This is a genomic window from Trujillonella humicola, from assembly GCF_046233715.1.
Lineage (GTDB): Bacteria > Actinomycetota > Actinomycetes > Mycobacteriales > Geodermatophilaceae > Trujillonella > Trujillonella humicola.
Genome location: NZ_JBJNRJ010000001.1, coordinates 177,087 through 226,342, shown reverse-complemented (window position 1 = coordinate 226,342; position 49,256 = coordinate 177,087). Strand labels below are relative to the sequence as shown.

Sequence of the window (49,256 nt, the reverse complement as noted above, 5' to 3'; positions counted from 1 at the left end):
CCCCCCCCCCCCCCCCCCCCCCCCCCCCCCCCGCCCCCCCCCCCCCCCCCCCCCCCCCCCCCCCCCCCCCCCCCCCCCCCCCCCCCACCGCCCGTCCAGGGCACGCAACCCCGACCGACCCCCACGGAGCAGCGGTGACCGCCACGAAGGCCCCGACCGAACCCCCGAAGCGGCAGGACGCCGTGCGGCGTCCGGGTGACCGCATCTTCTCCGGCAGCGCCAAGGGCTCCGGGATCCTCATCCTCCTCGTCCTCGCGGGGGTGGCCGCCTTCCTCATCAGCGAGGCGCTGCCCGCCCTGACGGCCCCCTCGGACCAGATCCCCGGCGGGGAGGGCCTGGCCAGCTACGTCTGGCCGCTCATCGTCGGGACGCTGCTCGGCGCGGTCATCGCGCTGCTGGTGGCCACCCCGCTGGCCGTCGGGATCGCGCTCTACGTCACCTACTTCGCCCCCCGCCGCATCGCGTCCGCGCTGGGCTACGTGATCGACCTGCTGGCGGCCATCCCCAGCGTCGTCTACGGCTTCTGGGGCCTGGCCGTCCTGGCCCCGCAGCTGGTGCCCTTCCACGACTGGCTCGCCGACAACGCCGGCTGGATCCCGCTGTTCGCCGGCCCCGCCTCGGCGAGCGGCCGCACGATGCTCACCGTCGGCCTGGTGCTCGCCGTCATGATCCTGCCGATCATCTCGGCCATCGCCCGCGAGGTGTTCAGCCAGGCGCCGGCCCTCCACCGGGAGGCCGCGCTGGCACTCGGCGCGACCCGGTGGGAGATGATCAAGATGGCCGTCCTGCCCTACGGCAAGTCCGGGGTCATCGCCGGGGCGATGCTCGGCCTCGGCCGGGCGCTCGGCGAGACCATGGCCGTCGCGATCATCCTGTCCGGCGGCAGCGCCGCCACGCTGAACCTGATCAGCAGCTCCAACCCCTCGACCATCGCGTCCAACATCGCGCTGCGGTTCCCCGAGGCCACCGGCATCGGCGTCAACACGCTGATCGCCAGCGGGCTCGTGCTCTTCGTCATCACCCTCGCGGTGAACATGCTCGCCCGCTGGATCGTCGACCGGCGCGCCGACTTCTCCGGAGCCAACTGATGAGCACCGACATCCGGCCCGCTCCCGTCCCCACCGAGGACCCCGGACCCGTCCGGGTCGACCGGCGGCTGCCGCGCTTCGCCCCCTCCGGGCTCTACGCCGCCGGCATCGCGCTCGGGGCGCTGCTGTCCGCGCTCACCGGCTTCAGCGTCACCTCCACCGTCATCTACGGCGTCATCATCGGGACGCTGGTCGTGTGGCTGACCTCACGCACGGTGGAGGGGCCCCGCAAGGGCACCGACCGGCTGGTCACCTGCCTGGTGACGACCGCCTTCGGCATCGCGATGGTTCCGCTGCTCTCCCTCGTGTACACCGTGCTCGACAACGGCCTCGCCCGCCTCGACGCGGACTTCTTCACCAACTCGATGTTCCGGGTCGTCGGCGAGGGCGGCGGCGCCTACCACGCCATCCTCGGCACGCTGATCATCACGCTCGTCGCGACGCTGATCTCCGTGCCCATCGGGCTCATGACGGCCATCTACCTCGTCGAGTACGGCAGCGGCCGGCTCAAGCGGGCCATCACCTTCTTCGTCGACGTCATGACCGGCATCCCGTCGATCGTCGCCGGCCTGTTCGCCTTCGCCCTGTTCACGCTGCTCTTCGGCAACAGCTTCCGCGCGGGCATCATGGGCTCGGTCGCCCTGTCGGTGCTGATGATCCCCGTGGTGGTCCGCTCCTGCGAAGAGGTCCTCAAGCTCGTGCCGAACGAGCTGCGAGAGGCCAGCTACGCCCTGGGCGTGCCCAAGTGGCGCACCGTGGTCAAGGTCGTGCTCCCCACCGCCGTCGCGGGCCTGGGCACCGGCATCACGCTGGCCGTCGCCCGGGTCGTCGGCGAGACCGCGCCCCTGCTGATCACCGTGGGCCTGATCACCGGAACCAACCTGAACCCGTTCGACGGACGGATGGCGACCCTGCCGGTGTTCGCCTTCTACCAGCTCACCCAGCCGGGCACCGCGACGCAGGCGTTCATCGACCGCGCCTGGACGGCAGCGCTCCTGCTCATCATCCTGGTCATGGCGCTCAACATCGTCGCCCGCCTGATCAGCCGCTTCTTCGCCCCCAAGACCGGTCGCTGACCGACCGACCGACACGGAGGACACGCACGTGGCCAAGCGCATCGAGGTCTCCGACCTCAACATCTACTACGGCAACTTCCTCGCCGTGGAGGGCGTCAACGTCGCCATCGAACCGCGCAGCATCACCGCGTTGATCGGCCCGTCGGGCTGCGGCAAGTCGACCTTCCTGCGCTCGCTCAACCGGATGCACGAGGTGCTCCCCGGCGCCCGCGTCGAGGGCAAGGTCGTCATGGACGGCCAGGACCTCTACGGCAGCGACGTCGACCCGGTGAACGTCCGCCGCCAGATCGGCATGGTCTTCCAGCGGCCCAACCCGTTCCCGACGATGTCGATCTACGACAACGTGATCGCCGGCAACCGGCTGAACAACCGGCGGATGAAGAAGTCCGAGACCGACGACCTGGTCGAGAAGTCGCTGCGCGGCGCCAACCTCTGGACCGAGGTCAAGGACCGCCTCGACCGCCCCGGCTCGGGCCTGTCCGGCGGTCAGCAGCAGCGCCTGTGCATCGCCCGTGCGATCGCCGTCGAGCCCGACGTGCTGCTCATGGACGAGCCCTGCTCGGCGCTGGACCCCATCTCCACGCTCGCCATCGAGGACCTGATGGCGGAGCTCAAGGAGCGCTTCACGATCGTGATCGTCACGCACAACATGCAGCAGGCGGCCCGTGTGAGCGAGCAGACCGGGTTCTTCAACCTCAACGGGGTGGGGCAGCCCGGCCGGCTGATCGAGTTCAACCCGACCGAGAAGATCTTCAGCAACCCCGACCAGAAGGCGACCGAGGACTACATCTCGGGCCGCTTCGGGTGAGCTGACCCGCACGGCCTGGACGGCCCGCTCCCCTCCGGGAGCGGGCCGTTCGGCGTCAGGAGGTGTGTTCCCGGCTGCGACCGGGTCATCCGCAGCTGGTCGACGCCGAGGCGGGGGCGGCCTCGGCGGCCAGCGTGCCGGTGACCGGCTCGGGACCGGGCGCTGCCGTCTCCGCTGCGGTCTCGGCGGCCGGGGCCGGCGGCGGGACCGGCGCGACGACCTCGCCGAAGTTCGGCCCGACGACGAGCTGCACCGTGTCGCCGATGGCGTCGCTGGGCTCCAGGACGGCGCCGGGCACCGCGGCGGCGACCGTCTGCGCCTGCGCGAGGACGCCGGGGCCGTGGCGGACCACGGTGGCCTCGACCCCGCCGCGCTGGTTGCTCACCTGCCCGACGACGAAGCCCTGGCCGCGCAGCGCGTCGGCCACCGTGGCGGCCAGGCCGGCCGTCGACGTCCCGTTGAGGACGTCGAGCGTGATCTCCGCCGGCGGGACGAGGACGGGGGCCGGCGCGGGGGCGGGCGGCTCCGGGACGGCCGGGGGCGGAGCGGCGGCGTCGTCCGCCGGCCCGTCGACGACCTCGGCGGGCAGCCGCCCGTCCTCCAGCAGGCTCTCGAACAGCGCCCGCGCAGCGGCGCGGTCGAGCAGCACGTAGGACTCGTCGGTCCCGGCCGGCACGTAGCCGACCTGCGCGACCGGCAGCGCGGCCCGCTGGACGGCGTCGCCGGAGAGGTCGCCCAGGGCGCCGGCGAGGCTGCTCAGGTCGCCCAGGTTCGTGCCGTCGTCGACGGTGAGCGCATCGGCGGCGCTGGTCAGGAACGACGTGAGCCGCACCGGGTTGCCCAGCACGCCCGGCGACATCGCCTGCCGCAGCGTGGCGGTGAGCAGCACCTGGGCCCGCTCGGCGACCGCCGTCCCCGCCATGTCGGCGGCCGGGTCGCCGGGCCGCATCCACCCCGCGGCGCGGTCGCCGTCGAGTTCGGAGGCCCCGGCCGGGAGCGGCTCGGCCGCCGCCGCCCAGGCCCCGGTGACCGCGGGCAGGCAGACGGGGATGCCGTCGAGGGCGTCGACCATGTCGGGCAGGCGGGCGAGGTCGACGCCGAGGTAGTGGTCGACGCGCAGCCCGGACAGCTGCTGCACCGACCGCACCAGGCAGGCCGGCCCGCCTTCGAGCAGGGAGTCGGCGAGGGCCTCGGTGACCGGGTCGCGCAGCTCGCCGTCGGCCGCCGGGCAGGCCGGGGTGTCGACGAGCGCGCGCGGCGGCAGGCTGATGAGGACCGCCGACTCCTCGTCCGGTGCCACGCGGGCCAGCAGCGCGGCGACGCCGTCGGCGCCCTCGGCGCCCGGCATGCCGGTGCCGACGACCAGGTAGGTGGCCGCGCCCTCCTGCAGACCCGGCGCGATCACCTCGGGTCCGTCGGCGGCGAGCGCCTCCACGCGCTCGATGCTGGTGTCGACGTAGACGTAGAGCCCCAGGTAGTAGGCGGCCACCAGGACCACCAGGGCCACGACCCCCTGCGCCAGCCGCAGCAGGCGGCGGCGACCGGGGCTGCGGGCGGCCCGGCGCGCGGCTCGGGTCTCCTTGCGCGGCGGCCGCGGCGCCGCCGTGGCACCCGACCGTCCGGGGGCGTCGAGGCCGGGGATCGGCGGGAGCGGCCGGCCGGGCCGCTGCGGCGTGCGGGGGCCGCCGCCGGGCAGCGGCGGGACCGGCTGGCTGTACCGGACGCCGGAGGCGCCAGGTGCCTGCCGGGGCGGCGCAGGTGCCGGCGTTCCGGCCGCCGGCGGCGCAGCAGCGGCGGCCCGCAGCGGCGGGGAGGGCACCGGCGGGAGACCCCGGCCGCCCGCGGACGCCTCCGGTCCCGTCGGCGCAGGCCGGGGGGTGGACGGCGAGGGCGGCCGGGCGGACGGGGCGGCGTCCTGCGCCGGCGGGCGCGGGACCGCGGGGTCGCTGCGGCGGGGGCCGGCGGGCGGCGGGACGGCGGGGCGCGGACCCCGGTGGGCCGGCAGCGACTCGCCGGGCAGCAGCGGGATGGGCACGTCGCCGGTGCGCCGCGCCGCGCGGCGGCCGCTGGGCCCGCTGCCCTGGCGGGCGATGAGCTGCTCGAGGGTCAGCGGCTCGCCGTTCCGACCGACGTCGCCGTCCCCGGCGCCGCCCCCCGCTCGCGAGTCCCCCACCGCGTCGACATCCCATCGTCGTGGTCCGTGCCGTTCCGTACCCGTGCGCAGGCGGGCACTCCGCACACGCTTCGTGGGCGGCCCCTCACGATACGTCCCAGAGACCGTCCGGACGGGTGACGCGCGGAGATCGTCCGGCGACGGATCGCTCCCGGACGTAGCGTCGGCTCGTGCGCCTGCCCTCCCTCCCCGGTCCCTCCGACGTCCTGGCCGCGGTCGACGGCCTCCGGGAGGGCCTGTCCGAGGCGGTCGCGCTCGTACCTCGCGTCGTCAGCGCGGTCGGCCGGGTCGAGGGCCTGCTGGACCGGTTCACCGCCGCGGTCTCCTCGGCCGAGGGCCTGCTCGACCGGGTCGACCGAGCCGTCACCGACCTGGAGGCCACCCGGCGCCGGGCCGACGAGACGATCACCCGGGCCGGCGGAACGCTCGAGGAGGCGGACCAGGCCATCGAGGCGGTCGGCGAGACGCAGAAGAAGGCCGACGAGGCCATCGACGCGGTCGGTCAGACGCAGAAGAAGGCCGACGAGGCCATCGACGCCGTCGGCCAGACCCAGCAGAAAGCCGACCAGGCCATCGACGCCGTCGGCCAGACCCAGCAGAAAGCCGACCAGGCCATCGACGCCGTCGGCCGGACCATCGAGCGCGCCGAGGGGGCGGTCGGGCGGGCCGAGGGCGCCGTCGGGCGGGCCGAGGACCTCGTCTCGCGGGTCGACCCGCTGCTCGCCGGCTACGAGGGACCGCTGCGCGACCTGACCCCGGTGGTCAAGCGGCTGGCGGAGACGATGGACCCGCAGGAGGTGGAGGCGCTGGTCACGATCATCGACCGGCTGCCGACGCTCCTCGAGCACCTCGACGACGACATCCTGCCCGTGCTCAAGACGCTCGAGGGCGTGGGCCCGGACGTGCACGACCTGCTCGACACGATGCAGGACCTGCGGCAGGTGGTGAAGGGCTTCCCCGGCTCGCGGCTGTTCCGCCGGCGTGGCGCCGAGGAGATCGCCGAGGAGGAGCAGAACGAGGAGGAGGGGGAGCGGACCGGGTCCTGATCCCGGCCGCTCCCCCTCCTGCCGTCCGCCCCGCCGGGGGCGTCAGGTCTCGGTCGGGTAGCCCAGCGCGCGCACGACGTCCCCGATCCGCTCGAACGCCTCTCCCGCGGGCAGCCGGCCCAGCTCGTCGACCACGGCGTCCGGCGCCCGGTGGTCCAGAGCGGCCTCGACCAGCTCGGGGCCGGTGGCGGGGAAGTCCGCGCGGTCCAGCCACCGGGCCAGCTCTGCCCTGGCCACGACGGCGTCCTCGGTCATGCCGACGGGCACGCCACCGGTCAGGGTCCCCTGGGGGTCGGCGTCGATGTCCGGATCGCCCTCGGCGACCGGCTCGACCTCGCGCCACTCGTGCGCGCGGGTGGCCCGCTCGGCCTTGAGCATCCCCTGGACCTCGTGCTCGAGCTCCTCGTCCAGGCGCGGGTTGTGCTTGGTGCTGCGTGATGACACGCCGGCGAACTGGTCGTCGGTCTCGCTCACGGGTGCCTCCTGTGTGCTGGTCGTGCGGTGGTTCCGGCGCTCACTTCTTCTCCAGTGCCGACGGCTTGTGCACCGCGGTGCCGCCGCTCTTCTCGCTCTCGACCTCGTACTGCGGGTCGTCGGAGCTGGCCCTGACCTTCCGGCCGGCGACCTCCGTGTCCTCGGTGATCTTCCTCTTGACGGTGCCCTCGGCCTCGCCACCGTGGCTCTTCCACGTGACGTGGTCGCCCTTCCCGAAGTCGTCCGCCATGCCGTCCTCCCCGTCGGTGGGTGCCGCCGCGCGGCCCGTCCTCCGCTGCCTGCCCCCGCGGAGGACGGGGCACACATCACCCGGCCGGGCAACGAGTTCACCCCTGCGGGCGCTGCAGAGCCGCCGACGCTCACGTAGCGTTGCCACCGACGGACAGGGATCCGGGGACAGCGCAGGTCAGACCGGCCGACGCAACTACCCAGGGTGACCCGGACGTCCTCGATCGCCGGCCCGGTCGACTCCATTCCCCCGGGGTCGGCCGGGTCGGCCCGCGTGGCGGCTGCCTACGCTCCAGCGCGTGACAGCTCCCGACGGCCTGCGCGACGTCGACGTCCTCACCGCCGTCTCCGTCACCGACGTGACGCCCACCGTCCGCCGGGTCGTCCTCGCCGGGACGCCGGCGGCGGCCGCCGCGGCGGGCCCGACGGTGAACCTGCTCGTCCCCCGCGTCGGTGACCCGGCGCCCCGCTGGCCGGCGGTCGCCCGGGACGGCCGGATCGTGTGGCCGGTCGGTGCCCACGGGGTCGCGCTGCGCAGCTACACCGCCCGTCGGCAGGACGCCGCCCGCGGCGAGGTGGAGATCGACTTCGTCCTGCACGGCGACGGCCCGGCGGCGTCCTGGGCCGCCGCCGCGGCGCCCGGGGCGCTGCTGGGCGTCGCCGGCAGCGGCGACCTGGGCATCCGGGCGGCCGGCCGGCTGCTGCTCGCCGGCGACGAGACGGCACTGCCGGCGATCAGCCGCATCCTCGCCGAGGCCGCGCCGTCGACGACCGGGCTGGCGCTGGTCGAGGTCGCCGGCCCCGAGGAGGAGCAGCCGCTCGCGGTTCCGGCAGGGGTGACCGTCCGCTGGCTGCACCGCGGCGGCACACCGCCGGGGGAGAGCACCCTCCTGGCCGCTGCCGTGGCCGGACTCGACCCGCCGGCCGACGGGGACGACGTCTTCGCCTGGGTGGGCGCGGAGTCCGCCGCCGTCCGCACGATCCGGGCCGACCTGCGCGCGCGCTGGGGCCTGGGCCGGGCCCGGCACCACGCCATCGGCTACTGGCGGCGGGGTCGCGCGATGTCCCCCGCCGGCTGAGCCCGACGAGATCTGCACACTCGTCGGCATCAGCCGCTGATGGCGACGAGTGTGCAGATCTCGCCATCGCGGGGCGGGGACCGTCCAGGGGATTCACAGGTAGCGTCCAGACCGGGCGCAGCCGCGACGCCCAGCCTGGTGCCATGACGACGGGATCGGTGCGTTCTCCGGGAGGGCCGGTGCAGGGGACCCGCAGCACGGGCGGAGCGGCCGGGCGGGGGCCCGAGGCGCGCCTGCTGGTGGTGGACGACGAGCCCAACATCCGCGAGCTGCTGTCGGCGAGCCTGCGCTACGCCGGCTTCGAGGTGGCCACGGCGGCCGACGGCCAGCAGGCCCTGGCGATGGCCTCGTCGTTCCGGCCGGACCTGCTCGTGCTCGACGTGATGATGCCGGGCCTGGACGGCTTCGGCGTGGTCCGCCGGCTGCGGGAGACCGGCCGGCACACGCCGGTGCTCTTCCTGACCGCCAAGGACGCCCCCGAGGACAAGGTCTCGGGCCTGACCCTCGGTGGGGACGACTACGTGACCAAGCCGTTCAGCCTCGACGAGGTGGTCGCCCGCATCCGTGCGGTGCTGCGGCGCACGAGCGCGCCCACCCAGCGGACGGACGAGGCGCCGCGACTCACCTTCGCCGACATCGAGCTCGACGAGGAGTCCCACGAGGTGCTCAAGGCCGGCACCCTCGTCGGCCTGTCCCCCACCGAGTTCAAGCTGCTGCGCTACCTGATGGCCAACGCCGGCCGGGTGCTGTCGAAGGCCCAGATCCTCGACCACGTGTGGAACTACGACTTCAACGGCGAGGCCAACGTCGTGGAGTCCTACATCTCCTACCTGCGCCGCAAGGTCGACACGACCGAGCCCCGCCTGCTGCACACGATCCGCGGGGTGGGCTACACCCTGCGGCTGCCACGGGGCACATGACGCCTCCCGCCCCGCCGGTCCTGCGGGGACCCCGCGTCCCGCTGCGCGTCACCGTCGTCGTCCTGCTGGTGGTGCTGCTGGGCCTCGCCCTGCTGGCCACCGGCTTCGCCACCGCGTCCCTGCTGCGCAACTACCTGCAGCAGGAGCGCGACGGCGAGCTGCGCGCAGCCGTCGCCAGCGCCAGCGCACAGAGCCCCCGCTACCTCGAGGCCTGCCTGCGCGCCGGCTACCCCGGGGTCAGCTCCTACTACGTCGCCTGCCTCCCTCCGGACAGCGACGAGCCGGTCGTCATCGGCGAGCCGCGCGACCCCGACGGGGACTCGCTGCCCGAGCTGGACGCGGACGAGGTCGAGCGGCTGCGCACCGACGGCCGCCCCATCAGCGTGTGGGCCGACGGCGGGCACTGGCGGGTGGCCTCCGGAGAGCTGCGCGGTGGTTACACGCTCGTCGTCGGGGTGGACCTCGAGGGCGATCAGAAGGCGATCGCCCGCCTGGTGCGCATCGAGCTGCTGGTCGGGCTGGTCGTGCTGACCGTGCTCGGCGTCGCCGGGTACCTGCTGGTCCGCAACAGCCTGCGCCCGCTCGCGGAGGTCGAGCGCACCGCGCAGGCCATCGCGGCCGGCGACCTCTCCCAGCGCGTGCCCGCCGGGGACCAGCGCACCGAGGTCGGCCGGCTGTCCGCGGCCCTCAACGTCATGCTGGCGCGGATCGAGAGCGCCTTCCGCGCCCAGCGCGCGTCGGAGGAGCAGGCACGGGCCTCCGAGGGCCGGATGCGGCAGTTCGTCGCCGATGCCAGCCACGAGCTGCGCACCCCGCTCACCTCGATCCGCGGGTTCGCCGAGCTGTACCGGCAGGGCGCGGTCCGCGAGGAGGAGGACGTCGCCCGGCTCATGCAGCGCATCGAGTCCGAGGGGTCGCGGATGGGGCTGCTGGTCGAGGACCTGCTCCAGCTCGCCCGCCTGGACCAGCAGCGCCCGCTCACCGTCACGCCGGTCGACCTCGCCGAGGTCGCCGGCGACGCCGTCCAGGACGCCCGGACGCTGCAGCCGGACCGGCCGCTGGAGCTGGTGCTGGACCCCGCGATGACCGAGATGCCCGTCGTGCTCGGCGACGAGGCGCGGCTGCGGCAGGTGGTCGGCAACCTCGTCACCAACGCGCTGGTGCACACCCCCGCCGACGCGCGGGTGACCGTGTCCCTGAGCGAGGACCCGCCGCCGACCGGCGCGGAGGACGACGGCGGCTGGGTGCTGGTCGGCGTGGCCGACGAGGGCCCGGGCATGGAACCCGCCGACGCCGCGCGGGTGTTCGAGCGGTTCTACCGCGCGGACAAGAGCAGGGCCCGGGCGGCCGGGGGAACCGGGCTGGGGCTGGCGATCGTCTCCTCGCTGGTCGCCGCGCACGGCGGCACGGTCCACCTGGACACCGCACCGGGCCGGGGCGCCGCCTTCACCGTGCGGCTGCCCCGCAGCGGTCCCCCGGAACCGGCCCCCGGCCCGCCCGCGGCGCCGGGGGCACCCGGCTGACCGCTGCCGGGCCCTGGCTACGGTCGGGACCGTGCCCACCGACCCCGTGCCCACCGACCCCCCGCCCGGCGACGGCGAGGCCTACGACCGCGAGCTGATGGCCGCGGTCACCGATCTCGGCGACGCGCTGCGCGGCCTGGTCGACGCGTCGGTCACCACCGCGGTGGACGCGGGCGAGCTGCGCGCCGCGGCCGAGGAGGCCCGCCGGCTGACCGGGCGGCTCGCCGCCCGGCGGCGGGCGCGGGGCCAGCTGTCGCCGCTGGACCACCTCGGCTCGATGCGCCAGGTCTACAACATGGTGAGCGGGGTCGGCAGCGCCCTCGCGCTGCCGCTGGACGTGCGGGTGGTCGAGGGCGGCGTGGTGGCCGAGACCTCCTTCGGAGCGGCCTACGAGGGCCCGCCCGGCTTCCTGCACGGCGGCATGAGCGGCCTGGTCATGGACCAGGTGCTGGGCGCGGCGACGATCCGCGCCGGGCTGTGGGGCATGACGGTCCGGCTGGAGCTGGACTACCGCGGGCCGGTCCCGCTGCACACGCCCGTCGTCCTCACCGGCCGGGTGACCGAGGCGGCCGGACGCCGTTCGGTGGTCACCGGCGGCATCGCCCTGGCCGAGCAGCCCGGCCGGCCGCTGGTGGAGGCCCGCGGGGTGTTCGTGGCGCCCCGCCCCGAGGTCACGGCGCGCTACTTCGCCGGGGTGACCGACGCGAGCGGCCGACCCTCACCGCCGGGCCGGCCGACCGGCGCCACCGCCCCGGGCCGCCCGCGGTGAACGACGTCGCGGTGGCCGCGGCCGCGGCGCGGGCGGCGGCCGAGGTGCTGCTCGCCCTCCGTGACGGCGGGCCGACCGGTCGCGAGCTGGGCGCCGCGGGCGACGCCGCCGCCCAGCGCGCGATCGCCGCCGTCCTGACCGAGCACCGCCCCGGCGACGTCGTGTTCAGCGAGGAGGCCGCCGACGACCGCCGCCGGCTGGGCGCCGAGCGGGTGTGGATCGTCGACCCGCTCGACGGCACCCGCGAGTACGGCGACCCGGGGCGCCCCGACTGGGCGGTGCACGTGGCGTTGTGGTCGGCCGGCGCGCTCCCGGCGGCCGCCGTGGCGCTGCCCGCGCTGGGCGAGGTGTTCCTCACCGACCCGGCGCCCACCCCGCCCCCGGCCACCGGGCGCCGGCCCCGCATCGCGGTGAGCCGCACCCGCCCTCCGGCGGTCGCGACCGCCGCCGCGGCCGCTCTGGACGGCGAGCTGGTGCCGCTGGGATCGGCCGGGTACAAGGTGACCGCGGTGGTCCGCGGCGAGGTCGACGCCTACGTGCACGCCGGCGGGCAGTACCAGTGGGACTCCGCCGCCCCCGTCGCGATCGCGCTGGCCGCCGGGCTGCACGCGACCCGGCTGGACGGCTCGCCCCTGCGCTACAACGACCCCGACTCGTGGCTGCCCGACCTGCTGGTGTGCCGGCCGGAGCTCGCCCCGGGCCTCCTGGCCGCTGCCGGCTGAGGCCCATGCCGGACACTGGTCGGGGAATCCCTCCCGAGCCGGTGCGGTTGCCGCTGGTCCGAGGGGTGTCCCGGCACGCCCGCACACCGCCCGTCCCCGAGTTCCGGAGCCTGCGCACGTGACCAGCCCTGACTACCGGCTCACCCAGCTGGAGACGCTGGAGGCCGAGTCCATCCACGTCATCCGCGAGGTCGCCGCCGAGCTGGAGCGGCCGGTGCTGCTGTTCTCCGGCGGCAAGGACTCCATTGTGATGCTGGAGCTCGCCCGCAAGGCCTTCGCCCCGGCGCGGATCCCCTTCCCGGTCATGCACGTCGACACCGGGCTGAACTTCCCCGAGGTCCTCGAGTTCCGGGACAAGCGGGTGGCGGAGCTGGGGGTGCAGCTCGTCGTCGCGTCCGTGCCGGACGCCATCGCCGCGGGCACCGTCCGGGAGGAGCCCAACGGCTCCCGGAACCGGATCCAGACGCCCGTGCTGCTCGACGCGGTCGAGGAGCACGGCTTCACCGCGCTCTTCGGTGGCGCCCGCCGCGACGAGGACAAGGCACGGGCCAAGGAGCGGGTGTTCTCCTTCCGCGACGAGTTCGGCCAGTGGGACCCGAAGAACCAGCGCCCGGAGCTGTGGGACCTCTACAACGGCCGCATCCACCTGGGCGAGTCGCTCCGGGTCTTCCCGCTGTCGAACTGGACCGAGCTCGACATCTGGCAGTACATCGCCCGCGAGCAGATCGCCATCCCGCCGCTGTACCTCGCGCAGGAGCGGGAGGTCGTCGAGCGGCAGGGGATGCTGTACGCGGTCAACGAGTTCATCCGCCCCCGCGACGGCGAGCAGACGTTCCGCGAGACGGTCCGCTACCGCACCGTCGGCGACGCGAACCTGACCGCCGCGGTCCGCTCGCAGGCGACCACGGTCCAGGAGGTCATCGCCGAGATCGCGGTGACCCGGATGACCGAGCGCGGCGCCACGCGCGGTGACGACAAGGTCAGCGACGCGGCGATGGAGGACCGGAAGAAGGAAGGCTACTTCTGACGGCCCGTTCCCGGACCGCCTCCACGGCCGTCCCCTGGGCGCGGAACCGCCTCGCGCACGAGTGCAGCAGCCGGCACGCCCTCGCCACCCGGTCGGGGTCCCCGTGCTCGCCGTCGTCGGCGTCGACGACGGTCACCAGGTGCACCCGTGCCGACAGCGGGGCCACCAGCTCGGCCGCGTCCCGGACCGCCCGGGCCGACGCCGCCGACCCGTCGACCCCGACGAGCACCTCCAGCCCGCGACGACCGGGACCGTCCGGTGGACCGGTCCCCGGGTCGGCTCCCGGCTCGACCCGGTGCGACAGCACGGTGCTCCCGGTGCGGGCGCGTTCGGCCGCGATGGGGGCGAAGAGCGGGCCGAGCACCGAGCCGAGGACGAACCAGCTCCCCTCCCGGTAGCCACGCCGGTAGAGCAGCAGGAAGACGAACAGCACACCCGCGCCGACCCAGAGCACGACGATCGACAGCGCGTGGAACCACGTCACCCGGTGCACCCCCAGCGATCCGCCGCCCCGGCGCACCGGGCACGGGCCCTCGCCGGTGCCTTTCACCCGGCAGGCACCGGACTCCCGGTCGGCTCCCGGAAGACGTCCCAGACGGGCGGCTGCCGGGCTCCAGCAGAGTGCCGGTCACGGCCCCGGTCGAGGAGCGGGGAGGCCTCCCTGCTCGTAGGCTCGGACGGCGACCGGAGACGTCGGACGCTCACCGCCCCGGCACCGTGACCGTGCCCGCGACCACCACGCGTGCGGCGTCCGGAGCCGTCCCGGGGCGCACTGGCCGTCGACTCGGCGGCACGACCAGCGAACGGAGGGAGGCGGATCGGCATGCTCGCAGCGGCACCCGCACGGCTCCGCCCGGACCTCGACCACGGGTGCGCCGGACCCGTGCGCCCCCGCGTCGCATGATCCTCACCCTGTCCCTCGCCGCCCTGGCGGTCACCGCGGTGCTCACCCCGCCGGTGGCCCGCCGCCTGGGGCGCGCCACGGGGTACCCGCTCGCCCTCGTCTTCGCGGGGATCGGCGTCCTGCTCCTCACCCAGGCGCCCACCGTGCTGGACGGCGGGACCGTCACCGTCGCCCGCCGATGGGTGCCCTCGCTGGGCGTGGAGTTCCACCTGCGCCTGGACGGGCTGTCGTTGCTGTTCGTGGTGCTGATCCTCGGCGTCGGCGCGCTGATCATGGCGTACTGCGCGCGCTACCTGGACGAGACGCAGGCGCACGTGCGGCTGTACGGGCTGCTCACCGTCTTCGCGCTGTCCATGCTCGGTCTGGTCCTCGCCGCCGACCTGGTGCTCTTCTTCGTGTTCTGGGAGATGACGACGCTGACGTCGTTCTTCCTCATCGGCGGGCCGGGGCTGGCCGGCGCGAAGTCCGCCACCCGCGCCCTGATCGTCACCGGCGGCGGCGGACTGGCCCTGTTCGCCGGCCTGGTCATGATCGCCGTGACGACCGGCACGACGGACATGACGGCGATCCTGGCCGACCCGGGGCTCATCACGGAGTCGCCGCTGGCCTTCGCCATCGCCGCGTGCCTGATCCTCGCCGCGTTCACCAAGTCCGCGCAGCTGCCGTTCCACTTCTGGCTGCCCGACGCGATGGTGGCGATCACGCCGGTGAGCGCCTACCTGCACGCGGCCACGATGGTCAAGGCGGGCATCTACCTGCTGATGCGGTTCTCCCCGCCCTTCGCCGACGACCCCTTCTGGACCGCCACCCTCGTCTCGGTCGGCCTGCTGACCGCCGTCGTCGGCGCCGTCCTCGCGCTCAAGCAGCACGACCTCAAGGCCCTGCTCGCCTACTCCACGGTCAGCCAGCTCGGTTTCCTCGTCGCCCTCGTCGGGATCGGCACCCCGCAGGCGCTGGCCGCCGCCGCGCTGCACACCTTCGCGCACGCCCTGTTCAAGGCGACGCTGTTCATGCTCGTGGGCATCATCGACCACGAGGCCGGCAGCCGGGACATCCGCGAGCTGTCCGGGCTGCGGCGCGTCATGCCCGTCACCGCCGTGCTCACCGGGGTGGCCGCGCTGTCGATGGCCGGCCTGCCGCCCTTCATGGGCTTCGTCAGCAAGGAGGAGGCCTTCTACGGCTTCCTCGGCGCGGACGGGCCCGCCTGGGTCGGCTGGCTGGCCGCGGGCACCGCGGTGGGCGCGGCGGCCCTGACGTTCGCGTACGGGTTCCGGATCCTGGCCGGCGCCTTCGGCGGCCCGGTCCGCCAGCCCAACCTCTACGAGCCGCGCTGGTCGTTCCTGGCCCCGGCGGCGGTGCCCGCGGTGCTGAGCCTGGTCTTCGGCATCTGGGCCGCGGCGCTCAACCCCCTCATCAACCGCACCGTCCAGGACACCCGGCTCCAGGAGGGCGGCGCCGACCTGGCGCTGTGGCACGGCTTCACCGCGGCGCTGGGCCTCTCGGCGGTCACCATCACCGTGGGGACGACGCTGTTCCTCCTGCGGGACCGCGTGGACGCCGTCCTGCTCGGGTCGCGGCTGCCCCGCACCGGCGCCCAGCTGTACGACGCCACGTACGACGGCGCCCTGCGGTTCGGGGCGCTGGTCGGCCGGCCCGCCCTGAGCCCGCGGCTGGCCGCGCACCTGGTCTGGCCGCTGCTCGCGCTCGCCGTGCTCGCGGGGGTCGGCATGTCCACCCTCGGTCCCCTGACCGCGTCGCCCGAGCCGGCGACCCGCGCGGCGGACTGGGTGCTCGTCGCCCTCCTGGGCGTCGGGACGGCGGCGCTGACCGTCGCGCGCTCCCGCCTCGGCGCACTCGCCCTGCTCGGGGTCGTCGGCTTCGTGGTGGCGGCCTGGTTCCTCGTCATCGGGGGCCCCGACCTGGCGCTCACCCAGCTGCTCGTCGAGATCCTGACGGTCGTCGTGGCCGTCCTGGTCCTGCGCCGGCTGCCCGCCCGGTTCGCCCCCGGCAGCCGCCTGCGCACGGCCGGTGCCGCGGTGGCCGCGGCCGCCGTCGGCGTGGCCGCGTTCGCCGCGACGTTCGCGCTGACCGGCCGGCGGGACCGGTCGGCGGCCGGCGACTTCCTGCTCACCGAGTCCGAGCCGCTCACCGGCGGCACCAACGTGGTCAACACCGTGCTCGTCGACTTCCGCGGCCTGGACACGCTCGGCGAGATCACCGTCCTGGCGGTGGCAGCCATCGGCCTGCTGGCGCTGCTCCGGTACGACGCGCCGACCCCGAGGGCCGGCGCGGGGGTGGCCGACCCCGTCGCCGACCCCGTCGGCAACGCGGTCATCCTGCGGGTGACCCGCACGCTGCTGCTGCCCGTGGCCCTGCTCTTCTCCCTGTACCTGCTGCTCCGCGGGCACAACGCGCCCGGCGGCGGCTTCATCTCGGCGCTGGTGGGCGGGGCGGCCATCGCGCTGGCCCAGCTGCCCTACGACGTCCCGCGGCGGCCCCGGGTGCTCTCCCCCGCGCTGCTCGTCGGCAGCGGCGTCGCCCTGGCCGTGGCCGTCGGCCTGCTCGGGTACGTCGACGGCGCCTTCCTGCGGCCGCTCCCGTTCGAACCGGAGGTGTTCGGGGTGTCGGTCAAGCTGACCAGCTCGCTCCTGTTCGACGTCGGCGTCTACCTCGTCGTCCTGGGCCTCGTCGTGGCCGCGGTCGACCGGCTGGGGCGCGGTCGCAGCCGGCCCGAGGCGGCCCGACGGCCCGCGTCCCGCGGCGACGACGCCGACCCCGCACCCGCGCCCGCCGCGGCCGGCGCCCCCGCCCCGGCCCGGACGGCCGACGAGCACGAGGGGGTCGCCCCGTGACCGCGGCCCTGGCCGTGGCCGTCCTCGCCGCCGGCGGCACCTACCTGCTGTTCCAGCGCGGCCTGGTCCGCGTGGTCCTGGGCCTCGTGCTGCTGGGCCACGCCGCCAACCTGCTGCTCGTCGCGGCCGGCGGGATGGGGCTCCGGGAGGCGCCGCTGGTCGGGGAGGTCGACCCGGCGGCCGCGGCCGATCCGCTGCCGCAGGCGTTCGCGCTGACCGCCATCGTGATCACCTTCGGCATCACGGTGTACCTGCTGGGCATGGCCGGCGCCGGCGCCGACGCCGAGCCCGACCGGCAGGACGAGCCCGGAGCGGACGACGTCGACGCGGCCGAGGAGGCCGAGCCTGGTGCCGCGCCGGGGACACCGCCCGTGCCCGCGGCGGACGGCGCCGGCGAGCGCGGCCCGGCGAGCGGAGGTCCGGCGTGAACGCCCTGGTACCGCTCGTCGTCGCCGGGCCCCTGCTCGCCGCGGCCGGCACGGCCCTGATGGGCGGCCGCCCGGGCGCACGGCGGGCCGTCGGGCTGGCCGTCAGCGGCGCGGTCCTGCTCGGGGCGGTGCTGCTGGTCGTCGCCACCCGCGACGGCGACGTCCTCGTCGCCCAGGTCGCCGGCTGGCCCGCCGGCATCGCGATCCCCTTCGCCGCCGACCTGCTCAGCGCCCTCATGATCACCGTGACGGCGCTGCTCACCACGACGTGCCTCGCGTTCGCCGCCGCTGCGGGGGACGACCGGGACAGGTGGTTCGTCCCCCTGGCGCTGGTCCTGTCCGGAGGCGTCTACGGCGCGTTCGTCACCGCCGACCTCTTCAACCTCTTCGTCCTCATCGAGGTCGCGCTCATCCCGTCCTACGTGCTGCTCACGCGCAGCGGCGGGCGGGACGCGCTCACGGCGGGCCGGGTGTACGTCACCGTCAGCCTTCTGGCCTCCACCGTGTTCCTGGCCGGCGTGGCCCTGGTGTACGGGGTCGCCGGGACGGTGAACCTGGGCGAGCTGGCGGGGGCCGCCCAGGAGTCGCCCGCGGTGGCGCTCGCGGCCGGTGCGGTGCTGGTGTCGCTGGGCGTGAAGGCCGCCCTCGTGCCGGCGCACGGCTGGCTGCCCCGCAGCTACCCCTACGCGTCCCCCGCGGTGACCGCGCTGTTCTCCGGCCTGCTCACCAAGGTCGGCGTCTACGCCTTCTTCCGCGTCTACGCGGTGGTCTTCGACGGCGATCCGTCGCTGTCGACCCTGCTGCTGGTGATCATGCTGGCGACGATGGTCGTCGGCGTGCTCGGCGCCCTCGGGCAGAACACGATGCGGTCGATCCTCGTGTTCCACATGATCAGCCAGGTCGGCTACATCATGCTCGGGCTGGCCTTCTTCGGACCGCTGGGCATGGCGGCGGCGATCTTCTACCTGCTGCACCACACGGTGGTGAAGGCGTCGCTGTTCCTGTCCACCGGGGCGATCGAGGTGGCGCACGGCACCGGCCGGCTGAGCCGGCTGGGCGGCGAGCTGCGGCGCCACCCGGTGCTCGGGCTGGCGTTCCTGGTGGGCGCCCTGTCCCTGGCCGGGATCCCTCCCTTCTCCGGCTTCTTCGCCAAGTTCATCCTGGTCAGCGCGGCGATCAGCGAGCAGGCGTACCTGGCCGCGGCGCTCGCCGTCGTCGTCAGCCTCTTCACGCTGCTGTCGATGATGAAGATCTGGAACGCCGTGTTCTGGGGCCGGGCACCGGGAGAGGCCGCCCCCACCCCGCCGCCCGCCGCCCCGTCGGCCACCGCCTCCCCGGTGGGCCCGGACGGCCGGAAGGAGGCCTCGACGGCCCTGGTCGAGCACGCACCGGTGGAGGACTCGGACACCGCGCGCCGGCGCACGCCCATCGAGCTCTCCCGCATCCCGCTCCGGCTGGTCCTCCCGGGCCTGTTCCTCGCGCTGGTCTCCGTCGCCGTCGGGCTGGGCGCCGAGGGGCTGCTGTCCCTCGCGCAGACGGCGGCGGAGGGGCTGGTCGACCCGGCCGCCTACGTCCAGGCGGTGCTGGGATGACCGCGCTGACGCGGCTGGCCCGCTTCGTCGTGTTCGCCGGCTACTTCGCCCGCGAGCTGGTCCTGGCCAACCTCCAGGTGGTGTGGGACGTCCTGACCCCCCGCAGCCGGCTCTCCCCCGGCATCGTGGCGCTGCCGCTGCGGAGCCGGACCGCCGGGGAGATCACGCTGCTGGCCAACCTGGTCTCGCTCACCCCCGGCACGCTGTCGCTCGCCGTCGGCCGCGATCCCGACACCCTCTACGTCCACGGCATGTACGCCGGCACCCGCGAGGAGTTCGTGCGCCAGCTGGAGGAGATGGAGGACCGGATGCTGCACGCCTGGCGCGGCCGCGCGGCCGACGACGACGTGGACCGGCACCGGCCCGCCGTCGCGGACGGGCGGGGAGGCGCCCGATGACCGTCTTCCTGGACGTGTCGCTGGTCGTGCTGGCCGTGGCCCTCCTGGCCACGATCGTGCGCGCGGTCATCGGCCCCTCCGACGCCGACCGGGCGGTCGCGGCCGACCTGGCGTTCTTCGTGTTCGTCGCGGCCGTCGCGCTGCTCGGCGTCCGGCTCGAGGCGCCCTACCTCTTCGACGTCGCCGTCGTCGCCACGCTCGTGGGCTTCCTCGCCAGCGTCACGTTCGCCCGGCTGCTGCACCGGAAGGACACGTGATGGGGCTCGTCCTCGACGTGCTCGGGGCGCTGCTGGTCGCCGGCGGGGTCTTCCTCATCGCCGTGGCCGCGATCGGCCTGCTGCGGCTGCCGGACGCCTACGCGCGGATGAACGCGGTGACCAAGGCCGCCAGTCTCGGCGTCGTGCTGGCGATGGCCGGGGCCCTGCTCATCACGCCGTCCTGGTTCGCCGTGGTGAAGCTCCTGCTGGCCATCGCCCTGCAGCTGGTCACCGCGCCGGTGGGGGGCTTCGCGCTGGGGCGGGCCGCCTACCGGGCCGGGACGCCGCTGGCCTCCGAGACCCGCTTCGACGAGCTGGGCGACGCCATCGAGCGGGCGGGCAACCCCCGTCCGGTGCAGGAGCCGAGTCCGCCCGGATGAGCCGCTGCGGCGGTCGTGGATGATGGACCCCGGCCCGGCCGATCGCGGGCACCCGGCCTCCGGTCCGCTCGGGCCGGCCCGCCACGACACGGGAGACCGCCCCACGATGACGCTCGAGCCCGCCGGCAGCCCCGCCCCGGTCGACGTGCACTCCGCCGTCGCCGAGCACGCCGCCGAGATCGCCACCGCCCGCAAGGACATCCTGCGGATCGCCACGGCCGGCTCGGTGGACGACGGCAAGAGCACCCTGATCGGGCGGCTGCTGTACGACAGCAAGGCGGTGTTCGAGGACCAGTACGAGGCCGTGGCGCGCGCCAGCAAGGGCGACTACGTCGACCTGGCGCTGCTGACCGACGGCCTGCGCGCCGAGCGCGAGCAGGGCATCACCATCGACGTGGCCTACCGGTACTTCAGCACCCCGCGGCGCACGTTCATCCTCGCCGACACCCCCGGGCACGTGCAGTACACCCGCAACATGGTCACCGGCGCCTCCACCGCCGACCTGGCGATCGTGCTGGTCGACGCGCGCAAGGGGTTGCTGGAGCAGAGCCGCCGGCACGCCTTCCTGGCCTCGCTGCTGCGGGTGCCGCACCTGGTCGTCGCCATCAACAAGATGGACCTGGTGGACTGGTCGGAGCAGGTCTTCGAGGCCATCAGCGACGAGTTCAGCGCGTTCGCCGCCAAGCTCAGCGTGCCCGACCTGACCGTCGTCCCGATCTCGGCGCTGCACGGCGACAACGTCGTCACGCACTCGCCGAACACCCCCTGGTACGAGGGCCCGACGCTGCTGCACCACCTCGAGCACGTGCACGTGGCCGGCGACCGCAACCTCACCGACGCGCGCTTCCCCGTGCAGTACGTCATCCGGCCCCAGTCCGACGCCTTCCACGACTACCGCGGCTACGCGGGAACCGTCGCCAGCGGCGTGCTGCGCACCGGCGACGAGGTGCAGGTGCTGCCCAGCGGGCTGACGACGACGATCGCCGGCATCGACGGCCCGCGCGGCCCGCTCGACGAGGCCTTCGCCCCGATGTCGGTGACCGTGCGGCTGGCCGACGACCTCGACGTCTCCCGCGGCGACCTGATCTGCCGGCCGGCCAACGCCCCGCAGGTGACGCAGGACCTCGACGCGCTGGTCTGCTGGATGGCCGAGGAACCGCTGCGGCCCCGGCAGCGGCTGGCGGTCAAGCACACCACCCGCTCGGTGCGCGGCGTGGTCAAGGAGCTGGCCTACCGGCTCGACGTCAACACGCTGCACCGCGAGCAGGGGGCCACCGAGCTCGGGCTCAACGACATCGGCCGGGTGAAGCTGCGCACGACGCAGCCGCTGTTCGTCGACGACTACCTGCGCAACCGGGTCACGGGTCGGTTCATCCTGGTCGACGAGGCCACGAACGCCACCGTCGGTGCCGCGATGCTGACACCCGCGGGATGACCGGTCCCCTCCTCCCCACCGCCGGCGTCCCCGGGGCGGCGGCCGGGAGGGGGCCGGCGCCGACCTCCCGCACCCGCCTCGCCACGTGGCTGCTGGTCGCCGCGATCGTCGCGGTCGCGCTCAACCAGCGCCCGGCGGTGGTGGCGGTCGCGCCGCTGCTGGGCGACCTGCGTGCCGACACCGGCCTCTCCTCGGCGATGGCCGGCCTGCTCACCACGGTGCCGGTGCTCTGCTTCGGCGCCTTCGCCCCGGTGGCTCCCCGGCTGGCCCGGCGGGTCGGGCTGGAGACCGCGGTCGGCGCCTCCCTGCTGCTGCTGGCGCTGGGCATCGCGCTGCGGCTGCTGTCCCCCGTCGCCCTGCTCTACGCCGGGAGCCTGCTGGCCGGGGCCGCCATCGCCCTGGCCAACGTGCTGCTGCCGGCGTACGTGAAGCGCGAGTTCGTGCGGCCGGGCGCCGTCATGGGCATCTACTCGGCCTCCCTCAACGTCGGTGCCGCCGCGGGCGCGGCCCTGACCCTGCCGGTGGCCGGCGCGCTCGGCCTCGGCTGGCGGGGCGGGCTGGGCCTGTGGCTCTTCCTCGCCCTCGGCGCGCTCGTGCTGTGGCTGCCGGTCGCCGGCACCGGCCGGGCCCGCCGGGTCCGGGGCGACGCGCCGCCCGGCGGCTCCTGGGAGCTGCTGCGGCTGCCGCTGGCGCGCCGGGTCTGCGCCTTCCTGGCGATGCAGAGCCTGCAGTTCTACGCGATCGCCGCCTGGCTGCCGACGCTGCTCGCCGACGCCGGGGTGCCCCGGTCGGCGGGCGGACTGCTGCTCGGGCTGTCCAACGTCGTGGGGGCGGCCGGCGCGCTCGTCGCGCCCGCCCAGGCCGGCCGGATGCGCGGGCAGCGGCCCCTGGTGGTCGCCGTGGTCGGCGCCTACGCCGTCGGCCTCTCCGGCCTGCTGCTGCTCCCGGACACCGCCACGGTCGTGTGGGTGTGCGCCTGGGGCGTCGCGCAGGGATCGGGTTTCGCGCTGGCGCTGACCCTCATCGTGCTGCGCAGCCCCACCCCGTTCGTGGCCGCCCGGCTCGGCGGCGTGGCCCAGTGCCTGGGTTACCTGCTCGCCGCCTCCGGCCCGCTGGTGCTCGGTGCGCTGCACGACGCCACCCGCGGCTGGTCCTGGCCGCTGGTCGTGCTGCTCGTCGCCGTCGTCCCGATGGCGTGGGCCGGCTGGGGCGCCGCACGCGACGCCGTCCTCCCCGTGCCGGCCCGGCCGGAACCGGTCAGCCGAGGCTGACCGGCAGCACCTCGAAGCCGCGCAGCGTCCGCAGGTCGCGGCGCACCGGCCGCCCGGCGACGCGCATCCGCGGGAAGCGCTCGCTCAGCGCCTGCAGCGCCACCTCCGCCTCGAGCCGTGCCAGACCGGCTCCCAGGCAGTAGTGGACGCCGCCGGAGAAGGCCAGGTGCTCGCGCGCGTTGGCCCGGCCGACGTCGAATCGGGCGGGGTCGGCGAAGACGCCGGGGTCGCGGTTGGCCGCCCCGAGCAGCAGCGTGACGCGGCCGCCGGCCGGCACGAGCCGGCCGGCGACCTCCACGTCGGCGCGCGCGGTGCGGCCGGTGAGCTGCACCGGGCTGTCGTACCGCAGCGCCTCCTCCACCGCGCCGGCCCAGCCGGCCGGCTCCGCGCGCAGCGCCTCCCACTGGTCGGGGTGGGCGTCGAGGGCGACGACGGCGTTGCCCAGCAGGTTCACCGTCGTCTCGAACCCGGCGCCCAGCAGCAGCAGCACCGTGGCGTGCAGCTCCCGCTCGGTCAGGGCCTCCTCCCCGGGCAGCCCGACCAGCCGGCTGACCAGGTCGTCAACCGGATCACGGCGCAGCCGGTCGAAGTGCTGCCGCAGGAACCCGTGCATCGCCCGCAGCCCCCGCTCGGCCCGCACGTACCGGCGCACCGGCAGCCCGGGGTCGAGCGTCGCGGCCGCTGCGGCGCCCCAGCACAGGAAGTCCTCCCGGCGGTCGGTCGGCACGCCAAGCAGCTCGGCGATGACCAGCACCGGCAACTGGGCGGCGTAGCGGTCGACGAGGTCGACGGTCCCGGCACCGGCCAGGCCGTCGAGGAGCTGCTCGGCGGTCCGCCGGATCACGGGCTCGAACGCCGCGGTGGCCCGGGGGGTGAACGCGCGGCTGACCAGCCGCCGGTAGCGGGTGTGGTCGGGGGCGTCGACCACCAGCATCGACGGCGGCTCGGCCACGCCGGCGGCGTCGAGCTCGTCGCCGAAACGCAGCGCCCAGCCGATCGCCCCCGAGGCGCGGGACCGGTCCCAGCCCACGCCGAAGCGGTCCGACCGCAGCACCTCCTGCGCGACGGCGTGGGAGGTCGTGACCAACCCGAGAGCACTGGGCACCAGCGGACCGCGGGCGCGCAGCTGCTCGTGGACGTCGTACGGGTGCTCGCGCACCGCCGGGTCGCGCAGCAGCCGGCCGACGAGGTCGCCGCGGCGGGCGGCCCGGGCGAGGTACACGGCGGGCAGCCCGTGCCGGACGGCGTAGCGTGCGAGCGTCCGTGCCGGCCGCAGCAGGGGCGAGCGGGTGGGCTCGGGGGCCGGCGGGGACTGCCGCGGTGCGGTCAGCGCGGTCATGGGCGCCTCTCTGCGGGGGACGTCGTCGTCCGCCGCAGTCTGTCAGCGCCGGGCGCCCGGCCGAGCGCCCGGCCCGGCACCGCCCGGGTGTGCACCGCCCGGCCCGGCGCCGCCCGGGCCTCCCGGGCGGCGCGGGGGCTCAGCCCTGGTCGGTCGGAGCCGGGGCGTCGAGGTCCTTGCCGGACCAGTCCTTGCCGGCGTTGTCGGCGTGCTCGGAGGCGCTGTCGGTCTGGCCGGCGACGGTCTCCACCATCTCCTCGTCGGACAGGCCCTCACCGGCGCTGTGGGTCCCGGGCTCGGTCATCGCGCATCTCCTTCGACTGCGGGGACGGATCGTCCCTGCGGCCCTCCCCGGCGACCGGCGGGGTCAAACCCCGGGCGCACGGAGTCACAGGCCCGGTGGGCGCAGCTCGAACCAGACCCGCTTGCCGCCGCGGTGGTCCTCGGCTCCCCACTGGTCGGCGATCGCGGCCACCAGCCGCATGCCGCGTCCCCGCGGGTGGCCCGTGTCCAGCTCCCGGATGACGGGGCGGACACCGGATCCGTCGACGACACCGATCCGCAGCCAGTCGTCGGCGAGAGTCACCTCCAGCGTGAACACGCTGTCGCCACCGACGTGGTCCACGACGTTCGCGACCAGCTCGGTCACCAGCAGGGCCGCGTCGTCGTGGTCGTGCGGCGCGCGCCAGGCCCGCAGCAGGTCCACGACCACGTGACGGGCCACCGGCACGCTGCGCGCGACGGGGAGCAGATCGACGCTCGCGCGCAGGGTGGACACGGCCGGCCTCCGGGGTGGTGCTGACGAGGTCGGGACGGCGCGCCACGTCGGGCACAGGCGCAGCATCCCGTTGTGCGCTACCGAAGCACGCCGGAACGAGTGACGCAACCCCCCTTGCACGTCACTGGCATTGCACGTCACACCCGTTGCATGCAAGGGGGGTTCAGATGCATAGTGGGCCATCGATCCGTCGGGATGCGGCGGGCGGGCGAGCGGAGGACAGGTGGCGTCGGACACCCGTGGCGGGGACGAGCCGGCCCTGGCGGCGCTGCGCGCCCTCGTGGCCGCGCTGGACACGTGCTCCGACGAGCTGGGATCCGCGCGCGAACGGGCGCAGCGCCTGGTCGAGCAGCGGGAGACCGGCCGCCCCTGGCTCGACATCGTGACCGCGGAGCCCCGCCCGCTGGTGGTCGAGCGGATCAGCACGGTCCTCGCGACGCTGGCGACGGCCGGCAGCGCCTGGCGCCGGGAGCAGGCCCGGGCGCTGCACGGGGAATCGGTGAGCATCAACCGGATCGCCTCGCTGTTCGGCGTCACCCGTCAGCGGATCTCCGCGCTGCTGCGCGACCGCCCCGACGACGACGCCGCTCCGGCGATCGACTGACCGTCGCCGGCCCGGCGATCGCAGCGGCGGGTGCCGGCCACCAGGAGCGCCAGGCAGAGCGCCAGGAGCAGCAGCTCAACGGAGAAGGCGGCGGTCAGGCCGGCCCGGTCGGCGAGCCCGCCGAGCACGACGGGGGCGACGAGCACGAGCAGCCCGCCGACGAGCTGGGTGCGCGCGTTGACCCGGTCCTCGTCCCCCGGGGCCGCACCCAGGGCCAGCGCGAGGGCCAGCGGGTAGAGGTTGGCGACCCCCACCCCGGCCAGCGCGAGCCCGGCCACCGCTCCGGCCGGCGAGGCGCTCAGCCAGAACAGCAGGAAGCCACCGGTGGTGAGCACGAGGGAGCCGTGCAGCAGGGGGACGGTCCGGCCGGGACGCCGGGTCGCCGCCGCACCGGCGATCCGGCCGGCCAGCAGTCCGAGGTAGTGGCCGCTCATCGCGGTGGCCGCGGCCGGCGCCGACAGCCCGAGCGTCCGGAGCTGCTCGGCGCCGAAGTAGACCAGGCAGAACTCGACCGCCATGCTGCCCGCGACCAGTCCGGCGAGCAGCGAGCCGGCCGCCGGCAGCCGCCGGCCGGCGCCCGCCCGTCCCGCCGGCCGCACGGGGGCCGGCAGCGGCGTGCGCCGGGCGCGCAGCGCCAGCCCCGCCAGCCCCAGGACCGGCAGCAGGTAGGCGGCGCGCCAGCCGAGGGGCCCGGCGGCGAGCGCTCCGAGCCCCAGCGGCGCGATCACCGCACACGCGGCCGCGCCGATGTTGGCCTCGGTCAGCGCCCGCTCCCGCCGCGGACCGTGCCGGTCGGACAGGACGGCCTGGACGACGGCGACCAGCGCCGTGCCGCCCAGGCCGAGGGCGCCGGCCCCGCCGAGGGTGGCCCCCGGCCCGCCGCTGGCCACCACGAGCACGGCCCCGGCCGAGGCCAGCGCGGCCGAGGACCAGAGCAGCGCGCCGCGCGACAGCCGCCGGGCGGCCGCCGGGAACAGCAGGCCGACGACGATCGTGCCGGCCGACCACGCCGCGGTGTGCAGTCCCAGGACCGTGTAGGAGAACCCGCGCTCGGCGCGCAGGAGGGACAGGACCGGGCCGAAGGCGTACAGCCAGAAGGTGAAGCACGCGAGCGCCGCGTAGGACACCACGGTCGGGCCGTCCCGGCGGAACGCCGCCGTGGGCGCCGCGGATGTGTATCGATACACAGCTACAGTGTAGGAGTGCCACCGCCAGGGCCCCGGTCCGCACCTGAGCCGGGGGCGGCGCCGGCGGCGCGACCGACCATGCGCCAGGTGGCGCGCGCGGCCGGGGTGTCGCCGATGACGGTCTCCTACGTGTACTCGCGCCCCGCCCGGGTGGCGGCCGGGACGGTCGAGCGGGTGCGGGCGGCGGCCCGCGACCTGGGCTACCCCGGCCCCGATCCGACCGCCCGCTCGCTGCGCCGCGGGCGGGTCGGGTCGCTGGGCGTCGTCCTCGGCGAGCGGCTGAGCTACGCCTTCGACGACCCGCAGGCGGCGCGCTTCCTCGCCGGGGTCGCCGACGTGTGCGTCGCCGAGGGGGTCGGTCTGACGCTGCTGCCGGTGACGGGCGGCGGGACGGACGTCGAGCGCGTCGCCGAGGCCGTCGTCGACGGGCTCGTCGTCTGGACCACCAGCGACGACGATCCCGTCCTCGACGCCGTCGCCGACCGCGGCCTGCCCGCCGTCGTCCACGCCGGCCCCGCGCACCGCGGCCTGCCGGTGGTGGCCATCGACGACCGGTCCGCCGCCGCGGCGGTCGGCGCGCTGGCCTTCGCCGGCGCGCAGCGGCCGGTGGTCCTGGGCTTTCCGCTCGACCGCGCCCGCGCGCGCCGGGTGCTGAGGGGGCCGGACGTCGGCGAGGTGGGCTTTCCGGTGACCCGGCACCGCTGGGAGGGCTTCCGGGACGCGTGGGCGCAGGCCGGCCGGCCCCCGGCGGCGCTGCGCCTGGCGGTGTGCCCGGTCAACGACAGCGGGCAGGGCGAGGACCTCACCGCCGAGCTCCTGGCCGGCGACGAGCCGCCGGACGCGGTCGCCGCGATGAGCGACGAGCTGGCCCTGGGCGCCCTGCGCGCCGTGACCGCGGCGGGGCTCGCCGTTCCGCACGCCGTCGCCGTCACCGGCTGGGACGACGGCGACGCGGCGGAGGCGGCCGGGCTGACCACCGTCGCCCAGTCGCTGCGCGAGCAGGGCGCCCGGTGCGCCCGGCTGGTGCTCGGCGGGACCCCGCCGGAGGGCGAGCCGGGCTGGCGCGTCGTCGTCCGCTCGACCACCCGTCCGGCTCCCTCGTAGGGGCCCGGCCCGAGCGGAGCGAGGGTCGGGGGCGAGGGGGCCTCCTTCAGGCCGAGATGCGGTCGATCGCCTTGTAGATGCGCTGCTCCGACACCGCCCGCGGCGTGCCCAGCTGCTGCGCGAACAGCGCCACCCGCAGCTCCTCGACCATCCAGCGGACCGCCGTGACCGGGTCGTCGGGCGCACCGCTGGGCGGGACCTTCCGGCGCAGCTGCTCGTACTCGGCCGTCACCGCCTCCACCTGCTGCATCCACAGCGCGTCGCGGGCGGCGTTGGCCGGCAGCTTCTCCAGCCGGAGCGCCATGCCCGTGAGGTAGCGGACGACGTCGGGCAGCCGGCGGCGGCCGGTCGCCGCGACGAAGCCCCGGTGCAGCAGCCCGGCCATCTGCCGGCGCAGGTCGGCGACGGCGGCGTCGGGCACCCGGCGGCCCGGCGCGGCGCCGATCGCGACGGCGACCTCGCGGGCCTGGGTCAGCACCGCCTCGACCCGGGTCACGGTGTCCTTCGTCAGCGGCGCCAGCTGCGCGCGGGCGGTCTCCACCAGCGCGGCGAACGCGGCCGCCTCGCGCGGCGGGCCGCCGGCCGCGGTGACCAGCTCGTCGGCGGCGGCGTCCACGCAGTCGGCGACCAGGTCGGGGATCTCGCCGTCGGGGTTGAACTGCAGCGCCAGGCGCGACCGCGGGCCCAGCCCCTTGGCGACCTGCCGGGCGGGGGACCCGGCGGCCAGGACCAGCAGCCGGCGGACGCCGCGCCGGTGCAGGCGGGCCGCCTCGGCCTCGGAGGCCACCACGCGGACGCCGGCGGTCTCCCCCTCGTCGACCACCGCGGGGAACGCGGGGACGACGTGCCCGCCGCGGTCGACCTCGACGCTGCGCGGCAGGTCGCCGATCGTCCACGCGGTCAGCCCCGTGCGCTCGAGGTCGGCGGCGGCGCGCGCCAGGCTGGCCCGGGCCTGGGGTGCCACCTCGGCGCGCAGGGCGTGCAGGTCCTTGCCCTGGGCCAGGGTGCGGTCGCGGTCGTCGACCACCCGGAAGGTGGCCCGCAGGTGGCCCGGCACCTGCTCGGGCGCCCAGGCGTCCGGCGGGACCACGACGGCCGCGGCCCGGCGGAGCTCGCGCTCCAGCGCCGGCAGCAGCGGCTCGGTCGGCTCGATCCGCGGCAGCACCTCCCGCACCCGGTCGGGGATGGGCACCAGCGCACGGCGGGTCTGCTTGGGCAGGGTGCGCAGCAGCGCGGTCACCAGCTCCTCCCGCAGCCCCGGCACGGTGAAGGCCAGCGAGCTGCCCGCCGTCCGCTCGGCGACGGCGTCGAGCACGGCCAGCGGGACGGCGACGGTCACGCCGTCCTCCGGCGCCCCGGGCGAGAAGGCGTACGACAGCGGGAGGGTGAGCCCCTGCGTCAGCGGGACGGCGTCGGGGAAGTCCTCCTCGCGGACCTGACCCGCCGCCGCGGCGTCGGTGAGCTCCTCGACGGTGAGGGTCATCAGGTCCGGCGTGCGCCGCCGGGCCTCCTTCCACCACCGGTCGAAGTGCCGGGTGGAGACGACGTCGGCCGGCACGCGGGCGTCGTAGAGCTCGAACAGCGTCTCGTCGTCGACCCGGATGTCACGGCGGCGGGCGCGCTCCTCGAGCTCGGCGACCCGCTCCAGCGCCCGCTGGTTCTCGACCCAGAAGCGGTGGTGGGTGGTCCACTCGCCCTGCACCAGCGCGTGCCGGACGAACAGCTCGCGGGAGACGACCGGGTCGATCGAGCCGTACTGCACCCGCCGGCCCACCACGAGCGGCAGCCCGTAGAGCGTCACCCGCTCGGTGGCGACGACGGAGCCCCGCTTGGCGTCCCACCGCGGCTCCGAGTACTCGCGCGTGACCAGGTGGCCGGCGAGCTGCTCGACCGTCTCGGGGTCGATGCGCGCGACGGTCCGGGCGAACAGCCGGCTGGTCTCCACCAGCTCGGCGGCGACCACCCAGCGCGGGGGCTTCCTCGCCAGCGGGGTGCCGGGCGCGATGACGAAGCGGGCGTTGCGGGCGCCCAGGTACTCGCGGCCGCCGCGGCGCCGGTCGCCGTCCTTGCGCCTGCCCTCCTCGACCTGCAGGCCGATCTGGGAGAGCAGGCCGGCGAGCAGGGCGGTGGTGATCGAGCGCTCGTCGGGCTCGGTCGACGGCCCGGTCGGTGTCATGCCGAGCCGGCGGGCGGTGCTGCGCAGCTGCCCGTAGAGGTCCTGCCACTCACGGATGCGCAGGTAGTGCAGGAACTCGCGCTTGACCGTGCGGCGGAAGGCACTGCCCGACAGCGCGTCCTGCTGCTCCTCGAGGTGGCGCCACAGGTTGAGCAGCGCGAGGAAGTCGGAGTTCTCGTCGGCGAAGCGGGCATGGGCCTGGTCGGCGGCCTGCTGGTGCTCGGCCGGGCGCTCGCGCGGGTCCTGGATGGTCAGGCCGGCGGCGATCACCAGCACCTCGTCGAGCACGCCGCGCCGGTCGGCCTCGACCACCATGCGCGCGAGGCGGGGGTCCAGCGGCAGCGCGGCGAGCGAGCGGCCGGTGGGGGTGAGCTTCCCCTGGCCGTCGAGGGCACCGAGCTCCTCGAGCAGGGCGAGGCCGTCGGCGACCGCGCGGCGGTCCGGCGGGTCGATGAAGGGGAAGTCCTCGACGGCACCGAGGTCGAGCGCGGCCATCTGCAGCAGCACCGCGGCCAGGCTGGTGCGCAGGATCTCCGGGTCGGTGTACTCGGGCCGGGCGTCGAAGTCGTCCTGCGTGTAGAGCCGGATCGCGATGCCGTCGGACGTGCGGCCGCACCGGCCCGACCGCTGTCGCGCCGAGGCCTGGCTGACCGGCTCGATCGGCAGTCGCTGCACCTTGGTCCGCGCGCTGTACCGGGAGATGCGCGCCGTCCCCGGGTCGACGACGTAGCGGATGCCCGGCACGGTCAGCGAGGTCTCGGCGACGTTCGTCGCCAGCACGACCCGCCGCCCGGTGTGCCGCTGGAACACCTTGTGCTGGTCGGCCGCGGACAGCCGCGAGTAGAGCGGCAGGATCTCGACGCCGGGGAAGCGGTCGGTGAGCGCGTCGGCGGTGTCGCGGATCTCCCGCTCGCCGGCGAGGAACACCAGGACGTCGCCCGGCCCCTCGGCCACCAGCTCCTCGACGGCGTCGCCGATGGCGGTGACCTGGTCCCGGTCGGGGTCGGCCTCCGGATCGTCGGGGTCGACCACCGGCCGGTAGCGGACCTCGACCGGGTAGGTGCGGCCGCTGACCTCGACGACCGGCACCTCGACGCCGAAGTGGCCACTTCGGCGGCCGTCCTCCCCGCCGCCCTCCTCCCCGCCGGAGTGGCCACTTCGGCGGGGAGGACGCCCCGTCGGACCGAGGCCGGTGAAGTGCGCGGCGATCCGCTCGACGTCGATCGTCGCCGAGGTGATGACGATCTTGAGGTCGGGACGGCGGGGCAGGATCCGGGCCAGGTAGCCCAGCAGGAAGTCGATGTTCAGGCTGCGCTCGTGCGCCTCGTCGATGATCAGCGTGTCGTACTGGCGCAGCAGCCGGTCGTGGGCGATCTCGGCGAGCAGCACGCCGTCGGTCATGACCTTGACCAGCGTGGTGTCCGAGACCTGGTCGGTGAACCGGACCTTCCAGCCGACCACGTCGCCCAGCGGTCGCTCGAGCTCCTCCGCGATCCGCTCGGCCACCGTGCGGGCGGCGATCCGGCGGGGCTGGGTGTGCCCGATCCGGCCGCGCACGCCCCGGCCGAGCTCGAGGGCGATCTTCGGGAGCTGGGTGGTCTTCCCGGACCCGGTCTCGCCGGCGACGACGACCACCTGGTGCTCGCGCAGGGCCGCGGCGATGTCGTCGCGGCGGGCGGAGACCGGCAGCTCGGCCGGGTAGGTGACCGGCGGGACGGCGCCGCGACGGCGGGCGATCCGCTCCTCGGCGGCCACGACGTCGGCGGCGATCCGCTCCCGCTGCCGGGCGCGCGCCTCGGCGTCGCGGGTGCGCCGGGTGCCGTCCAGCCGGCGGCCGAGGCGGTGCTCGTCCTCGAGGGTCAGCGCCGCCAGGCGCGAGCGGAGGTCGCCGGCGGCCGGCGCGTCGACGGCCATGGCCGAGCTCCTCTCGAGGACGTGGGGGCTGTCCGGGCACCGACGGTGCGGGCACGCGGACGACCGGCGGGACCGGCCCTCCCAGGATCCCACTGCGCGCGGCGCGACCCGGCGTCACCGACCCGGGGCGTGCCCGACGTCACGCGTGATGCACTGCCACCGGTGGATGCATGTACCGAGCAACCGGTTGTACCGTGCACCTGTTCTCGGCACCGCGCCGCCGTCCGCCCCCCGGAGACCCCGTGAGCCTGCCCGCACCGGCGACCCCTGGCGCCCGCCCGGCGCAGCTGCACACCCTCGGTGAGCAGCTGGCCCGCATGATGCGGCAGATCCACGCGCTCAAGGCCGCCACCGCGGGCGACAGCCGCGAGCGGGCGGCCCACGTGCTCCTCTTCCCGCTGGACCGCCTCGGCGCCATGCGGCAGGGGGCCCTCGCCGACCTCGTCCACGCCGACCCCTCCACGGTCAGCCGGCACGTGGCCACCCTGGTCGAGGGCGGGCTGGTGCAGCGGGTCCCCGACGAGCGCGACGGACGGGCCAGCCTGCTGGTCGTCACCGGCGCCGGCCAGGCCGCGCTCGCCGCGCTGCGGGCCGAGCGGTCCGCCGTCCTCGCGCGGGTCACCGCCGACTGGGACGACGCCGAGCTGTCCACCCTCACCGACCTGTTCGGGCGCCTGCTGGACGGCCTGTCCGCCGTCCTGCCCGCCGACGCGACGCCCGACGCCCTCCCCACCCCGAGAGAGACCCGATGACCCGCACCACGCGGGGGAACGCTGCTCAGCGCAGCGAGGCCCGTGCCGCCGCAGCCGCGCCCGACGCCTCCGGCCAGTTCACCCACCGGCAGATCGTCACGATCATCGTCGGCCTGATGGTCGCCATGTTCCTGGCCGCCCTCGACCAGACGGTCGTCTCCACGGCCATCCGCACCATCGCCGACGACCTGCAGGGCTACGACCTGCAGGCGTGGGCGACCACGGCGTTCCTCATCACCTCCACGATCACCACCCCGCTGTACGGGAAGCTCTCCGACATCTACGGCCGGCGGCCGTTCTACCTGTTCGCCATCGCCGTCTTCGTGGTCGGCTCGCTGGCCTGCGCCTTCGCCCAGTCGATGTACCAGCTGGCGGCGTTCCGGGCGCTGCAGGGCATCGGCGCCGGCGGCCTGATGTCGCTCGCGCTGGCGATCATCGGCGACATCGTGCCGCCCCGCGAGCGCTCGCGGTACCAGGGCTACTTCATGGCGGTCTTCGGCACCTCCAGCGTGCTCGGGCCGGTCATCGGGGGCTTCCTCGCCGGCCAGGGCACGCTGCTCGGCCTCACCGGCTGGCGGTGGATCTTCCTCGTCAACGTGCCGCTGGGGATCGTGGCCTTCGCGGTCGTCATGCGGGTGCTGCACCTGCCGCACACCCGCCGCGACCACCGCATCGACTGGCCCGGCGCGCTGGCGCTCGTCGTCTTCCTGGTGCCGCTGCTGATCGTGGCCGAGCAGGGCCGCACCTGGGGCTGGGGCTCCGGAGCGGCGCTGGCCTGCTACGCCATCGGGATCGTCGGCTTCGTGCTGTTCGTGGTGGCGGAGCGCTCGTACGGCGACGAGGCGATGCTGCCGCTGCGCCTGTTCCGCAACCGGACCTTCGCGATCGGCGGCATCGCCAGCCTGGTGATGGGCGCCGGCATGTTCGGCGGGATCCTGCTGCTCCCGCAGTACCTGCAGATCGTGCACGGCTCGAGCGCGACCGTCGCGGGCCTGCAGATGATCCCGCTCGTCGGCGGCATCATGATCGGCGCGGTGAGCTCCGGCATCGCCATCAGCCGGACGGGCCGCTACAAGATCTTCCCGCTGGTCGGCATCGCCTTCATGGTCGTGGCCCTGGTGTCGCTGTCGTTCGTCGTCGAGGCCGACACCTCCGTGTGGACGCTGTTCCCGTTCATGGTGCTGCTGGGCCTGGGCCTCGGGTTCAACTTCCAGCCGATCATCCTGGCGGTGCAGAACTCCGTCTCGCCGCGGGAGATGGGTGTGGCCACCTCGTCGGTCACCTTCTTCCGGCAGATGGGCGGCACCCTCGGGGTCGCGGTGTTCCTGTCCCTGCTGTTCAGCCGGTTGCCCGTGGAGATCGGCAACGCCTTCCGCAGCGCCGGGCTGGGCGACCTGGCGGGCTCCATCGACGTCGACGCCGCACTCAGCGACACGACCTCCATCTCGTCGGCCCCGCCGGCGGCGGTCCAGGCGTTCAAGGTCGGCTTCTCCGAGTCGATCGACCTGGTCTTCCTCATCGCGGCGGCCGTCGTGGCGGTCGGCTTCGTCGTCCTGCTGTTCCTGCCGCAACTGGAGCTGAGCAACAAGTCCGGCATCCAGGCGCAGCAGGAGGCCCGGACGGCGACGGCCACCGGGAACGCCACCGCAGCCGACGACGCCACGCGGGCCGCCGGCGCCGCGGCGCCGACGTCCGTCAGCCCGAACCAGGGCCCGTCCGCCGGTGACGGCACCGTCGGCGACGGCGTCGCCGGGCGCGGCCCCCGCCACCAGCCCTAGGTCCCTCGCCACGGGTCCCCCCGACGTGGTGCGGAACCCGCCCCCGGGACCGGGCCGGCCGACCGGCCTACGGTGAGGCGTACCGCCCGTCGCCGTGCGTCCCTGGAGGCCTCCCGTGCCCGCGTCCTCGCTGATCCTCAACCGCCGGGACCTGCAGTTCCTGCTGCACGAGTGGCTCGAGGTGGAGAGCCTGGTGAAGCGACAGCGCTACGCCGAGCACTCGCGGGAGACGTTCGACGCGGTGCTGGAGCTGGCCGAGCAGATCGCCACCGAGCACTTCGCGCCGCACAACCGCGCGGCCGACGAGAACGAGCCCCGGTTCGTCGACGGCAGGGTGGAGATGATCCCCGAGGTCAAGCAGGCCCTCGACGTCTTCGCCGAGGCCGGCCTGCTGGCCAGCGAGTTCGACGAGCGCTTCGGCGGCATGCAGCTGCCGCACACCGTCGGGCAGGCGGTGTTCGCCTGGTTCAAGGCCGCCAACGTCGGCACCTCGGCCTACCCGTTCCTCACCATGGCCAACGCCCGGCTGCTGATCGCCCACGGCAGCCAGGAGCAGGTCGACACCTACGTGGCACCGATGGTGGCCGGCCGCTGGTTCGGCACGATGGCGCTGTCGGAGCCGCAGGCCGGCTCGTCGCTGGCCGACATCACCACCCGCGCGGAGCGCCAGGACGACGGCACCTACCGGCTGACCGGCAACAAGATGTGGATCTCCGGCGGCGACCACGAGCTGACCGAGAACATCGTCCACCTGGTGCTGGCGAAGGTCCCCGGCGGCCCGCCCGGGGTGAAGGGCATCTCGCTGTTCGTCGTCCCCAAGCACCTGGTGGCCGAGGACGGGTCGCTCGGTGAGCGCAACGACGTCGTCCTGGCCGGGCTCAACCACAAGATGGGCTACCGGGGGACGACGAACACGCTGCTGAACTTCGGGGAGGGCGTGCACACCCCCGGCGGGCGGGCCGGCGCGGTCGGGTACCTGGTCGGCGAGGAGCACCGCGGCCTCACCTACATGTTCCACATGATGAACGAGGCGCGGATCGGCGTCGGGATGGGCGCGACCGTGCTGGGTTACACCGGCTACCTGCACGCGCTGGAGTACGCGCGCACCCGCACCCAGGGCCGCCCGCCGACGGCGAAGGACCCGAGCACCCCGCCGGTGCGGATCGTCGAGCACACCGACGTCCGCCGGATGCTGCTGGCGGCGAAGTCCTACGCCGAGGGCGGCCTGGCGCTGGGCCTGTACTGCGCGCGGCTGGTCGACGAGGAGCAGACCGCCCAGACGCAGGAGGCCCGCGACCGGGCGCACCTGCTGCTGGAGATGCTGACGCCGATCGCCAAGGCGTGGCCCTCGCAGTACGGGCCGATCACCGACGACCTGGCCATCCAGGTCCACGGCGGCTACGGCTACACGCGTGACTACCCGGTCGAGCAGTTCTACCGGGACAACCGGCTCAACCCGATCCACGAGGGCACCAACGGCATCCAGGGCCTGGACCTGCTCGGCCGCAAGGTGCTGATGCAGGACGGCGCCGGGCTGCGCCTGCTCGGCGAGACGATCAGGGCCACCACCGCACGCGCCGCCGGCACCGGCTGGGCCGGCCTCGCCGCCGACCTCGAGGCCGCGGTCGCCCGCCTGGGAGCGGTCACCGCCACGCTCTGGGGGGCCGGCGACCCGGCGGTCACGCTGGCCAACGCGACCGCCTACCTGGAGGCCGCCGGCCACGTCGTCGTCGCCTGGCTGTGGCTGGAGCAGGCGCTGGCCACCCGCGAGGAGACCAGCGACTTCCACGAGGGCAAGCGCGCCGCCGCCCGCTACTTCCACCGCCACGAACTGCCGAAGGTGCACACGCAGCTGGACCTGCTGGAGTCCCTGGACCGCACCGTCCTGGACACCGACGAGCGCTGGCTCTGAGCAGGGACCCCCTGTCCCCCGCCGCTCGCACGCTCGCGGCGGGCCCCTGCAGGGGGCCGGGCGCACCCGCGCCCCGCGGCTGGCGAGCAGCGGCGGGGCGCGGTGGGTGGGAGCCGGCGGCGAGCCGGCCCCGGGTCAGGCGCTGACGGCCGCCGCGGGAACCGGCTCGGGAGCGGAGGACGCGGCGGACCGGAGGGCCTGCGCTGCGCGCTGCTCGCGCTCGTAACGAGCCGTGCTGGAGGACCCCATCACGACCACCAGTCCGGTCAGGACCAGGAACCCGAGGAGGGTCACGGCCGGCCAGAACATCATCGAGGACTTCCCCCTGTTCGTGTCTCCGCCGGCCCGTCAGGCGCGTGGACCGGCATGTCGTCGGGACCTGTGTGCCCGTGGATCTACCGCTCAATCGTCGATCCGTGATCACTTCCTGACTGCTGGTGACGCGATTCACACGCCGGGCCGGCCCGTCGGGCCTCCGGAACGGCGTGCTCTCATCCTCGGGTGACGCCTCCGGCTGCCAGCCCGCGCCCGGCCCCGGCGGGTCCTGCGCGCCCCGCGCGTCACGGCCCGCTGCTGCTGACGCTCGCACTCGCGGTGACCACGCTGTCGCTGCTGCAGAGCCTCGTCGTGCCGCTGCTGGGGACCATCGCCGCGGAGCTCGACGTCTCGACCGCCGCGGCGGGCTGGGTGCTGACCGCCAACCTGCTGGCGGCCGCGGTGTCGACGCCGGTGCTCGGCCGGCTCGGGGACACCCGCGGCGAGCGGCCGGTGTTCCTCGGGATCCTCGCCGTGGTCACGGGGGGCACCGTGCTCACCCTGGTCGCGACGTCCCTGCTTCTGCTGCTGGCCGGCCGGGTGCTGCAGGGGACCTCCTACGGCCTGTTCCCGCTCGCCATCAGCGTGCTCCGGCGGGAGCTGCCGGCCCGGCGGCTGAGCGTCGCGATGGCCGTGGTGAGCAGCACGCTGGCGGTCGGTGGCGTGGTCGGGCTGGTCGCGACCGGCCTGCTGTCCCGCGGATCGGGGAGCTACCGCGACGCCTTCTGGGTCGGGCTGGCCGTCTCGCTGTCGAGCCTGGTCATGGCCGCCGTGGTGCTCCCGCGCCGTCCCCCGACGGCCAGCGGCACGGTGGACTGGTGGGGCGCGGTCGCGCTCGGCGCCGGCCTCGTGCTGCTCCTGCTGCCCGTGTCGCAGGGCAACGCCTGGGGGTGGACGTCGGTCCCCACGCTGGCGTGCGCGGCCGGCGCGGTCGTCGTCCTCTCCGGGTGGGTGGTCCTGCAGCGCCGGCGACGTGAGCCGCTGGTCCGGCCGTCCCTGCTCACCGACCCGCGGACGCTGGCCCCGAACGTCGCCGGGCTGATGACCGGGCTGGGCCTGTTCGTCTCCTTCATCGCGGTCATGCAGTACGTCCAGACGCCGCCGGAGATCGCCGGCTACGGGTTCGGGGCGTCGGTCCTGGAGGCGGCGGTCGTCTACCTGCTGCCGGGCGGCGTCGCCGGCATCGTGCTCGCCCCGATCGCCGGCCGGGTCGTCGCACGGCTGGGCGCCCTGCCCACCCTGCTGGCCGGCGGAGTGGCCGGGCTGGCCGGCTTCGCGCTGCTGGCCGTGCTGCGCGGCGCCCCCGCCTGGGTCGTCGCGGGCGCGCTGCTCACCCAGGTCTGGGTGACCATCGCCTACGCCGCGCTGCCGACGCTCGTCGTCCAGGCGGTGCGGCCCAGCGAGACGGGGGTGGCCAACGCCGTCAACTCCATCACCCGGTCGGTCGGCCAGGCCGCCGGGAGCGCGCTCACCGTGGCCCTGCTGACCGCCGGCGCGGACCCGGCGACCGGCCTGCCGCGGGCGTCGGCGTTCACCCTCGTGTGCCTGATCGGCGTGGCCGCGGCGCTGGCCGTCGCGCTGGTCAGCCTCGTCGCGATGCTGCGCGGCCGGGGCCGTCCCGGAGGCGGGACCGATCCGCTGGCCGACGTCGAGCAGGCCACGGCGGGCGCCGGGGAGTGGTCGCCGGTGAGCGGGGTGCGCTGACCGGCGGAGGTCACGACATCGTGTCCGAGAGCATGGAACGGGACCGTCCGGGGCACCCAGGGCCACGAGAACGTCGGAAGCAGCCCTGACCGGAGGACCCTCGATGGCACGTTCCACCGGCGCTCGCAGCGCCTCGGCCGGTGCGAAGGACACGCGCTTCTCCGGCAACGTCGCCGGAGACCCCGCACCCCACGACGACAAGGTCAACTCGACCCGGTTCGACAACGCCCCGCGCGGAGCCGACACCAAGACCACCGCGGGCGGCACGCTCAAGCGGACGGTCAAGGAGTTCAGCGAGGACAACCTCATGGACTGGGCCGCGTCGCTGACCTACTACGGCACGCTGGCCCTCTTCCCGGCGCTGGTCGCGCTGATGTCCATCGTCGGGCTGCTCACCAACCCGCAGCAGCTGACCGAGGCGCTGACCGCCGTCGTCCCGGCCGACGCGGCCGACACGCTCAACCCGGTGATCGAGCAGATCGCCGGCAACACCGGCGCGGCCGGGTTCGGGCTGATCTTCGGTCTCGCCGCAGCGATCTGGTCGGCATCGGGCTACGTGGGCGCCTTCACCCGTGCCGCGAACGTCGTCTACGAGACCCCCGAGGGTCGCAAGGTCTGGAAGCTCAAGCCGCTGCAGCTGCTGGTGACGCTGATCGGCATCCTGTTCGCCGCCCTGATCGTGGCGATGCTGGTGCTGAGCGGCCCGGTCGTCGAGGCCGTGGGCAGCGCCATCGGGCTGGGCGACACCACCCTGACGGTGTGGAATGTCGTCAAGTGGCCGGTGATGGTGGTCCTGCTCGCGCTGATGATCGCGATCCTGTACTACAGCACCCCGAACGCGAAGCTGCGCGGCTTCAAGTGGGTGAGCCCCGGCGCCGGCGTCGCCATCCTCGTCGCCGTCGTGGCCTCGGCCGCGTTCGCCTTCTACGTCGCCAACTTCGGCAACTACAACGCGACCTACGGTGCGATGGCCGGCGTGGTCATCTTCCTGATCTGGTTCTGGCTGATCAACAGCGCGCTGCTGTTCGGCATCGAGCTCGACTCCGAGATCGAGCGGACCAAGGAGCTCAAGGAGGGCGTGCCGGAGGCGCACAAGGAGATCCAGCTCGACGCCCGGGCCGAGCCCGACCCGCGGCAGACCAACTGAGCGGATCCCGTCCCGTGGCTCGCACGCTCGGTGCGAGCCACGGGACGGGGCGGTACGCGACGAGAGGCCCGGCTCCCCAGGGAGCCGGGCCTCTCGTCCGTCCGGTGGTCAGCGGGACGTGGGCGGGCGGTCGCCGGACCGGGCCGGGGGCATGCGCTCCACCAGCGCCGCCACGGAGGCGAGGCCCCGGCTGACCGCCTCCCCCGCCGGAGCCAGCCGCTCCGGTGCCCGGCGGACGCCGGCGTCGACCCAGTCCCGCGTGCGGTCGAGCACCGACAGCGGCAGGGCCGACAGAGCGTTGCCCGGCGGACGGCGCGCCACGGTGGGGTGCGGCCGGGTCGGCGAGATCCGCCGCACGAGCTCCCACTGCCGGCCCAGCCGGCGCAGCTCGTGCGGATCGAGCCGCTCCTGCAGCCGCGGCAGCAGGACGTCCTCCTCGTCCCGGACGTCCTCGCGCAGCACTGCCACCAGCCGGGCCAGGCGTGCCGGCCGCTGCGGGTGCTCCGGGCCGCCCTCCTCGAGCGCTGCCACGAGCTCGTTGACCTCCTGGTGCTCCTCCTCGATCCGCAGGGTGAGCTCCTCGCCGTCGGGGAGCACGCGGCGGACGGCGGGCCACAGCACCGCCTCCTCGGCGAAGGCGTGCGCGAAGACCAGCCGGTCGATGCGCTGCAGCACCTCCTCCTGCGCTCGGCCGGAGCTGCCGTCCAGCTCGTGCAGCAGCTCGTCGAGCCGGACGTGGTCGCGGCGCTGCCGGGTCAGGACGCTGCCGGGACCGCCGAGCTCGGCCTCGGTCTGGTCGGCAAGGGAACGGGGCACGGGGACGACCTCTCGATGTGGGACGGATCCGTCCCTTTCTTCCCTGGACCGGGGTGCCCCATGCCATGCCGTCCTCCGGGTTGCCCGGCGGGCCCCGGCGGGTAGGGCGTCCGCACGCGGACGCCGGAGACCGCGGACCGAGGAGGCACGATGACCCCGCCCGTGACGTCGGACTTCTACGACCTCGAGGCGCTGCTCGACGACGCCGACCGGGAGGCGCTGCACCGCGTCCGCGCGTTCATGGACGCCGAGGTCGAGCCGGTCATCAACGACTTCTGGACGCGAGGGGAGTTCCCGCACGAACTCGTCCCGGGCCTCGCCGGGCTCGGCGTCGCGGGCGCCCAGTACTCCGGGTACGGCTCCCCCGGCCGGTCGGCGCTGTTCGACGGGATGGTCGCGATGGAGTTCTCCCGCGGCGACCCCTCGATCGCCACGTTCATGGGGGTGCACGGCGGCCTGGCCATGGGGACGGTGCACCTGTGCGGCTCGGCGGAGCAGAAGGAGCGCTGGCTGCCGGCGATGGCGCGCATGGAGCTCATCGGCGCCTTCGGCCTGACCGAGCCCGAGCACGGTTCCGACGTGGCCCGGGGCCTGCAGACGACCGCCCGCCGCGACGGCGACGCGTGGGTGCTGACCGGCGAGAAGAAGTGGATCGGCAACGGCAGCTTCGCCGACCTGGTGATCATCTGGGCCCGGGACGAGGAGACCGACCGGGTGCTCGGCTTCGTCGTCGAGAAGGGCGCGCCGGGCTTCTCCGCCGTCGACCTCCGGGACAAGATCGCGCTGCGGGCGGTGCAGAACGCGCACATCACCCTGGACGGCGTCCGCGTGCCGGAGGAGAACCGGCTGCAGGAGGCGAACTCCTTCCGGGACACCGCGCAGGTGCTGCGCGCGACCCGGGTCGGCGTCGCGTGGTCGGCGGTCGGCTGCTCGCGCGGAGCCTACGAGCACGCGCTGCGCTACGCCGACGGCCGGCAGCAGTTCGGCAAGCCCATCACGAGCTTCCAGCTGGTGCAGGACCTGCTGTTCCGCATGCTCGGCAACATCACCGCCTCGGCGACGCTGTGCGCCCGGGCCTCGCAGCTGCAGGACTGCGGCATGCTCCGCGACGAGCACGCGTCGATGGCCAAGGCGTACAGCACCATGCGCATGCGCGAGACCGTCGGCTGGGCGCGGGAGCTGATGGGCGGCAACGGGATCCTGCTGGAGAACCACGTCGGCCGGTACGTCGCCGACGCGGAGGCCATCTACTCCTACGAGGGCACCCGCGAGGTCAACAGCCTCATCGTCGGCCGCGCCGTCACCGGCGAGAGCGCCATTGTCTGAGCGGCGGCTCGCCGGTCGGCACTGTGCACTCCTCCACCCCATGACGGGCTCGTCACGTGGAGGAGTGCACAACCGTGGGCCGGCTGCACCCTCGGCCCCGCGCGGTCGTCGGCGTCCCGGCGTCAGTCGAAGAGGTCGGGCTGGTCGCGGCTGATCCGCTCCCAGATGGGCTGGAACTGGAACCAGCCGGCGAACTCGTACCCGACCTGCCCGCGGGTCACCGTCGCCTCCTCGTGCCCGATCCGCCGCGGCGGGGTGCCCAGCCCCGCGGCCGCGGCGTAGGCGGTGAGCTGGGCCTGGGCGGTGCGCTCGAGGGTGAGGAACCACCAGGCGGCGCTGTCGACCGAGGTGCCGACGGTCAGCATCCCGTGGTTGCGCAGGATCACCGCCTTGTGCCGGCCCAGCGCCGCGCCGATGCGGCGGCCCTCCTCGGGGTCGAGGACGACGCCGGAGTAGCTGTCGTGCACGCCGATGTCCTCGTAGAACGCGCAGGAGTCCTGGGTGAGCGGCTCGATGGTCATGTCCAGGCACGACAGCGTCTTGCCGTACGGGCCGTGGGCGTGCGCGGCGGCCAGGACGTCGGGCCGGGCGGCGTGCACCGCGGTGTGGATGGCGATCGCCGCCCCGTTCACCGCCCGGTCGCCCTCGACGACCTCGCCGTCCTCGTCGACCCGCACCAGGTCGCTGCTGCGGATCATGCTGAAGTGCATCCCGAAGGGGTTCACCCAGAACGTGTCGGGCGCACCCGGGTCGCGCACGGTGATGTGCCCGGCCACCCCCTCGTCGAGCCCGGCCCGGCTGAACATCCGGAACGCCGCCGCGAGCTTGGCCTTGCGGTGGGCGCGCTCCTCCTCGACCGAGCCGAACGCCGGCGGCGTGGCCATCCGCAGCTGCCGGCCGGTGGCGTCGGTGTCGGCGGCCGCCGCGGGCAGCGGGGTCGAGGGGGACCGGTCGGTCACGGTCATCGGGAGCTCCTCCGCAGGTGGGCGGCACCGGTGCCGCACGCCTGCGAGTCTGCCCGACGCGACGCGCTCCGGCGGGCCGGCCGTCCGCCGCGCCGCGGTCCGGGCACTCTGGTTGAGTGTTGCGGGTCACAGCTGCCGCCGAGCACCCCGAGGAGGCCGGCATGACCACGACCGCGCAGAACACCGACACCCCCGCGGTGGACCGGCCACCGCTCCCGCGGCCACGCGCGAGCGCGCCGGCACCGGCCCGGACCAGGCCCCGGAGGCGGCTGCCGAGGCGATGACCGGCCTGGACATGGTGCTCGTCGACGGCGCGCGGGGACCGCTGCGCCGGCTGGTCCCCCCGGCCCGGACGGCGGTCCGCTTCGCCGCCTCCCTCGCCCGCCGCCCCGAGGTGGTCGCCCGCCGGGCCGGGACGCTCGCCCAGGACCTCGCCCGGATCGCCGTCGGCCGCAGCGACATCGAGGCCTCGCCCAAGGACAAGCGCTTCGCCGACCCGGCCTGGACGGGCAATCCCCTGCTGCACCGGGCGATGCAGGCGCACATCGCCACCGCCCGCGCCGCGGTCGGCCTGGTGGACGACGCCGACCTCGACTGGCAGGACGACGAGCGCATCCGCTTCTCGCTGACCAACCTGGTCGACGCGCTGGCCCCCAGCAACGTGCCACCGCTCAACCCGCTCATGTGGAAGGCGGTCGTCGACACCGGTGGCCGCAACGCCGTCGAGGGGCTGCGGAGGCTGGTCACCGACCTCACCTCGCCGCCGCGGGTGCCGTCGATGGTGGAGCCGGACGCCTTCACCGTCGGCGAGGACCTCGCGGTCACCCCGGGGTCCGTCGTCCTCCGGACGCCGGTGTTCGAGCTCATCCAGTACCGGCCGACGACCGAGCGGGTGCGCGCCGTGCCGCTGGTGATCGTGCCGCCGACGATCAACAAGTACTACATCACCGACCTCGCGCCGGGCCGCAGCATCGTCGAGCACTACGTGGGCGCCGGCCAGCAGGTCTTCATGATCTCGTGGCGCAACCCGACCGCCGAGCACGCCGACTGGGGCATCGACGACTACGGGCAGGCGGTGCTCGACGCGATGGCCGCCGCCGAGGAGGTCACCGGCAGCGACCGGGTGGCGCTGCAGGCGTTCTGCTCGGGCGGGATCATCACCGCGATGGTGCTGGCGCAGCTGGCCGCCACAACCGGCCTGGACCGGGTCGCCGCGGCCAGCTTCGCCGTCACCGTCCTGGACTGGGAACGGGCCGGCACCGTGTCCGCGCTCATGGACCCCGAGGCCGTGCAGCAGGCGGTGGCGAAGTCGCGGGAGAAGGGCTACCTCGACGGCGCGATGCTCGCCGAGGTCTTCGCCTGGCTGCGGCCCAACGACCTGGTGTGGAACTACTGGGTCAACAACTACCTGCAGGGCAAGCCTCCGCCGGCCTTCGACATCCTGTACTGGAACGCCGACACCACGCGGATGACCGCGGGGCTGCACCGCGACTTCATCGGGATCGCGGTGCACAACGCCCTGACGGAGGCGGGCGCGACGTCCATGCTCGGCACCCCGGTCGACCTGTCCGCGGTGGACGTCGACACCTACGTCACGGCCGGGATCGCCGACCACCTGTGCCCCTGGCAGGCCTGCTACCGGACGACGCAGCTGCTCGGCGGGCGCAGCCGTTTCGTCCTCTCCACCAACGGGCACATCGCCTCCCTGGTGAACCCGCCGACCAACCCGAGGTCCACGTTCCAGGTGGCCGAGCAGACCCCGGCCGACCCGGAGCGCTGGCTGGCCTCGGCGGAGAAGGTGAAGGGCTCGTGGTGGCCGGACTTCATGGCGTGGCTCGGCGAGCGCAGCGGCGCCGACGTGCCCGCCCCTGAGAGGCTCGGGTCGGCCGCCCACCCGCCGCTCGAGGACGCTCCGGGGAGCTACGTGCATGAGACCTGACCGCGCCCGCCCCGCCGCCGGGGAGACCCTGCGCACCGTGGGGGCCGCCGGTCGCAGCCTGCGGGTGTCGGTCCGCCCCGGGACGGACGACGAGACGCCCCCGCTGCTGCTCATGAACGGCATCGGCGCGAGCCTGGAGGTGCTGCAGCCCTTCGTCGACGCGCTGCAGCCGCGACGGACGGTGATCCGCTTCGACGTCCCCGGGGTGGGCGGGTCCCCGCGGCCCGTCGTCCCCTACGTGCTCGGCACGCTCACGCCCGTGGTGGCCGGCGTGCTGTCGCGGCTGGGGTACGACCGGCCGGTCGACGTCCTCGGGTTGTCGTGGGGCGGCGGGCTGGCGCAGCACTTCGCCGTGCAGCACCGGAGGCGGTGCCGCCGGCTGGTCCTCGCCGCCACCGGGACCGGCACCCTGATGGTGCCCGGCTCCCCCCGCGTGCTGCGCCGGATGCTCACCCCGCGCCGGCACCGGGACCCGGACTACGCCCGGTCCGTCGCCGGCGACCTGTACGGCGGGACCGTGCGCTCGGACCCCGACCGGGCGGCGCGGGTGCTGCACGCCGCCACGCGGCTCGGCCCGCGGCGCGGCTACTACTACCAGCTCGCCTCCTCCACCGGGTGGAGCAGCCTGCCGTTCCTGCGGCTCATCCGGCAGCCCACGCTGGTCGTGGCCGGTGACGACGACCCGATCGTGCCGCTGGCCAACGCCCGGATCATGGGCCGGCTCCTCCCCGACGCGCGGGTGCACGTCTACCGGGGCGGCCACCTGGCGCTGATCACCGAGGCCGACGTCCTGGCGCCCGTCGTCGAGGAGTTCCTCGACCGCTGACCCGGCACGGAGGACCGGGGACTACAGGCCGCAGGTGCCACCGACGAAGCCCTGCCGGAAGGAGTCGACCAGCTCGAACCCGCTGGTGTCCGAGCCCGGCAGGACCGACTCCTGCTCGCCGTAGCGCAGCAGGACCACGGCGGCCTCGTCGACGTCGCCGGGCGAGATCTCGACCGGCGCCCCGTCGACGTCCTCCTGGAACAGCTCGCGCGCCACCCACCCGGCGGTGCAGACGGCACCGGCCAGCGCCTCCGGCCCCTCCGTGGGCAGGCCGAGCTGGGCCCGGACCGCCAGCGCGTAGGGGACGGCGAGCAGCGCGTCCACCGCGTAGTCGCCGATCTCGGCGTACGCGGGTTCCAGCAGCCCCGCGGCGTCGTACCGGACCGTGCCGTCGCCGGGGCAGTACTGCAGGTCGAGCTCCGGGCCCTCGCCGGTGCAGACCGACCCGCTCTGCTCCCCCGCCCTGACGTCGGGCGGGGTGATGGTCGCGGCCAGCGGCGGGGCGTCGGCGAAGCCGGTCGTGGCCGCCTGCGTCCAGAACGCGTCGAGCACCTCCTCGGCCGAGGCCACCGACTCCTCGTAGGAGAGGTTGCCGCCGGTGCCGTCCTCCGCCGGCTCGAAGGGCTCGAGCGTGTAGACCCGGTCCTCGTCGAAGGCGGCGCAGGCCTGCGGCCCGTCGGCGTAGCCCTCCTGGAAGGCCGACAGCTGGTCGAACAGGGAGCCGTGCGCGCTCGGGTCGTCGGGGTCGCTGCCGGGCGGGTCGCCGAAGTACAGGTAGCCGAGCAGGTACCGGTCCAGCTCGGACGGACGGACGACGAAGTGCCGCGAGTTGCCCTGCACGACCCACTGCGTCCACGCGCCGGCGAAGCACTCGGCCTGGGTCTCGGCGACGATCGACGGGTCGTCCAGGTCGGCGTGCCCCTGGACGGCGTGCCCCATCTCGTGCGCCATGATCTCGGCGATGACGAACGGCCCGTACTCCTCGGCCAGGCCCGCCATCCAGGCCCGGTCGTAGAAGATCCGGTCGTCGCCGTAGCAGTAGAAGGCGTTGCCCTCCAGCTCGTCGAGCGAGTCGAAGCAGGGGCTGTCGGGCAGGTCGTCCTCGTCGGTCTCGTCCGGGTCGATCGACCAGAAGCCGCCCTCGACCTCGCCGAACTCCTCCCCGTAGACCTCGGGGAAGGTCGCCGTCCAGTAGTCGAGGACGTCGGCCAGCGCGTTGCGCGCGATCCGGTCGGTCCCGTCGCCGTCCTCGGCCAGGCCCACGACGAGATCGGCGTCGGTCGCGTCCATCCGCAGCCCGCCGGCCGGCGTGGCCACCCCGCCCACCTGGGTGGTGCAGGAGGTCAGGACGACGGTGGCGGCCACCGCCGCGACGAGGATCGTCGGACGCACGTGCACGGTCGGGCCACCTGTTCCTCCGCGGACGCCCGGCGGGGTCCGGCTCGCCGGGGAGAAGCTGCCCGTCGGGCCGCCCCGCCGTCAACACACCGCCCCCCGCAGCGCACCGCGGGCTCGGCGTCAGGCGGTCGCGCTCCCCTGCCGCAGCGCGGCCAGCACCGGGCCGTACATCGTCGTCTTGATCCCGGCGAGCCCGGGGCCGGCGAGCCCGGTCCGGGAGGCGGCCCGCTCGACCCCGGTCGAGCGGCCCGCCTCCTCCGCCACGGCGTCGTCGACGATCCCGGCGTCCCGGGCCTCGGTGCCGCCGTAGCGGCGTCCGGTGACCATGGCCTCGTGCGCGACCTGCGGGGTCAGCCGGGCCTGGATGAGCGCGGCCATCCCCGGCTGGAAGGGCAGCCCGAGCGCGGCCTCCGGCAGGCACCAGAAGCCTCGGTCGGCGCGCATCACCCGGCTGTCGTGCGCCAGGGCCAGCATGGCGCCGCCGCCGAAGGCGTGCCCGGGCAGCGCGGCGACCGTGTACAGCGGCGCGGCGAGCACGCGGGCCAGCAGCACCTCGATGCGCGCGGCGTACCCCTGCCCCTCCGCGGGGTGGGCGAGCAGCCAGTCCAGGTCCAGCCCGTTGGAGTAGAACCGGCCGCTGCCCGTGGTGACCAGGGCCCGCGCCCCCTCGGCCGCCTCGACCTCGTCGAGCGCCCGCTCGGCCCCGGTCAGCCAGTCGGGGGTGAAGCGGTTCTCGTCGTCGCCGAGGTCGAGGACGAGGACGTCGTCCTCCCGCGTGAGTGTGGGCACGCCCCGGGACGCTAGTCGGTGCCCGCCTCCATGGCGGCGCGGTCCAGCAGCTCCTCGTCGGGGGAGACCTCGCCGCGCGAGGCGATCGCCTCGGCGCCACCCTCGGTCAGGGCACCGATCAGCCCGGTGGAGGCGGCCTGCGCGGCGCCGACCAGGGCCGGCTGCGCGGTGCCGACCATGCCCAGGCCGGCGTACTGCTCGAGCTTGGCACGGGAGTCGGCGATGTCGAGGTTGCGCATGGTCAGCTGCCCGATCCGGTCGGTCGGGCCGAAGGCGGAGTCGACGGTGCGCTCCATGGAGAGCTTGTCGGGGTGGTAGCTGAAGGCCGGGCCGGCGGTGTCCAGGACCGAGTAGTCCTCGCCCCGCCGCAGGCGCAGCGTGACCTCGCCGGTGACGGCCATGCCGACCCACCGCTGCAGCGACTCCCGCAGCATGAGCGCCTGGGGGTCCAGCCAGCGGCCCTCGTAGAGCAGCCGGCCCAGCCGCCGGCCCTCGGAGTGGTAGCTGGCGAGGGTGTCCTCGTTGTGGATGGCGTTGACCAGCCGCTCGTAGGCGACGTGCAGCAGCGCCATGCCCGGGGCCTCGTAGATGCCGCGGCTCTTGGCCTCGATGATGCGGTTCTCGATCTGGTCGGACATGCCCAGCCCGTGCCGGCCGCCGATCGCGTTGGCCTCGAGCACGAGCGCGACGGCGGAGTCGAACTCCTTGCCGTTGATGGTGACCGGGCGGCCCTGCGCGAAGCCGATGGTCACGTCCTCGGTGGGGATCTCCACCGAGGGGTCCCAGAACCGGACGCCCATGATCGGCTCGACGATCTCCAGGCCGGTGTCCAGGTGCTCCAGCCGCTTGGCCTCGTGCGTGGCGCCCCAGATGTTGGCGTCGGTGGAGTACGCCTTCTCCGTGCTGTCCCGGTAGGGCAGCCCGTGGGCGACGAGCCACTCCGACATCTCGGTGCGCCCGCCCAGCTCGCTGACGAAGGCGGCGTCCAGCCACGGCTTGTAGACCCGCAGCCCCGGGTTGGCCAGCAGGCCGTACCGGTAGAAGCGCTCGATGTCGTTACCCTTGAACGTCGAGCCGTCGCCCCAGATCTGGACGTCGTCCTCGAGCATCGCCCGCACCAGCAGCGTGCCGGTGACCGCGCGGCCCAGCGGCGTGGTGTTGAAGTACGCCCGCCCGCCGGAGCGGATGTGGAAGGCACCGCAGGTGAGCGCGGCGAGCCCCTCCTCGACCAGGGCGGCCCGGCCGTCGACCAGCCGGGCGACCTCCGCGCCGTAGGCCTCGGCGCGCCCGGGCACGGAGGCGATGTCCGGCTCGTCGTACTGGCCGATGTCGGCGGTGTAGGTGCAGGGCACCGCGCCCTTGTCGCGCATCCACGCGACGGCCACCGACGTGTCCAGCCCTCCGGAGAAGGCGATCCCGACGCGCTCGCCGACGGGCAGGGAACTGAGGACCTGGGACTGCCTCCTGATTTTGCACACTCATCCATGACCATCCACAGCCGCCCCCGACCCACCCCCCGAAGGCGCCACTACGGCGGGGGACGGCGGCAGTCAGGCGGCGCGGACGACGGCCCGGCCGGGCGTTGGCCCGGAGGCGGCCGCTCCGGGCGTCCGACTGGCCGGAGGAGGGCCAATGCTCCGGGGCGGCCCGGGCGTCCGACTGGCCGGAGGAGGGCCAATGCTCCGGGGCGGCCGGGCGCCCTGGCCGCCCGGCTCCGCCCCCGGGCTCAGCCGGCGCGGCGGACGACGTGCCCGCTGCCGCCGCCGAAGGGCTCGACGGCGAACCCGCGGACGGACAGGACGTCGGCCAGCGCCCGGTTCATCACCTGCGCGACCGCGGCGTCGGCGGCGGCACCGTGCACCTGGTCCACGCTCATCCGCTCGTGCTGGCGCCAGGTGACGACGATCCCGTCGAGGTCGGGCTGGCAGCCCAGGCAGGCGCCGCCGAGCGCGCCGTCGTCGCCCGCGGCGTCGTGCAGGGGCAGGCCGGCCTCGGCCAGCGCGGCGGTCACCTCGA

Annotated in this window: 44 protein-coding genes (1 of these 44 only partly in view); 28 read left to right on the top strand and 16 right to left on the bottom strand. The window is 75.0% G+C overall.

Annotated features, from left to right (window positions below; genetic code table 11):
• Positions 1-134 precede the first annotated feature (134 nt).
• From pstC to pstB, 3 genes are read left to right on the top strand one after another with little or no spacing between them, the layout of a single operon-like run.
• Positions 135-1,088 carry a phosphate ABC transporter permease subunit PstC gene (pstC, locus tag ACK586_RS01105; protein ID WP_409328612.1) on the top strand — a complete coding sequence of 318 codons (954 nt, stop codon included), beginning with the start codon at positions 135-137 and terminating at the stop codon, positions 1,086-1,088.
• Positions 1,088-2,164: a phosphate ABC transporter permease PstA gene (pstA, locus tag ACK586_RS01100; protein WP_409328611.1), complete on the top strand. Its 1,077-nt coding sequence runs from the start codon at positions 1,088-1,090 to the stop codon at positions 2,162-2,164. Before pstC ends, pstA begins: the two co-directional genes overlap by 1 nt.
• A gap of 28 nt (positions 2,165-2,192) precedes the next feature.
• Entirely contained in the window at positions 2,193-2,972 is a 780-nt protein-coding gene (gene pstB / locus ACK586_RS01095) for a phosphate ABC transporter ATP-binding protein PstB (protein WP_409328610.1), read from the top strand.
• A gap of 85 nt (positions 2,973-3,057) precedes the next feature.
• On the opposite strand, the gene ACK586_RS01090 is transcribed toward pstB, so the two are convergent.
• On the bottom strand, positions 3,058-5,145 hold the full coding sequence (locus ACK586_RS01090) for an LCP family protein (RefSeq protein ID WP_409328609.1): 2,088 nt from the start codon (positions 5,143-5,145) through the stop codon (positions 3,058-3,060).
• Between the two features lie 170 nt (positions 5,146-5,315).
• Between ACK586_RS01090 and ACK586_RS01085 the strand changes: the two genes are divergently transcribed.
• Positions 5,316-6,191: a hypothetical protein gene (locus ACK586_RS01085; protein ID WP_409328608.1), complete on the top strand. Its 876-nt coding sequence runs from the start codon at positions 5,316-5,318 to the stop codon at positions 6,189-6,191.
• Between the two features lie 42 nt (positions 6,192-6,233).
• On the opposite strand, the gene ACK586_RS01080 is transcribed toward ACK586_RS01085, so the two are convergent.
• A complete protein-coding gene (locus ACK586_RS01080; protein WP_409328607.1) occupies positions 6,234-6,665 on the bottom strand; it encodes a DUF2795 domain-containing protein in 432 nt (143 codons plus the stop codon).
• Positions 6,666-6,705: 40 nt separating this feature from the next.
• Complete coding sequence (locus ACK586_RS01075) at positions 6,706-6,915, bottom strand: hypervirulence associated TUDOR domain-containing protein (protein WP_409328606.1); 210 nt, start codon at positions 6,913-6,915, stop codon at positions 6,706-6,708.
• A gap of 298 nt (positions 6,916-7,213) precedes the next feature.
• Here ACK586_RS01075 and ACK586_RS01070 point away from each other — a divergent pair, with 298 nt between their 5' ends.
• From ACK586_RS01070 to cysD, 6 genes are all read left to right on the top strand, one after another.
• Positions 7,214-7,993 carry a siderophore-interacting protein gene (locus ACK586_RS01070; protein WP_409328605.1) on the top strand — a complete coding sequence of 260 codons (780 nt, stop codon included), beginning with the start codon at positions 7,214-7,216 and terminating at the stop codon, positions 7,991-7,993.
• 179 nt (positions 7,994-8,172) lie between these two features.
• Positions 8,173-8,913 (top strand): response regulator transcription factor, encoded by a 741-nt coding sequence (locus ACK586_RS01065; RefSeq protein ID WP_409328604.1) that lies wholly within the window; start codon positions 8,173-8,175, stop codon positions 8,911-8,913.
• Complete coding sequence (locus ACK586_RS01060) at positions 8,910-10,436, top strand: sensor histidine kinase (RefSeq protein WP_409328603.1); 1,527 nt, start codon at positions 8,910-8,912, stop codon at positions 10,434-10,436. Before ACK586_RS01065 ends, ACK586_RS01060 begins: the two co-directional genes overlap by 4 nt.
• Before the next feature lie 31 nt (positions 10,437-10,467).
• On the top strand, positions 10,468-11,205 hold the full coding sequence (locus ACK586_RS01055; protein ID WP_409328602.1) for a PaaI family thioesterase: 738 nt from the start codon (positions 10,468-10,470) through the stop codon (positions 11,203-11,205).
• Complete coding sequence (locus ACK586_RS01050) at positions 11,202-11,927, top strand: inositol monophosphatase family protein (RefSeq protein WP_409328601.1); 726 nt, start codon at positions 11,202-11,204, stop codon at positions 11,925-11,927. The genes ACK586_RS01055 and ACK586_RS01050 overlap by 4 nt, the downstream gene beginning before the upstream one ends.
• Before the next feature lie 118 nt (positions 11,928-12,045).
• Positions 12,046-12,954, top strand: coding sequence for a sulfate adenylyltransferase subunit CysD (cysD, locus tag ACK586_RS01045; RefSeq protein WP_409328600.1), 909 nt, complete (start codon positions 12,046-12,048; stop codon positions 12,952-12,954).
• Here cysD and ACK586_RS01040 read toward each other — a convergent pair.
• A complete protein-coding gene (locus ACK586_RS01040) occupies positions 12,908-13,438 on the bottom strand; it encodes a universal stress protein (protein ID WP_409328599.1) in 531 nt (176 codons plus the stop codon). The genes cysD and ACK586_RS01040 overlap by 47 nt on opposite strands.
• Positions 13,439-13,854: 416 nt before the next feature.
• Between ACK586_RS01040 and mbhE the strand changes: the two genes are divergently transcribed.
• The 8 genes from mbhE (at position 13,855) to ACK586_RS01000 (ending at position 22,471) form a co-directional block, all read left to right on the top strand.
• Complete coding sequence (mbhE, locus tag ACK586_RS01035; RefSeq protein WP_409328598.1) at positions 13,855-16,710, top strand: hydrogen gas-evolving membrane-bound hydrogenase subunit E; 2,856 nt, start codon at positions 13,855-13,857, stop codon at positions 16,708-16,710.
• Complete coding sequence (locus ACK586_RS01030) at positions 16,707-17,138, top strand: sodium:proton antiporter (protein WP_409328597.1); 432 nt, start codon at positions 16,707-16,709, stop codon at positions 17,136-17,138. Before mbhE ends, ACK586_RS01030 begins: the two co-directional genes overlap by 4 nt.
• Positions 17,135-18,730, top strand: a complete 1,596-nt coding sequence (locus ACK586_RS01025) for a monovalent cation/H+ antiporter subunit D family protein (protein WP_409328596.1) — start codon at positions 17,135-17,137, stop codon at positions 18,728-18,730. The genes ACK586_RS01030 and ACK586_RS01025 overlap by 4 nt, the downstream gene beginning before the upstream one ends.
• Positions 18,727-19,128, top strand: coding sequence for a Na+/H+ antiporter subunit E (locus tag ACK586_RS01020; protein ID WP_409328595.1), 402 nt, complete (start codon positions 18,727-18,729; stop codon positions 19,126-19,128). The genes ACK586_RS01025 and ACK586_RS01020 overlap by 4 nt, the downstream gene beginning before the upstream one ends.
• Positions 19,125-19,385 (top strand): MrpF/PhaF family protein, encoded by a 261-nt coding sequence (locus tag ACK586_RS01015; protein WP_409328594.1) that lies wholly within the window; start codon positions 19,125-19,127, stop codon positions 19,383-19,385. Before ACK586_RS01020 ends, ACK586_RS01015 begins: the two co-directional genes overlap by 4 nt.
• Entirely contained in the window at positions 19,385-19,765 is a 381-nt protein-coding gene (gene mnhG / locus ACK586_RS01010; protein ID WP_409328593.1) for a monovalent cation/H(+) antiporter subunit G, read from the top strand. Before ACK586_RS01015 ends, mnhG begins: the two co-directional genes overlap by 1 nt.
• A gap of 106 nt (positions 19,766-19,871) precedes the next feature.
• Positions 19,872-21,200 (top strand): sulfate adenylyltransferase subunit 1, encoded by a 1,329-nt coding sequence (locus tag ACK586_RS01005; RefSeq protein WP_409328592.1) that lies wholly within the window; start codon positions 19,872-19,874, stop codon positions 21,198-21,200.
• Positions 21,197-22,471 carry an MFS transporter gene (locus ACK586_RS01000; protein ID WP_409328591.1) on the top strand — a complete coding sequence of 425 codons (1,275 nt, stop codon included), beginning with the start codon at positions 21,197-21,199 and terminating at the stop codon, positions 22,469-22,471. Before ACK586_RS01005 ends, ACK586_RS01000 begins: the two co-directional genes overlap by 4 nt.
• Here the strand turns inward: ACK586_RS01000 and ACK586_RS00995 are convergent.
• The 3 genes from ACK586_RS00995 to ACK586_RS00985 form a co-directional block, all read right to left on the bottom strand.
• Positions 22,458-23,810 carry a cytochrome P450 gene (locus tag ACK586_RS00995; RefSeq protein ID WP_409328590.1) on the bottom strand — a complete coding sequence of 451 codons (1,353 nt, stop codon included), beginning with the start codon at positions 23,808-23,810 and terminating at the stop codon, positions 22,458-22,460. The genes ACK586_RS01000 and ACK586_RS00995 overlap by 14 nt on opposite strands.
• A gap of 139 nt (positions 23,811-23,949) precedes the next feature.
• Positions 23,950-24,114: a hypothetical protein gene (locus tag ACK586_RS00990; RefSeq protein WP_409328589.1), complete on the bottom strand. Its 165-nt coding sequence runs from the start codon at positions 24,112-24,114 to the stop codon at positions 23,950-23,952.
• A gap of 84 nt (positions 24,115-24,198) precedes the next feature.
• A complete protein-coding gene (locus tag ACK586_RS00985; protein WP_409328588.1) occupies positions 24,199-24,588 on the bottom strand; it encodes an ATP-binding protein in 390 nt (129 codons plus the stop codon).
• A gap of 223 nt (positions 24,589-24,811) precedes the next feature.
• Here ACK586_RS00985 and ACK586_RS00980 point away from each other — a divergent pair, with 223 nt between their 5' ends.
• On the top strand, positions 24,812-25,192 hold the full coding sequence (locus ACK586_RS00980; protein WP_409328587.1) for a hypothetical protein: 381 nt from the start codon (positions 24,812-24,814) through the stop codon (positions 25,190-25,192).
• On the opposite strand, the gene ACK586_RS00975 is transcribed toward ACK586_RS00980, so the two are convergent.
• Complete coding sequence (locus ACK586_RS00975) at positions 25,129-26,379, bottom strand: MFS transporter (RefSeq protein WP_409328586.1); 1,251 nt, start codon at positions 26,377-26,379, stop codon at positions 25,129-25,131. The genes ACK586_RS00980 and ACK586_RS00975 overlap by 64 nt on opposite strands.
• Before the next feature lie 87 nt (positions 26,380-26,466).
• On the opposite strand from ACK586_RS00975, the gene ACK586_RS00970 reads away from it, so the two are divergent.
• Positions 26,467-27,483, top strand: a complete 1,017-nt coding sequence (locus ACK586_RS00970) for a LacI family DNA-binding transcriptional regulator (protein WP_409328585.1) — start codon at positions 26,467-26,469, stop codon at positions 27,481-27,483.
• 46 nt (positions 27,484-27,529) lie between these two features.
• Here ACK586_RS00970 and hrpA read toward each other — a convergent pair whose 3' ends face one another.
• On the bottom strand, positions 27,530-31,573 hold the full coding sequence (gene hrpA / locus ACK586_RS00965) for an ATP-dependent RNA helicase HrpA (RefSeq protein ID WP_409328584.1): 4,044 nt from the start codon (positions 31,571-31,573) through the stop codon (positions 27,530-27,532).
• Between the two features lie 242 nt (positions 31,574-31,815).
• On the opposite strand from hrpA, the gene ACK586_RS00960 reads away from it, so the two are divergent.
• From ACK586_RS00960 to ACK586_RS00950, 3 genes are all read left to right on the top strand, one after another.
• Positions 31,816-32,325: a MarR family winged helix-turn-helix transcriptional regulator gene (locus tag ACK586_RS00960; RefSeq protein WP_409328583.1), complete on the top strand. Its 510-nt coding sequence runs from the start codon at positions 31,816-31,818 to the stop codon at positions 32,323-32,325.
• A complete protein-coding gene (locus ACK586_RS00955; RefSeq protein ID WP_409328582.1) occupies positions 32,322-34,103 on the top strand; it encodes an MDR family MFS transporter in 1,782 nt (593 codons plus the stop codon). The genes ACK586_RS00960 and ACK586_RS00955 overlap by 4 nt, the downstream gene beginning before the upstream one ends.
• 115 nt (positions 34,104-34,218) lie before the next feature.
• A complete protein-coding gene (locus ACK586_RS00950) occupies positions 34,219-36,015 on the top strand; it encodes an acyl-CoA dehydrogenase (protein ID WP_409328581.1) in 1,797 nt (598 codons plus the stop codon).
• A 135-nt stretch (positions 36,016-36,150) separates the two neighbouring features.
• Here the strand turns inward: ACK586_RS00950 and ACK586_RS00945 are convergent, their stop codons facing one another.
• Positions 36,151-36,327 carry a hypothetical protein gene (locus tag ACK586_RS00945; protein ID WP_409328580.1) on the bottom strand — a complete coding sequence of 59 codons (177 nt, stop codon included), beginning with the start codon at positions 36,325-36,327 and terminating at the stop codon, positions 36,151-36,153.
• Positions 36,328-36,609: 282 nt separating this feature from the next.
• Between ACK586_RS00945 and ACK586_RS00940 the strand changes: the two genes are divergently transcribed.
• Complete coding sequence (locus ACK586_RS00940; protein WP_409328579.1) at positions 36,610-38,034, top strand: MFS transporter; 1,425 nt, start codon at positions 36,610-36,612, stop codon at positions 38,032-38,034.
• A 103-nt stretch (positions 38,035-38,137) separates the two neighbouring features.
• Entirely contained in the window at positions 38,138-39,181 is a 1,044-nt protein-coding gene (locus tag ACK586_RS00935; protein ID WP_409328578.1) for a YihY/virulence factor BrkB family protein, read from the top strand.
• A 108-nt stretch (positions 39,182-39,289) separates the two neighbouring features.
• Here the strand turns inward: ACK586_RS00935 and ACK586_RS00930 are convergent, their stop codons facing one another.
• Positions 39,290-39,997, bottom strand: a complete 708-nt coding sequence (locus ACK586_RS00930) for a hemerythrin domain-containing protein (protein WP_409328577.1) — start codon at positions 39,995-39,997, stop codon at positions 39,290-39,292.
• 150 nt (positions 39,998-40,147) lie between these two features.
• Between ACK586_RS00930 and ACK586_RS00925 the strand changes: the two genes are divergently transcribed.
• Entirely contained in the window at positions 40,148-41,323 is a 1,176-nt protein-coding gene (locus tag ACK586_RS00925; protein WP_409328576.1) for an acyl-CoA dehydrogenase family protein, read from the top strand.
• A gap of 122 nt (positions 41,324-41,445) precedes the next feature.
• Here ACK586_RS00925 and ACK586_RS00920 read toward each other — a convergent pair whose 3' ends face one another.
• A complete protein-coding gene (locus tag ACK586_RS00920) occupies positions 41,446-42,288 on the bottom strand; it encodes a class II aldolase/adducin family protein (RefSeq protein ID WP_409328575.1) in 843 nt (280 codons plus the stop codon).
• Positions 42,289-42,568: 280 nt separating this feature from the next.
• On the opposite strand from ACK586_RS00920, the gene ACK586_RS00915 reads away from it, so the two are divergent.
• Positions 42,569-44,227: a PHA/PHB synthase family protein gene (locus tag ACK586_RS00915; protein ID WP_409328574.1), complete on the top strand. Its 1,659-nt coding sequence runs from the start codon at positions 42,569-42,571 to the stop codon at positions 44,225-44,227.
• Positions 44,217-45,053: a poly(3-hydroxyalkanoate) depolymerase gene (gene phaZ / locus ACK586_RS00910; protein ID WP_409328573.1), complete on the top strand. Its 837-nt coding sequence runs from the start codon at positions 44,217-44,219 to the stop codon at positions 45,051-45,053. The genes ACK586_RS00915 and phaZ overlap by 11 nt, the downstream gene beginning before the upstream one ends.
• Positions 45,054-45,074: 21 nt before the next feature.
• On the opposite strand, the gene ACK586_RS00905 is transcribed toward phaZ, so the two are convergent.
• From ACK586_RS00905 to ACK586_RS00890, 4 genes are all read right to left on the bottom strand, one after another.
• Complete coding sequence (locus tag ACK586_RS00905; RefSeq protein WP_409328572.1) at positions 45,075-46,451, bottom strand: neutral zinc metallopeptidase; 1,377 nt, start codon at positions 46,449-46,451, stop codon at positions 45,075-45,077.
• Positions 46,452-46,571: 120 nt separating this feature from the next.
• Positions 46,572-47,240, bottom strand: a complete 669-nt coding sequence (locus ACK586_RS00900) for an enoyl-CoA hydratase/isomerase family protein (protein WP_409328571.1) — start codon at positions 47,238-47,240, stop codon at positions 46,572-46,574.
• Between the two features lie 11 nt (positions 47,241-47,251).
• Positions 47,252-48,709, bottom strand: coding sequence for an argininosuccinate synthase (gene argG / locus ACK586_RS00895; RefSeq protein WP_409328654.1), 1,458 nt, complete (start codon positions 48,707-48,709; stop codon positions 47,252-47,254).
• 257 nt (positions 48,710-48,966) lie between these two features.
• Positions 48,967-49,256: the end of a hypothetical protein gene (locus ACK586_RS00890; protein ID WP_409328570.1), read on the bottom strand. It continues 325 nt past the right edge of the window; only the last 290 of its 615 coding nucleotides appear in the window; its start codon lies beyond the right edge, outside the window; it ends in the stop codon at positions 48,967-48,969.

Coding starts and splice junctions, on each gene's coding strand:
- pstA (WP_409328611.1), top strand. CDS start 1,088: ATGAGCACCGACATCCGGCCCGCTCCCGTCCCCACCGAGGACCCCGGA.
- ACK586_RS01075 (WP_409328606.1), bottom strand. CDS start 6,915: ATGGCGGACGACTTCGGGAAGGGCGACCACGTCACGTGGAAGAGCCAC.
- ACK586_RS01060 (WP_409328603.1), top strand. CDS start 8,910: ATGACGCCTCCCGCCCCGCCGGTCCTGCGGGGACCCCGCGTCCCGCTG.
- mbhE (WP_409328598.1), top strand. CDS start 13,855: ATGATCCTCACCCTGTCCCTCGCCGCCCTGGCGGTCACCGCGGTGCTC.
- ACK586_RS01020 (WP_409328595.1), top strand. CDS start 18,727: ATGACCGCGCTGACGCGGCTGGCCCGCTTCGTCGTGTTCGCCGGCTAC.
- ACK586_RS01015 (WP_409328594.1), top strand. CDS start 19,125: ATGACCGTCTTCCTGGACGTGTCGCTGGTCGTGCTGGCCGTGGCCCTC.
- mnhG (WP_409328593.1), top strand. CDS start 19,385: ATGGGGCTCGTCCTCGACGTGCTCGGGGCGCTGCTGGTCGCCGGCGGG.
- ACK586_RS01005 (WP_409328592.1), top strand. CDS start 19,872: ATGACGCTCGAGCCCGCCGGCAGCCCCGCCCCGGTCGACGTGCACTCC.
- ACK586_RS01000 (WP_409328591.1), top strand. CDS start 21,197: ATGACCGGTCCCCTCCTCCCCACCGCCGGCGTCCCCGGGGCGGCGGCC.
- ACK586_RS00995 (WP_409328590.1), bottom strand. CDS start 23,810: ATGACCGCGCTGACCGCACCGCGGCAGTCCCCGCCGGCCCCCGAGCCC.
- ACK586_RS00990 (WP_409328589.1), bottom strand. CDS start 24,114: ATGACCGAGCCCGGGACCCACAGCGCCGGTGAGGGCCTGTCCGACGAG.
- hrpA (WP_409328584.1), bottom strand. CDS start 31,573: ATGGCCGTCGACGCGCCGGCCGCCGGCGACCTCCGCTCGCGCCTGGCG.
- ACK586_RS00955 (WP_409328582.1), top strand. CDS start 32,322: ATGACCCGCACCACGCGGGGGAACGCTGCTCAGCGCAGCGAGGCCCGT.
- ACK586_RS00945 (WP_409328580.1), bottom strand. CDS start 36,327: ATGATGTTCTGGCCGGCCGTGACCCTCCTCGGGTTCCTGGTCCTGACC.
- ACK586_RS00935 (WP_409328578.1), top strand. CDS start 38,138: ATGGCACGTTCCACCGGCGCTCGCAGCGCCTCGGCCGGTGCGAAGGAC.
- ACK586_RS00925 (WP_409328576.1), top strand. CDS start 40,148: ATGACCCCGCCCGTGACGTCGGACTTCTACGACCTCGAGGCGCTGCTC.
- ACK586_RS00920 (WP_409328575.1), bottom strand. CDS start 42,288: ATGACCGTGACCGACCGGTCCCCCTCGACCCCGCTGCCCGCGGCGGCC.
- ACK586_RS00915 (WP_409328574.1), top strand. CDS start 42,569: ATGACCGGCCTGGACATGGTGCTCGTCGACGGCGCGCGGGGACCGCTG.
- phaZ (WP_409328573.1), top strand. CDS start 44,217: ATGAGACCTGACCGCGCCCGCCCCGCCGCCGGGGAGACCCTGCGCACC.